This is a genomic window from Arthrobacter sp. 05L417, assembly GCF_056397865.1.
The window spans coordinates 1-55943 of the sequence record NZ_JBFTOG010000024.1 but is presented as its reverse complement, the minus strand read 5'-3'; the positions used below and the strand labels follow the sequence as shown (position 1 = coordinate 55943).

Sequence of the window (55943 nt, the reverse complement as noted above, 5' to 3'; positions counted from 1 at the left end):
GAACGCCGCAAGGAATACGTCAAGATCGTCAAGGGCAAGGGTGAGGACGCAAAGGTTTCCATCCGAAGCATCCGACGCAAGGCCAAGGACGCCCTGGACAAGCTCGTCAAGGACGGCGAAGCCGGCGAAGACGAGGGTGCCCGTGGCGAAAAGGAACTCGACGCCATCACCAAGGCACACGTCGACGGTATCGACGAGCTCCTCAAGCGCAAGGAAGCCGAGCTGCTCGAGGTCTGATGAGCGAGGCTGAGCCGGCGCCCGCGCGGGGGATTCCCACACGCGCCAGACGCCAACGCGGCAACCCGACGCCCAAGGCAGGCCGGAACCTTCCGGCCGCCATCGGCGTCGGGCTCGCCATGCTCTTCGCCGTCCTCGGCGGCCTGCTGTTCCTGCCGTTGGGGTTCGTTCTCCTGACCACCGCGTTTGCGGTCCTCGGCGTGTGGGAAATTTTCCGTGCTCTCGAAGGCCAGGGCACCAGGATGCCGATCATTCCCGTGCTGACCGGTACCGTGGCGATGCCGCTCGCGGCGTACTTCGGTGGCACCGAAAGCCTGCTCTTCGCGATGGTGCTCAGCAGCACGGCCGTCCTGCTTTGGCGCTCCCTTGAAAGCGCTGCCGGAGCTCCGCGCAGTGTCTTCTCCGGAATTTTCACGCTTGCCTGGGTGCCTTTCCTGATCAGCTTTGCCATCCTGCCCCTCCATGCAGGCGGGGGAGCGACGACGGCGGGTCCCTGGCCCGCCGGGCAGGTTCCGGCGGGTGCCTGGCAGATCGCCGTCATGCTGTTGCTGGTAGTGTCCAACGATACTTTCGGGTACCTCGTGGGGGCACTCTTCGGGAAGCATCCGATGGCTCCCAAAATCAGCCCCAAAAAGACCTGGGAAGGGTTCGCTGGCTCGGTGGCAGGTGCCATGGTCATCGGGATCCTCGCCAGCATTTTCGTGCTGGATAGGCCGTGGTGGGTCGGCGTGGTGCTCGCCGTGGGCATGGTGGCCGCGGCTACCGCAGGTGACCTCGCGGAATCCATGGTCAAACGGGAACTCGGCGTGAAAGACATGAGCAGCATCCTGCCCGGACACGGCGGGGTCATGGACCGCCTCGACTCGATCGTCTTCGCGGCGCCGGCAGCATTTATTCTTTACGCGCTGTTGAGCGGCGCCTGACAACCACCCAGAAGGAAAGCAGTGGCAGTGGACATTCGTCGCCAGATCCCCGCAGCATTTGAGCGCGTGGCGCACAGCAGGTACGGCTACAACGCAAAGCAAGTCGACCAGTTCTTCCAGCGCGCCCGGTTGTCGTTTGAAAACAGGGCCGAGGCAGCCGAGAAAATCGGCAGCACCGATGTCCGCGCGGTTTCGTTTGATCCCGTCAAGGGCGGCTACGACGCCAACGCTGTGGACGCAGCATTGGACCGCCTCGAAGATGCCTTCGCCCGGCGTGAACGTGACGAGCTGATAGCGGCCGAAGGCGAGGAAGCCTGGTTGCTGAAGATCGGCAAACTCTCCGGGGTGTTGCGCGGCCGTTTGCACCGGCCCGATGGCGAACGTTTCCGGCGGCCCGACAAGAAGCGTGCGCGCAGCTACAACATCGCCGAGGTCGATGCCTTGTGCGTCTCCCTGATCGGTTACCTGGAAAACGACAAACCGCTGAGCGTCGACAACGTCCGCCGAGCGGCTTTCTCCGAGGCCCGCGGGCGCGACGGCTACGAAGAGGCTCAGGTTGATGCCTTCCTCGACCGGGTCGTCGAACTCATGGCGGCGATCGACTAGCAGAACCGACAAGGTCCGGGCGCCGGCTCCGCCGCGCTCCGCGGACCTCAGCGGAGCTGGCGTTCCGTGGCCACCGGCCGTTCCGGGACGTGAAGCCTGGTCATCAGGCGGGTCACGGTCCCGGGGACCCGGTGTTTCGTTGCCCGTGAGACGAGCACCATCACGGCAAACGCGGCCGGCACGGTCCAAGCCGCGGGCTGGGCAAGCCATCCGGGCGCAGCGGAACCGATGATCGTGCCCGATACCAGCGCACCGCCGCAAAGGACGGCTCCCGTCAGCATGCCTGCAATCGCGCCTGTGTCGCTCAGGCCACGCCACCAGATGCCCAAAAGCAGGACGGGACAAATGGTGGACGCCGTGAAAGCGAACACCAGCCCTACGCTGCCGGCCAAGGCCATCGAATCCGTGGTGAACGCAAAAACCAGGGGGACGACGGCGGCAAGGAGGGCGGCCACCCGGAATCCGCGCACGCTCCCGCCAAGAAGGTCCTGGCTGATGACGCCGGCCAGCGAAACCACCAATCCCGAGGTTGTCGAGAGGAACGCCGCAAACGCACCCGCAACCACCAATGCCGACAGGAGATCGCCGGGCACCCCACCCAGCAGCTTTCCAGGCAACAGCAGGACCAAGGCGTCGGGCCGTCCGTTGCTTGCGAGCTCAGGCGCGAAGACCCGCCCGAGCAGGCCGAACGCCGTCGGGAACAAATAGAAGACCGACAGCAGGCCCAACACGATGAGGGTGGTTCGGCGCGCCGATTGGCCGTCCGGGTTGGTGTAAAAGCGGACAAGGACGTGGGGGAGTCCCAGCGTTCCGAAAAGGAGCGCCACCAAGAGCGAGACAGTCTGGTAGAGCCCTGCCGCCTGAAGGCCCGTGGGATTGCTGGACGCCTCCGCCAGGACCGCTGAGCCGCCGCCCGTCTGGTTCAGCAGCAGGAACACCACAGGCACCGCCAAAGCCGTCAGCTTGAGCCAGTATTGGAAAGCCTGGACGAAGGTGATGGAACGCATGCCACCAGCCACTACCGTCATGCAGACCACCGCCACGACGGCGATGGAGCCCACCCACGAAGGCAATCCCGTGCTGATCCGGATGGTGAGCCCGGCGCCCTGCAACTGCGGCACGATATAGAGCCACCCGACGGCAACCACCACAAGGCTCGTGACGCGGCGGACGGCTTTCGACTCGAGCCTGGCCTCCGTGAAATCCGGGATCGTGTAGGCACCCGACCGGCGCAAGGGGGCGGCCACGAACAGCAAGAGCATCAGGTAGCCGGCCGTGTAGCCCACGGGGAACCAGAGAGCGTCCGTTCCCGTCAGCAGGATCAGCCCCGCGACCCCCAGGAAGCTCGCGGCCGACAAGTATTCGCCGCCGATCGCCGAGGCATTCCACCATGGCCGGACAGTGCGCGATGCCACGTAAAAGTCGCCAGTGGTACGCGAAATGCGCAGGCCGTAGAAGCCGATTCCCGCCGTCGCGAGCGCCACGCCCAGAAATGCGGCGAGCCCGACGGCGGGATTCACTTCTCCTCCACAAGATCGCGGTAGCGGGCTTCGTTCCTTGCCGCGGAGCGGTTGTACAGCCATGCGCTCAGGCCGATCACCGGATAGAGCGCCACTCCGAGGATGATCCAATTTACGGGGAGGCCGAGAATCCGCATCTGCGCGAGCTGAGGGACCAGCGCCACCATGGAGCCGTAGGCGGCCAGCACCAGCAGGAATCCGGAAGCCACCACCAAAGCTAGGCGCAATTGCGAACGGATGAGTGACCGGACGAAGACCTGCCCGACGTCGGAGTCCTCGGCAGCTTCCCGCGAATGGTACGGACGTTTGGGGGCTACCCTGGCAATTGATTGCGGGGCCGTGACCCTGACCCGGGTCATCCTTGTGGCCGGATCCGGGTGGCCTCGAGCTTGTCCCGCACGGACGGAAGGTGCCTGCGGCTGATCGGCAGTTCGGCTCCGGCGACAGTGACGCTGGGGCGTGCGGCGGCCAGTTTCATGTGCCGCACATGGTTCAGTGACATCAAATAGGAACGGTGGATGCGGATGAATCCGGCGTCCGCCCACTGCTGTTCGAGATCGCTCAGGGGTACCCGGATCAGGTAGCTCGCCTCCGCGGTGTGCAGCCGGGCGTAATCTCCCTGGGCCTGGACGTAGCTGACATCGTCCCTCCGGATCATCCGGGTTGTTCCGCCTTGGTCAACCGTGATCATCTCGGGCACCTTGCTGCCGTCCTTCATGAGCTCGCTGATGCGGCCGATGGACCGCGCCAGGCGCTCGGCACGCACCGGCTTGAGCAGGTAGTCGACGGCGGCCAGTTCGAACGCCTCGAGCGCACAGTCTTCGTCGGCGGTGACGAAGACGACGGCGGGAGGGCGGGGGCTGCGCGCGATGGCACGGGCGATGTCCAGACCGGAAAGCGCGGGCATGTGGATGTCCAGGAAGACCGCGTCCACAGATTCCGTTTCGAGGGCGCTGAGGGCTTCGGCACCCGAGGCCGCACGGTGGATGGCGCCGATGCGCTCGTCCCGGCCCAGCAGGAAGGCGAGCTCTTCAACGGCGGGGAGCTCGTCGTCGGCGACGAGTACGTTGATCATGGTTATAGATTAGCCTCAGGCATCATGGCTCGGCTGGGACTTCGGGACGCGGATAGTGATCAAGGTGCCCTCTCCCGGCGCGGTCTCGATGACGAGGCCGTGTTCGTCTCCGTAGACCTGCCGAAGGCGGGCATCGACGTTTCGCAGTCCAACATGGTCGCCGTCTGCGTGCCCCGCCAGGACCGAGCGCAGGTGTTCCGGATCAATGCCTACGCCGTCGTCTTCGATGGTGACCTCCGCGAAGGCCCCGGAGTCGTTTGCGCAGATGGTGATGTGGCCCGGTCCTTCCTTCGCTTCAAGCCCATGGCGCACGGCGTTTTCCACAAGCGGTTGCAGGCTCAGGAAGGGAATCACCGTGCTCAGGACTTCGGGCGCGATCCTGAGGCTCACTTGTACGCGGTCTCCGAAGCGTGCCTTCTCCAACAGCAGGTAGCGGTCGATGCTCCGGAGTTCCTCCGCCAAGGTGGTGAAATCCCCGTGGCGGCGGAAGGAGTACCGGGTGAAATCCGCGAACTCGACCACCAACTCCCTGGCCCTGGCGGGATCGGTGTTGATGAACGAGGCAATGGCGTTGAGCGAGTTGTAGATGAAATGGGGGCTGATCTGTGCGCGCAGGGCCCGGACTTCGGCCTCCATGAGCAAGGTGCGGGAAGCGTCGAGTTCGGCCAATTCCACTTGCACAGCCACCCAGTCGGCCAGCTCGCTTGTCGCCCGGACCAGCCCGGCGCCGGCTTGCGGGGCGAAGGCCGCGACCGCCCCCACCACGCGGTTTCCGGCCCTGATCGGCGCCACGACGGCGTTCAGTGCGTGCGACGCCGGGACAACCACGGTCCGTCCGTCGGCGAGAACTCCCGAGGCGAGCTCCATCAGGGCGGCTTTGAGTTCTTCCGCCGCGCCATCCCACGCGAGAACGGACTCGGTGTCCGTAATGGCGAGGGCGTCGCAGCCAAGCAGGGAACGCAATTGCTTGCTCGCCTTGCCCGCTCCCGCCGCGTGGAGCCCGGTGCGCAGGTACTGTCCCGCGCGCGACGCCGCATGCAGGGTTTGGTACGTGGCCCTCTCGGCGTCGGTTCCCAGCTCGCGGAAGGAACGGATCACCTTGAGGCCCACCCCGACGACGACCGCCACAGCGAGCACGATGACCGCAATGGCGGCGGCGGTGACGAGAGGGGAATCCGGCATGGAGCAAGACTAGCGAACCCGCCGTTCGGCGCAGCAACGTGTCCGCTGGGCGACGCCTATGCCGGTGAATCTGGAAGTGGTGCAGTTGCCCGGCGGATAGTGATTCCAGTCACATCGGCCAGGAGTGTGTGGTCGATGGAGACACCCACAACCAGGAGGAAGCCATGGGTAACGAGGCCCAGACACCGGACGCAGCGGCGTCCGTTGATTTCCAGGAAGTCCAGCAAACGGGGCAGTTTCAGGAGCTCCGCAAGCGCCACCGTAGTTTTGTTTTTCCAATGGCCATTGCATTCCTGCTTTGGTACTTCGCCTACGTCCTGCTGGCTGACTACGCGGTGGGCTTCATGTCCACCAAGCTGTGGGGCAACATCAATGTCGGCCTGGTCCTGGGCCTGCTGCAGTTCGTCTCAACTTTCGGAATTACGGCTTGGTACGTTCACTACTCAAACCGGAAGCTGGACCCGATCGCCGCGGAAATCCGGAATGAGATCGAGGGCCACGAGTTCGACAAGGGCAGCACAGTGAGAGGGGCAGCAAAATGAGCGCCATGGTCCCGATGGTCAACGTTGCCGCTCTGAAGGACACCACTCTGTTGAACATGGGCATCTTCGCCCTGTTCGTCCTGGTCACCATGGTGATCGTTTTCCGGGCCAGCCGGAACAACAAAACGGCTGCCGACTACTATGCCGCCGGGCGCTCGTTCACCGGTTCGCAGAACGGCACCGCCATCGCCGGAGACTACCTCTCCGCCGCCTCCTTCCTCGGAATCACTGGAGCAATCGCCGTCAACGGCTACGACGGCTTCCTCTACTCCATCGGGTTCCTCGTGGCGTGGCTTGTGGCGTTGCTGCTTGTCGCCGAACTGCTGCGCAACACGGGCAAGTTCACCATGGCCGATGTGCTTTCGTTCCGGCTGCGCCAGCGCCCGGTGCGGATCGCCGCGGCCCTCTCCACCCTGGCCGTCTGCTTTTTCTACCTGCTGGCGCAGATGGCCGGCGCCGGAAGCCTCATCTCCTTGCTGCTGGGCATCAGCGACTGGGGCGGACAAGCCCTGGTGATCGTCGTCGTCGGCGCCCTCATGATCATGTACGTGCTGATCGGCGGAATGAAGGGCACCACCTGGGTCCAGATCATCAAGGCCGTGCTGCTCATCTGCGGTGCGGCCGTCATGACGCTGTGGGTGCTGTCCATCTACGGCTTCAACCTGTCCAACCTGTTGGGTGCTGCGGCGGATACCGCAAAGAACCCCAACGTGCTCAATCCCGGCCTGCAGTACGGCAAGTCCGACACTTCCAAGCTCGACTTCCTGTCCCTTGGGATGGCGCTCGTCCTCGGCACGGCCGCACTGCCACACGTGCTGATGCGCTTCTACACGGTGCCCACGGCCAAAGAAGCCCGCAAATCGGTGGTCTGGTCCATCTGGCTGATCGGGTTGTTCTACTTGTTTACCCTGGTCCTCGGCTACGGCGCGGCAGCACTCGTCGGAGCCGACACCATCAAGTCGGCCCCCGGCGGTGTGAACTCCGCTGCACCGCTCCTCGCGTTCCACTTGGGCGGGCCGTTGCTGCTGGGCTTCATCTCGGCCGTAGCGTTCGCCACCATCCTCGCGGTGGTGGCCGGCTTGACCATCACGGCAGCGGCGTCGTTCGCCCACGATATCTATGCGAACGTTATTTCGAAGGGCAAGGCCGACGCCGGGACCGAGGTCAAGGTGGCCCGGCGGACTGTGGTGGTCATCGGGATCCTTGCGATCCTCGGCGGTATTTTCGCCAATGGCCAGAACGTAGCATTCCTCGTGGCGCTCGCCTTCGCCGTGGCGGCATCGGCCAATTTGCCGACCATCGTCTACTCCCTGTTCTGGAAGAAGTTCACCACCCAGGGCGCCACCTGGAGCATGTACGGCGGACTCTCTGCGGCCATTATCCTGATTGCCTTGTCGCCGGTTGTTTCCGGTGCCAAGACGTCCATGATCCCGGGTGCCAACTTCGCGGTCTTCCCGTTGAGCAATCCCGGAATCGTATCCATTCCGCTTGCCTTCCTGCTTGGCTGGCTCGGAACCGTGGTGGACAAGCGGCGCGAAGACAGTGCGAAGCAGGCCGAGATGGAAGTCCGTTCCCTGACCGGCGTCGGAGCCGAGAAAGCGGTGAACCACTAGGAGTACCGGTCCGACGCTCGCTCACATATCGGGCCGTTCGGCGTGACGCTCGTTCACAAACAAGGCCAAATGGCGGATCCCTCCTGCAGAAAGATCTGCAGGAGGGATTCCCATTTTTCAACCAAAGGTGAGCGAGCATCCGGGCTTAGTGGTTGTGGCCGCCCGGCAGGGAGTGCTCTCCGTGGGGGACGGCGTGCGCTCCGGCTACCGAGGCGGCGAGCCCCGGTGTCGTAATTGCTGCGACCACGACGGCGGCGGCAAAGGCTGCGCCCAAAAGCGCGCCGGCCCGCGGGGGAGCCTGCGCTACTCCGCCGACGTCGTCGCGGAACCTTCGGGCGAGCCAGGCAGAGGATCCCAGTGCCATCAGGACCAGGAACAGAGCTGCCAGATGCCCGCCGTCGAGCACTCTTTGGGCCATACCGGCAACCAGGAATCCGACGTGGACCAGCACGGCCGCGAGGAGGCCCAGGGTTGTTGGTTTACGGAACCGGAGCCGCCCCCGTTGGAGGCTGCCAATCGAGCTGGCGAGAAGCGCCAGGCCCCAGGCCGCGAAGATGCCGCCCGCCCACACAAGTGGTCCCCGGTCCGAAATGTAGCTGGATGCGATGGAAAGCTCCACGAGGCCGGCCCCCATTCCCGCGAAACACGAAAACAGGGTGAGGGATGCCCCGGCGGTGGGTCCTACGGACGTCGCTGCTTGAGCTGACACGGACGGCTCCTTCCGGATTTCCGGGTTTTCTAGACGTGGGCCCTGGCGGTGGTGGCCGGAACCTTGTCCTGCGAGAGGCCGATGCCGAGGAGGACCACGGCGCTGGCCAAGTGCAGGACGTTGTCTGCGCCGTTAAGGGCAATGATGTTCAGCGCGGAGCCCACGAGGAACAGTCCGAGGATGCCGACAAGCAAGTAGACCGCACCGACCGTGGTGTTGATGGTCTTGGACAGCACGGTGCTGTTCATGCCCGCGTAGAGCAGGGCGGCGCCGATAGCGAGGTGGATGATGTTGTGCAGGGGGTTTACCGCAAAGATGATCAGATTGGCACCCTCGGTAGCGAAGAATCCAATTCCCGAGGTGACGAAGAATCCAACGACACCCACGAGCAGGTAGACGGCTCCAAAGATGGTGGCGATCAGGCGGTTGGGCGAAGTGCGCATGGTCCAAACCTTCCGGTATGGCCGGTTTGTATCCGGCCTGTGTTCGAAACCCCGGACGGGGCTCTCAACCAGAGATTCGGACCACCCGGCGCTATGGATGGGTGGGATCGGACGAATTTTTTCGAGGTTACCGGGCTCAGCCGGTGCGGAGCGCCTTCTTGGTGTTCCGGTTCAGCAACGGCTGCACCCGGAAGGGAATCAATTCGCCCATGGACATGGCGGTGTCCGTTCGTTCCACTCCGTCGCACGCAAGGATCTTGCCGTTGATCCGGAACAGATCCTCGGCGTCGAGCGCCACCACCCGCAACAGCAGATCGGCCGAACCGGTCAGGCCGTATCCCTCCAGGATTTCCGGTATTTCGGCGAGGTCCAAGGCGAGCTGTCCAAGCTTTTGCTGCTGCACATGCACTGAGATGAAGGCCATGAGGGGGTAGCCAAGGGCGGCGGGGTTGATGCGCCGTTCGAAGGAGAGGAACGCATGCTTCTTTTCCAGTTGGGCCATCCGTGCCTGGACCGTATTCCGCGATAGTCCCAGCTTCTGTGCCAAGGCGACAACGGTGCCGCGGGGGTCCTTCGCCATGGCCGAAAGCAGGCGTGTGTCGGTGCCATCTAAAGCTTGCATAATGCGCAACGTTAGCACGGTGGCCACCGCCCAGATAGGGCAGAATGCGCAAAATTTTCAACGGTGGTTGTACCCAATGAGCATTGTGAGTAGGGTCACAATTAATCCAGGCGACGACGCCCGGATGCTGGCCCGCGGCTGGATCACAAGTCCTCCAAAAGGCCTGCGAGCACGAGCTGAAAGGTGCGATCAACTGTGTTGACGGACGAACCCGGCCAGGACGCCTACAAGGCTCCGAATCCCGGAATCAGTGCAGCAAGCCCGCGTCGGACCGGCGGGGACCTGGTCCAACTGATTTCCCCGGAAGGGGAACGCATCAGCCACCCGGAGTTCGATCTCTGGGTCAGCGATGTCACGGACGAGCAACTGTGCTCGCTGTATGAAGACATGATGGCCATCCGCCGCATCGACGCCGAGGCCACCGCCTTGCAACGTCAAGGCGAGCTGGCTCTGTGGCCGCCGCTGCTAGGCCAGGAAGCATCGCAGATCGGTGCGGGCCGGGCCCTCAGGGACGACGACTTTGTCTTCCCCAGCTACCGGGACAACGGCGTGGCCTACTGCCGCGGTGTGGAGCCCACCGACTTGGTCCGTGCCTGGCGCGGCAATGCCTCCTCCGGCTGGGACCCGTACCGCCACAACATCGCCACCCAACAGATCATCATCGGCTCGCAATCGCTGCACGCAACCGGCTACGCCATGGGTATCCAGCACGACGGCGCCGACTCGGTAGCGGTTGCGCTCTTCGGCGATGGCGCCACGAGCGAAGGCGATGTCAACGAGGCAATGGTCTTCGCGGCGAGCTTCCAAGTGCCCGTGGTCTTCATCTGCCAGAACAACCACTGGGCCATCTCCGAACCCGTCCGGATTCAGTCCCACATCCAGATCGCCGATCGTGCCTCGGGCTTCGGAATCCCCAGCATGCGGGTCGACGGGAACGACGTCCTGGCTGTTTTGGCCGTCACGCGCATTGCGCTGGACCGGGCCCGCAAGGGCGGCGGACCGACGTTCATCGAAGCGGTGACCTATCGCATGGGCCCGCACACGACGGCGGACGATCCCACCCGCTACCGCGACGCCAATGAGCTTGAGGACTGGGCAGCCAAGGACCCGATTGCCCGGCTCAAGGCGCTGCTTCGCACCAAGGGCCTCCTGACGGAAGAGGTCGAAGCCAAGACCGAGGCCAAAGCGGATGAGGTGGCAAGGAACTTGCGCGCAGGAGTCATCAACATGCCCGATCCCGCGCCGCTGGACCTCTTCAAGCACGTTTACAGCACGCCCAACTCCTGGATCGAACGCCAGAAGGACCACTACTCCCGCTATTTGGAAAGCTTCAGCGGATCAACCCAGGAAGGTGCACTCTGATGAGCAAGCTGACCTTCGCCCGCGCCATCAACGCCGGCCTGCGCAAGTCCCTCGAAAACGATCCCAAAGTTGTCCTGATGGGTGAGGACATCGGTGCGCTCGGCGGGGTTTTCCGGGTCACCGACGGCCTCCAGAAAGACTTCGGCAAACACCGGGTGGTCGACACCCCCTTGGCCGAGTCCGCGATCATCGGCACCGCCGTCGGACTGGCCTACCGCGGCTACCGCCCGGTCTGCGAAATCCAATTCGATGGCTTCATCTACCCGGCGTTCGACCAGATCGTCAGCCAGGTAGCCAAGATGCACTACCGGACCCAGGGCCGCGTCAAGATGCCCATCACCATCCGCGTTCCTTTCGGCGGCGGAATCGGTTCACCCGAGCACCACTCCGAGTCCCCGGAGGCCTACTTCACCCACACTTCGGGCCTTCGCGTCATCAGCGTCTCCAACCCGCAGGATGCCTACACTATGATCCAACAGGCCATCGCCTCGGACGATCCGGTGCTGTACTTCGAACCCAAGCGCCGCTACCACGACAAGGGCGAAGTGGATGAGACCGCAGATCTTTCCACGGCACTGTCCATGGAGAAGGCGCGGGTGGTCACCCCAGGAAGTGACGTCACCTTGGTAACATACGGACCGCTCGTGAAAACCGCGAACGACGCCGCCATGGCCGCCGCCGACGAAGGAGTCTCCGTGGAGGTTATCGACCTGCGCTCGCTGGCTCCGATCGACTTCCAGGCAGTGGAGGCGTCCGTCCGCAAGACCGGCAGGCTCGTCATCACCCACGAGGCTGCGCAGTCCGGCGGGCTCGGCGCCGAGATTGCCGCCAGCATCACCGAGCGCTGCTTCAACTACCTTGAATCGGCGCCGGTCCGGATCACGGGATTCGACGTCCCGTACCCGTACTCAAAGCTCGAGATGCACCATCTGCCTGATCTGGACAGGATTCTTGACGGCGTGGACCGCGCTCTCGGCCGCGGCAACTCCCTGAGCGGGCTGGAAGGATGAGCGCCACCATGATCAAGGAATTCAGGCTGCCCGACCTCGGCGAGGGACTCACTGAGTCGGAAATTCTCAGCTGGAAGGTTGCGGTGGGGGACACCGTTACCTTGAACCAGGTCATTGCCGAGGTCGAGACGGCCAAGGCCGTGGTCGAGTTGCCTTCGCCCTTCGCCGGAACCGTGGCCGCCTTGCACGAACAGGCCGGTTCGGTTGTCGAGGTCGGCAAGCCGATCGTCTCCTTTGAAGTCGACGACGCCGGAGCCTTGCCTTCCGCTGTTGCCGGTCCCGGTGCGGGCGCATCCGTGGAAAGCCCCGCGGAGACTGCGGCGAAGCGCGAGCCGAACCTCGTAGGCTATGGCGCCGTCGTCGAAAAATCCGGACGGCCGGCCCGCCGCCAGCGGTCCTATGACGGAAGCACCGGCGAACGCGAGGCCGCCCGGGAACCGGTTCCCGCCGTCGAGCCCGTTCCCGCGGTTGAACAGCCCGCACGGCTCGCGATGCCCGCCGAGCCGACGGTGGAGCATGAGCGTCCACGGTCTACCCCGCCGGTCCGCAAGTTCGCGAGGGATCTCGGAATCGACCTCGAGTTGGTCAGGGGAACCGGGCCGGGAGGCCTGATCACCCGTTCGGATGTCCAGGACTTCGCGGCCGGATCCCAGGCGGAGGTTTCGGCTCCCGAGGTCGCTCCGGCCTCCGCGCCCGCCGTCGGGGTTTCCGCTGGACGCGAGACCCGCACCCCTATTAAGGGAGTCCGGAAGTTCACCGCCGCTGCCATGGTGCAAAGTGCCTTCACGGCGCCGCATGTGACGGAGTTCCTGACCGTTGACGTCACGCCCACCATGGAACTGTTGACGCGGCTCAAGGCCAGCCGCGAATTTGCCGGGTACAAGCTCACACCCTTGACCATCGCAGCCAAGGCCGTGGTGATTGCCCTGCGCAGGAACCCGACGCTGAACTCCCGCTGGGACGAGGCCGCACAGGAGATCGTGCAGTTCAACTATGTGAACCTGGGGATCGCCGCCGCCACGCCGCGGGGACTGACTGTTCCCAACATCAAAGACGCGGACAAGATGACGCTGCTGGAACTGTCTACGGCTTTGTCCGAACTCACGGACACGGCACGTTCAGGCAAGACTTCCCCGACAGATCTGACGGGCGGAACCATTTCGATCACGAACATCGGTGTGTTCGGGATCGACGCCGGAACCCCCATCTTGAACCCGGGCGAGGCTGCCATCGTCGCGCTGGGATCGGTGCGCAAGGCCCCGTGGGTGCACAACGACGAACTCGCGGTGCGCCAGGTGATGTCACTGAGCCTGTCCTTCGACCACCGGCTGGTGGACGGCGAACAAGGCTCGAAATTCCTGGCCGACCTGGGCGCTATCCTGTCCGATCCTGCAACAGTCATGACGATGATCTAGCAGGGCGTTCATCCAGCCGCGCGTCCAGGCCCAACTAGCTCGCAGTAAGTGTCGTTTTGAAGGCTCATAACGACAACAACTGCTGGGCCCACGCCGCCAGGGTTCCCTGGCCGAGCTTGCGAGGCAAGGGTGGCGGTGGGGAGTTAGTTGGGCCTTTTGGGGCGGGAGGCTAGCGCACCATCAGCGCTGCGAGGGCCATGCGTTCGAGGATGGGCCGGGCGCTTTTGACCGCCATGCGGCGTCCGTGGTGCCGGACCGAGTGGGGAGTCGAGTTGATGAGGCCGAAGGCTGCGTGGGCGCGGACCCGTAGCTCGGCAGGATCCGTGTCGGGATGCAGTTCCGCGAGCACCCCCACCCACAGCTCCACATAGTTGCGCTGCAGGGTGCGTACTTCGGCTTGGTCGGAGTCGCTGAGGTTGCTGAAGTCGCGGTCCTGGACCCGGATGACATCGGGATTGCTGAGGGCGAAGTCCACGTGGAATTCCACCAGTCCGCGCAACGCAGCTTCGGCGTCGGAGGCCTCGGACGCCACGGTGCGGCCGCCGTCGAGCAGATTCCGGCTCACGCTCAGCAGGAGCTCGGCGAGCACGGCTTGTTTTCCCGGGAAATGCCGGTACACCGCAGGGCCGCTGACTCCTGCCGCAGCCCCGAGGTCCTCAAGGGACACGCGGTTGAAACCGTCGGCCGCGAACAACCCGGCCGCGGCGGTCAGGAGGGCCTTGCGCCGTGTTTCCTTGGCTTGGCTCCGCTGGGTCGGGCTGTCTTGCTTGGGGCTCCGCGGGTTTTGGCCGTCCTGCTGCGGGCTCCGCTGGAAGGTGACCACAATTCCTCCTTTTGCACGCGTCCACTTCAGCGCCGGTACCGGGACGGGCCCAGTGCAGGGGTGATGGACAACACAGTTAATAGAGACTAACCTAAATTCCAGTTATGCGGTACTAACTGAGATGGCCATTGGCCGGGATGGGACACAGTCGATGGAGACACTCGCCAGCCAGCTGGATACCAGCAGCGACCAGTTCGCGGCCAACGCGGAAGCGCAGCTGTCCCTGGTGCGCGAGCTGAAGAAGCGCCTTGCCGTGGCCGCGCTCGGTGGGCCGGAGAAGTCGCGTGAGCGGCACATCTCCAGGGGCAAACTGTTGCCGCGCGAGCGCATTAATTACTTGCTGGATGAGGGAAGCCCGTTCCTGGAGATCGCCCCATTGGCGGCCAACGGGATGTACAACGATGATTCGCCGGGCGCCGGCGTGATCGCGGGGATCGGGCTGGTCCATGGACGCCAGGTGATGGTGGTGTCCAACGACGCCACGGTCAAGGGCGGGACCTATTACCCGATGACGGTGAAGAAGCACCTCCGGGCCCAGGAAATCGCGCTGGAGAACAGGCTGCCGTGCGTCTACCTCGTGGATTCCGGGGGAGCGTTCTTGCCCAAGCAGGATGAGGTGTTCCCGGACAAAGAGCACTTTGGCCGGATCTTCTTCAACCAGGCGAAGATGTCAGCGGCGAAGATCCCGCAGATCGCCTCGGTCATGGGGTCCTGCACGGCCGGTGGCGCCTACGTGCCCGCCATGAGTGACGAAACAGTGATCGTCCGTAACCAGGGCACCATTTTCCTGGGCGGGCCGCCGCTCGTGAAGGCCGCCATCGGTGAGATCGTGACGGCCGAGGAACTCGGCGGCGGGGACGTCCACTCGCGGATTTCGGGCGTGACGGACCACCTCGCCGAAAACGACGAGCATGCCCTGCAGATCGTCCGGGACATCGTCTCCACCCTGCCCAAGCCGGCAGCCCCGGCGTGGGACGTGGACGCCGTCGTCGAGCCGGTGGCGGACCCGGGTGAGATCTATGGTGCGGTTCCTACGGACGTCAATGCCCAGTACGACGTCCGAGAAGTCATCGCCCGGCTCGTGGACGGCTCGAGGTTCCACGAGTTCAAGAAGAACTACGGCACCACCCTGGTGACGGGATTCGCGCACCTGCACGGGCACCCCGTGGGGATCGTGGCGAACAACGGGGTGCTGTTCAGCGAATCCGCGCTCAAGGGCGCGCACTTCATCGAGCTGTGCGACCAGCGCGGCATCCCCTTGGTCTTCCTGCAGAACCTCTCCGGCTTCATGGTCGGCAAGGACTATGAGCACGGCGGCATTGCCAAGAACGGCGCCAAGATGGTCACCGCCGTCGCCACCGCCCGTGTGCCGAAGCTGACCGTGGTGATCGGCGGCTCCTTCGGTGCCGGAAACTACTCGATGTGCGGCCGGGCCTACTCGCCGCGCTTCCTGTGGATGTGGCCGGCGTCCCGGATCTCGGTGATGGGCGGGAACCAGGCCTCCAGCGTGCTGGCCACCGTCAAACGGGACCAATACGAGGCCCGCGGCGAGGAATGGTCCGCCGAGGACGAGGAAGCCTTCAAGGCCCCCATCAAGCAGCAATACGAGGACCAAGGCAGCCCGTACTACTCCACCGCCCGGCTCTGGGACGACGGCATCATCGACCCCGCAGATACCCGGCTCGTCCTGGGCATGGCCTTGGACACCGTCTCTCGCCAACCACTGCCGGAAACCTCCTTCGGCCTCTTCCGGATGTGACCCCATGACAATCACTTCTTTCGACACCGTCCTTGTCGCTAACCGCGGCGAGATCGCCTGCCGCGTGATCCGCACCCTGAGGGCGATGGGCATCCGTTCCGTGGCGGTCTACTCAGACGCCGACGCCGGGGCCCGCCACGTGCGCGAAGCAGACACCGCCGTCCGCATCGGCACAGCCGCGGCAGCGGACAGCTACCTTCGGATCGACGCGATCATCGAGGCCTGCCTGCAAAGCGGCGCCCAAGCTGTCCACCCCGGCTACGGATTCCTCGCCGAGAACGTTGAGTTTGCCAAGGCCCTGGACGCGGCCGGCATCGCGTTCATCGGCCCGGGCATTGATGCCATCGAGATCATGGGCGACAAGATCCGTTCCAAAAACCACGTCATGTCTTACGGCGTCCCATGCGTACCGGGCATCGCCGAACCTGGTTTGAGCGACGAAGCGCTGATCGAGGCGGCGTCCGGCGTCGGCTTCCCCCTGCTCATCAAGCCCTCGGCCGGGGGCGGCGGCAAGGGCATGCACATCGTGGAGCGGCTCGAGGATATGGCGGCCACGCTGCTGACGGCCCGCCGCGTGGCTGCGAGCGCTTTCGGTGACGACACCCTGTTCCTGGAGCGGCTCATCCAGGAGCCCCGGCACATCGAAGTCCAGGTCCTCGCCGACAACCACGGCAACGTGATCCACCTCGGCGAGCGTGAATGCTCGCTCCAGCGCCGCCACCAGAAGGTCATCGAGGAAGCACCGTCCCCGTTGCTCGAGTCCCTCGCGAACGGGGCAGAGGTCCGGGCGCGGATCGGTGAGGCCGCCTGCCAGGCCGCCCGAAGCGTCAAGTACAGCGGTGCGGGCACGGTGGAATTCCTCGTCTCGGACCAGGATCCGGAGCACTTCTTCTTCATGGAGATGAACACCCGCCTCCAGGTGGAGCACCCTGTCACGGAAATGGTGACGGGCGTCGACCTTGTCGAATGGCAAGTGCGCATCGCCGCAGGTGAGGTCCTCACGGTGGCGCAGCCCGACGTCGTGCTTGACGGTCACGCGGTAGAGTCGCGCGTCTACGCGGAGGTGCCCGAACGCGGTTTCATGCCGTCGATCGGGGAGATCGTGACGCTCCGGGAACGGGCAAGCAACGATCCGCACGTCCGCGTCGACTCCGCCATGCTGCCGGGACTGTCCGTCACCGGCGACTACGATCCCATGCTCGCGAAGGTCATTGCGTGGGGCCCGGACCGCAAAGCAGCGCTGGACACCCTTGACCACGCACTGGGGGACTACACCCTGCTGGGTGTCCACACGAACGTCGAGTACCTGCGGCTCCTGATCAACGACGACGACGTCCGCGCCGGCCGCCTCGACACCGGCTTGATCGAGCGCAAGCTGGAGGGAATGGAGTTCCGCCAAGTGACCGACGTCGAGCTGGTCGCCGCGGCGATACTGAGCCGTCAGGTCTTGGCTCCTGCCGGAACGGCAGCACCCTGGAACGCCGCCGACGGCTGGCGCGTCGGCGCGCCCGCACCGTGGAAGACCACGGTCGGACGTCCCGACGGCGGACTGGCCACCGTGGGATTGACGGTGAACGGGCCGGGCTTCACCGCCCGCGTGGACAGCGGCGTCGAGCACTCTGCCGTCATGCGGCCGGGACCCTCGGGACATGCGGTGCTGGTGCTCGACGGCGTCGAGCACCATTTCGCGCACGGCTCACCATCTCCGGGGCCAGGGACACGCGAACTCTGGCTCGGCAGCGACGGCTGGTCCTGCCGGCTGGAGATCCTGGACCGCGAGGCCCGGCTCCAACGCATCCTCGCTGGCATCCAGCGCGAAGAAGGCGCCGCGGATCCCGAAGTCCGGTCTCCCATGCCGGGAACCGTGGTCTCCGTTTCGGTGCACAACGGCGACCACGTGGAAGCAGGCCAGGTCCTCCTTGCCGTGGAGGCGATGAAGATGGAACACCAATTGGTGGCCTCGGTGTCCGGCACCGTGCACCTCAGCAGCAAGACCGGGGACCTCGTCAAGGCCGACCAGGTCCTCGCCACCATCCACGTTGCGGCGGAACCCACCCCCGAGGCCACAGCGGAACCCGCCCTTGAAGTTACAGCAGAGAACCAGAAAGACGAGGAAGTCTAGCCATGGCAAGTTTTGAACTCACCGAGGAATACCAGGACCTGAGCGACTCCGTCCGGGAATTCGCCGACGAGGTAGTGGCACCGGTGTCCACCAAGCACGACGAGGAACACAGCTTCCCGTACGAGGTAGTCAAGCAGATGGGCGAGATGGGCCTTTTCGGCCTGCCCTTCCCTGAGGAGTTCGGCGGCATGGGCGGAGACTACTTCGCGCTCGCCCTCGCGCTGGAACAGCTGGGCCGGGTTGACCAGTCCGTGGCGATCACCCTCGAAGCAGGCGTCTCGCTGGGCGCCATGCCGGTGTACCGCTTCGGCACGCAGGAGCAGAAAGAACACTGGCTGCCCCAGCTGACCTCGGCCGAAGCGCTCGCGGGCTTCGGCCTGACCGAGCCGGAAGCTGGCTCGGACGCCGGAGGGACCAAAACGAACGCCCACCTCGAGGACGGCCGCTGGGTCATCAACGGCAACAAGGAGTTCATCACCAACTCCGGGACCGACATCACGCGCCTCGTCACCGTCACCGCCGTCACCGGGCAGCACGAACGCAAGGACGGGAGCATCAAGAAGGAAATCTCCACCATCCTGGTTCCCACCGACACGCCCGGTTTCACCGCGGAAAAGGCCTACAACAAGGTGGGCTGGAACGCCTCCGACACGCACCCGCTCACACTGAACAACGTCCGGGTGCCCGAGGAGAACCTGCTTGGTGTCCGGGGACGTGGTTACGCCAACTTCCTGTCCATCCTGGACGAAGGCCGTATCGCCATCGCCGCGCTCGCCACCGGTGCGGCACAGGGCTGCGTCGACTTGTCCGTGAAGTACGCCAAGGAACGTGTGGCCTTCGGCCAGAACATCGGCAAGTACCAGGCCATCCAGTTCAAGATCGCCCGCATGCAGGCACGGGCCCACACGGCACGCCTGGCCTACTACGATGCGGCCGCGAGGATGCTGGCCGGCAAGCCGTTCAAGACCGAAGCGGCCATCGCTAAGATGGTCGCAGGCGAGGCAGCCATGGACAACGCACGGGACGCCACCCAGGTGTTCGGTGGCTATGGCTTCATCAACGAATTCACGGTGGCACGGCACTACCGCGACTCCAAGATCCTGGAAGTCGGGGAAGGCACCACCGAGGTCCAGTTGATGCTCATCGCCCGCGAGCTGGGCCTTTAACCGTCAGGGAAGGTAAACGATGATCGACAAAGTTGTTGCCAGCGCCGCGGAAGCGGTGAAAGACATCCACGACGGTGCCTCTCTCGCCGTCGGTGGGTTCGGCTTGTGCGGTATCCCGGTGGCGCTGATCGATGCGCTCCACCATCAAGGCACCAAGGACCTTGAAACAGTCAGCAACAACTGCGGCGTGGACGACTGGGGCCTGGGCATCCTGCTGAAGGACGGACGGATCCGCCGGACCATCAGTTCCTATGTTGGTGAGAACAAGGAGTTCGCGCGGCAGTACCTCGCCGGTGAACTCGAGGTGGTCCTCACACCGCAAGGCACCCTCGCCGAGAAACTGCGTGCCGGCGGGGCCGGAATCCCCGCGTTCTTCACGGCGGCCGGCGTCGGGACGCAGGTTTCGGAAGGCGGTCTGCCGCAAAAGTACGACGCCGACGGCAACGTGGCGATCGCCTCCTCACCCAAGGAAGTGCGCACCTTCAACGGCGCGGACTATGTCCTGGAGGAATCCCTGACCCCCGATTTCGGACTGGTCCACGCCTGGAAGGGGGACCGGCACGGGAACCTCGTCTTCCACGCGACGGCTATGAACTTCAATCCACTGTGTGCCATGGCGGCCCGGATCACCATCGCCGAGGTCGAAGAGCTTGTGGAACCCGGCGAACTCGATCCGCAACATATCCACACCCCGGGCATCTTCGTCCAGCGGGTCGTGGTTGCACCGGACACGGAGAAACGCATCGAAAAGCGGACCGTCGCGTTGACCGGGAAGACAGGAGCGTAGCCATGGAATCGAACATCACCCAGGATGTGCCGCCGCGTCCCGAGGCGGTCAGGCACGAGTACCGCCGCGCCGGCGTCGAGGACCACGAGGGCAAAGGCTGGACGAGGAACGAACTCGCCGCCCGCGTGGCCCGTGAACTCAGCAATGGGCAATACGTCAACCTGGGGATCGGCATGCCCACCCTGATTCCCAACTACATCCCTGACGGGGTCGAGGTGATCCTGCATTCCGAGAACGGGATCCTGGGCGTTGGCCCCTACCCGGCCGAGGATGCCGTGGACCCGGATCTGATCAACGCCGGCAAGGAAACGGTCACCGTCAACGCGGGCGCCGCGTTCTTTGACTCAGCGACGTCGTTCGGCATGATCCGCGGCGGCCATGTGGACGTCGCCGTGCTGGGCGCCATGGAAGTCGCGGCCAACGGGGACCTGGCCAATTGGATGATCCCGGGCAAAATGGTCAAGGGCATGGGCGGCGCCATGGACCTGGTGTTCGGCGCCAAGCGGGTGATCGTGATGATGGAGCACGTGGACCGCAACGGCAAACCCAAGATCGTCAAGGAATGCTCGTTGCCCGTCACGGGGAAAGGCTGCGTGGACCGGATCATCACCGACCTCGCCGTGATCGACGTCGTCTCCGAAGGCGGGGTGTCGAGGCTCGTCCTGCGCGAGTTGGCACCGAACGTATCGGCCGAGGACGTGGCGGCCGCGACCGGCGTCGAGCTTTTCGAAGAGGACCAGGAACTGACTGTATGACCACGGACGCTGAACCCCGGGTCCCCGAACCCCGCATTGTCGAGCAGCGGGGCCTCTATTTCGACGAGCTTGAGGAAGACGTCGTTTACGCCCACCGGCCGGGGCGGACCGTCACCGAAACGGACAACGTCCTATTCACTACGTTGACCATGAACACCCAGGCCCTCCACTTGGACTCGGCGTGGAGCGCCAAGCAGCCCTTCGGGCAGAGGCTCATGAACTCGATGTTCACCTTGTCCACCATGGTGGGACAGTCCGTGACCCAACTGACCCAGGGCACCATCATTGCCCAGCTGGGCCTCACGGACGTCTCTTTCCCACACCCCCTCTACCACGGCGATACCCTCTACACCGAGACTGTCATCAGCGGGAAACGGGAGTCGTCATCGCGTCCCGGGCAGGGCGTGGTGACCATGAAACACACCGGCCGCAACCAGGACGGAAAGATTGTGGCTCTGGCCACGCGCACTTGTCTCATGTGGAGCCGGACCGCGCATCTGGAGGCGCAACAGGGGACAATCAATACATGACCTTCACCATGGGCCCCGCTCTTCTTTTCTGCCCCGCCGACCGCCCGGAACGCTTCCAAAAGGCCGCCGAGCGTTCCGACGCCGTCATCGTGGACCTTGAGGACGCCGTCGCGCCCGCAGACAAGAAGCGGGCCCGGGGCGCCATCCTCGCCCAGCTCGGCTCAGGTGGCGAGACCGCCGAGCTCGACCCCAGCCGCACGATAGTGCGCGTCAATCCGGTGGGCACTCCGGACTTCGAGAAGGACCTGCACTGCCTCGCGCATACCCCATACCGGACCGTCATGCTGGCCAAGGCCGAGACCGCCGAACAGTTGAAAGCACTCGAGGGTTACCACGTCATCGCCCTGTGCGAGACGGCCAAAGGGATCGTCAACGCGGCTGAGATCGCCCAGGCTCCCAACGTCGTCGGGCTCATGTGGGGCGCCGAGGACCTGATCGCCTCGATGGGCGGTTCCTCCAGCCGCAAGGACGACGGCGGCTACCGCGCCGTCGCAACGCACTCCCGCTCCACGGTGCTGCTGGCCGCGAAAGCCGCGGGCAAGGAGGCCATCGACTCGGTCTATGTCGACATTCCCGATCTTGCCGGGCTTGCCGTGGAATCCGCCGACGCAGTGGCCAGTGGATTCGGTGCGAAGGCCTGCATCCACCCGAACCAGGTCGCCGTTGTCCGCGAAGCCTACGCTCCGTCGCCCGAGGCCGTCGCAGGGGCCCGGGAGCTGCTTGACGCTGCGGCTGCGGCTGGAACCGGTGTGTTCCAGCACAAGGGCAAAATGGTGGACGGCCCCATCCTGAAACACGCCGAATCCACGCTGCGCAGGGCCCGGCTTTCCTGAAGGGCTGATCGGGCCGGACCCATTGACGGGCCAGTCTATTGACCGCGCCGTCGTGACCTCGGCAGCGACAACGGGGCGATGACCTCGTAGAGCTCCATCCGGATCCAGCGCTGGCCCGTTTCCCGGAACTCGGCCCTCGTGGCGAAGCGGTAGAGGAAGCTGCGGGCCCGCACCCAACGCGGCCGTGCGCCGTCGAACGGGTCCTGGCGCAACAAGCGCAAGGTGGGCGGATCGGCGTCGAGCAGCTTGCCCAAGAACGCGTAGAACCATTCTTCGTGCACGGTGCGCAAGGGCAGGAACCACATGAGCCAGTCGAGGCGCAGGTGGTATGGCGCCCATTGCCGGGGCAACCGGCGGACATCGCCGGGCTTGCCCTTGAAGCCGTATTCGCGCCAATCGGCCTCGTCGACGGGAACCTCGGACTGGGTGCCTTCCACCACGATTTCCACCCGGTGCCGCGTCACCGTGCCGAACGCCCCGTAGGTGTTGACCAGTTGCCATCGGTTGAAGCTGGCGTTCATGAGCTGCCCCCGCGAGAGCAGGTTGCGGATGGGCCAATAGCTGAGCACCAGAAGGAGCACCGTCACCGCGAGTACGACGGCGAGCCACCACACCGGGGTCTGCGGAACCGCCGCTGCCGGGTTCGGCCGCTGCGGGATGAAAGGCAGCACAGCGTGGGCAACGGGGTCGCTCACCGCAGCGAAGGCGAGCACGATCGCGGACCAATTGAGCCACGCGAAATTTCCGCTCCCCACCAGCCAAAGCTGCGTGAAGACGACAATTCCGGCAGCAATGGTGGCCAGCGGCTGCGGGGCGAACAGGAAGAACGGCACCACCAATTGGGCGAAGTGGTTGCCGAGCACTTCCATGCGGTGCATCGCTTTGGGCAGGAGATGCGCCTGGCGGCTCAACGGCCCCGGCATGGGCTGCGTCTCGTGGTGGTAGTACAGGGCGGTTAAATCACGCCACTCGCTTCCGCCATGGATCTTGATCATGCCCGCGCCGAATTCCAGCCTGAACAGCAGCCACACGAGCAGCACGAGGATTGTCCTGGGCGGGGGAGTCTGATCCGAACCGAGGAAGCCGACGGTGAAGCCCATTTCCAGCAGCAGCATCTCCCAACCGAAGCCGTAGAAGGTCTGGCCTACGTTGACGATCGACATGTAGAGCAACCACAAAACCAGGAACGCCGCCAAGGGAAGCCACGGCGGGCCCAGCTGCGGCAGCCCGCCCATGAGCGCCAAGGAAACGGCAAGTCCGGCGGCGCATACGGCGCGGAGCAACCTGTCCGAATACTTCCAGCGGAAGAGGCTGGGCCTGCGCAGGATCTTGGGGCCATCCACGTACCGCGGGACAGGCAGGAGCCCGTGGTCACCCAGGAGCGCGGGAAACTGGTTGAGGCTGGACAGGAACGCGATGAAATAGAGCGTGGCCGTGCCACGCTGGAGCACCTGCCGGGCGAATTCATAGTCCGGCGCCTCGAACCACGAGACCCAGTCCACAAACCAACGCTACGCCTGGGGTGCGGGATACTTAAGCAATGCAGCCGCGCAAGATCATCCTCCTCGGGTCCACTGGTTCCATCGGCACTCAAGCGATTGACGTCGTCGACTCCGCCCCCCATCTCTTCGAGGTCGTGGCGCTGAGCGCGGGTGGCGGGAACCTGGAACTCATCGCGCAGCAGGCAGTCCACACCAAGGCACAGGCAGTCGGCATCGCCCATGGCGATCCACGCGAACTCCAGAGACTCATAGGCGCTGCCGCCTCCGCCGCCGGACTCCGGAACTACGATCCGGCAATCATCACGGGGCCGGATGCGTCCACCAAGATTGCGGCGATCGAAGCGGACGTCGTGCTCAACGGCATCACGGGGTCCATCGGGCTGGCGCCTACGCTGGCAGCCCTCAAGTCCGGCGCCATCCTGGCTTTGGCGAACAAGGAATCCCTGATCGTGGGCGGTGCCCTGGTGAAGGCCGCTGCCGCCGTTGACCAAATCGTGCCCGTGGATTCCGAGCACTCGGCCATTGCCCAATGCCTCCGCGCGGGAACCGACAAAGAGGTTGAGAAACTCATCCTGACGGCTTCCGGCGGACCTTTCCGGGGCCGCAGCCGGGAGCAACTCCGTGACGTCACCCCGGCCGAGGCCCTTGCCCACCCCACGTGGGACATGGGCCTCATGGTCACCACCAACTCAGCCAGCCTCGTCAACAAAGGCCTGGAGGTCATCGAAGCGCACCTGCTGTTCGACGTCCCCCTGGACAGGATCGACGTCGTGGTGCACCCGCAATCCGTGGTGCACTCCATGGTGGAGTTCGTGGACGGCTCCATCATTGCCCAGGCCTCTCCGCCGGACATGCGGCTCCCCATTGCCCTCGGCCTCGGGTGGCCGGACCGCGTGCCCGGCGCCGCCAAGGCCTGCGACTGGACCCAGGCGACCAGTTGGACGTTTGAGCCCCTTGATTCGGTAGCCTTCCCGGCCGTGGAGCTGGCCAAGGACGCCGCGAAGCAGGGGAGCACCTTTCCCGCCGTCTTCAACGCGGCCAACGAGGAAGCGGTAGAAGCATTCCATGCCGGCAGGATCCGCTTCACTGACATCGTGGACACGGTGGAGTCCGTCCTCAGCGAACATTCAGGATCCTTGGAGCTGACGGTGGACTCGGTGTTGGATGCTGAGAGGTGGGCACGCACGCGCACCCACGATCGTTTAGCCAACAGCACCCTTTAGGAAGCAGTACTTAAGGCATGAATCCCGTCATTCTGTTCATTCTCGGAGTCGTCTTCGTCGCGATCGGCGTGGCCGTCTCCATTGCGCTGCACGAGGTGGGGCACTTGCTTCCCGCCAAGCTGTTCAAAGTGCGCGTCACGAAATACATGATCGGGTTCGGTCCTACCCTGTGGTCCACGCGGAAAGGCGAGACCGAATACGGCGTCAAGGCGATCCCGCTGGGCGGCTACGTCGCCATGATCGGCATGTACCCGCCCAACAAGGAAGATGGCAGTGTCAGGCCCTCCAGCACCGGCATGTTCCAGACCCTTGCCACCGAAGCACGGTCCGCGGCACACGAGGAAGTAGGCCCAGGCGACGAGAACAGGGTCTTCTACAGGCTGCCGGTCTGGAAAAAGGTCATCATCATGCTGGGTGGCCCGGCCATGAACCTGCTCATCGGCCTGGTGCTGACAGCGGTCCTGCTCATGGGCTTCGGAGTGTCCATGGCCACCACCACCATTGCCGAGGTGTCCAAGTGCCAAGTCAAGGCCGGCGAAACCGTCGATCCAAACTCGCCGAACTGTCAACTCACCCCGGCCGCAGTGGCCAAGCTCCAGCCCAACGATGTTGTCACCAGCTTTGACGGCAAGCCTGTGACGAGCTGGGCCGAAATGAGCGGCTGGATCCGGGCGTCCGCAGGCAAGGCCGTCCAAATCACCGTGGACCGTGGCGGCAAGAGCGTCACGACGCAAGTAACACCGGTTCTGTCCGCACGCCCCGTCATCGGCGACAACGGCCAGCAGGCCAAGGGCGCGGACGGCAAGCCGTTGTACGAGGAAGTCGGGTTCCTCGGCATCGGTGCGCAGACCGCCATGGTGCCCCAACCGGCGTCGACCGTTCTTCCTATGGCCGGCGAGAACATCAAGCAGATCGCCGGAGTCATCCTCAACCTGCCCGCCAGGGTGGTCGGCGTGGCGCAAGCGGCGTTCGGCTCCGAGCCGCGCGATCCCAACGGCCCCATCAGCGTGGTGGGCGTCGGCCGGGTGGCCGGTGAAGTGGCTGCCATGGATCAGGTTCCGCTGCAATCGCGCGTCGGTGCCCTTGTGGGACTCCTTGCCGGACTGAATTTCGCCCTGGCCGTCTTCAACCTGGTTCCGCTCCTGCCGCTCGACGGCGGACACGTGGCGGGTGCGCTCTACGAGGGTGCCCGGCGTCGAATTGCCAAGCTGTTCGGCAAACCGGATCCGGGGGCTTTCGACATCGCCAAGCTCCTGCCGCTCACCTATGTCGTGGCGAGCGTCCTCATGGCCATGAGCGCACTGCTGATCTACGCGGACATCGTCAAGCCCGTCAACCTCTTCGGCTGATGCTGTCCGACTCGGCAGACGCCGGACGCTGCCGTGGACTCCCCGGATTTGGCTTGGGGGATAGGCTATCCATATGACTGTTTTCGCTGTTGAGTACGTGTACGACGCCGAGTCCGCCGAGGTGCGCGATGCGAACCGCCCTGCCCACCGTGCCTGGCTCGCTAGCCTCGCCGAGCAGGGAACCCTGCTGGCGAGCGGCCCTTACACCGACGGCGCGGGTGCACTGCTCCTGCTCGAGGCCGCCGACGAGGCCGAGCTGAACGCCACGCTGAAGGAGGATCCGTTCGCCGCCGTCCGAGGGATCGCAGGCATCCGGACATCGGAGTGGAACCCCATTATCGGAATGCTCTCCGCCCACGCTTCCTAGCAGCATGACCGGCCGGAGTCCGGACTCCGGCCCTACGATCCACCCATTTCAACCCAAGGAGTCCACGTGACCTCGGTCAGCCTGGGAATGCCGTCAGCCCCACCCCCCGTTCTCGCGCCCCGCCGCAAGACCCGCCAGATCAAGGTGGGTTCGGTCGGCGTCGGCTCCGATTCACCCATCAGCGTGCAATCGATGACCACCACGCCCACCACGGACATCAACGCCACCCTGCAGCAGATCGCGGAGCTGACCGCGTCAGGCTGCGACATCGTGCGTGTCGCTTGCCCCTCTGCGGACGACGCCGAGGCGCTGCCGATCATCGCCCGCAAGTCCCAGATTCCCGTGATCGCGGACATCCACTTCCAGCCCAAGTACGTCTTCGCCGCGATCGAAGCCGGTTGCGCCGCAGTCCGCGTCAATCCGGGCAACATCCGCAAGTTCGATGACCAGGTGAAGGAAATCGCGGCGGCAGCACGCGATCACGGTACGTCCATCAGGATCGGCGTCAACGCCGGATCCCTGGAGCCCGGCATCCTGAAGAAGTACGGCAAGGCCACCCCGGAGGCCCTCGTCGAGTCCGCTGTGTGGGAAGCTTCGTTGTTCGAGGAACACGGCTTCCACGATTTCAAGATCTCCGTCAAGCACAACGACCCCGTCATCATGGTGGCGGCCTACGAGATGCTTGCCGAAAAGGGCGACTGGCCCCTGCACCTTGGCGTGACCGAGGCCGGACCCGCCTTCCAGGGCACCATCAAGTCCGCCACGGCCTTCGGAGCGCTGCTGTCCCGGGGTATCGGCGACACCATCCGCGTCTCCCTCTCCGCGCCGCCTGTCGAAGAAATCAAGGTCGGCAACCAGATCCTGCAGTCCCTCAACCTGCGCCCCCGCAAGCTCGAAATCGTCTCCTGCCCTTCATGCGGACGCGCCCAGGTGGACGTCTACACGCTGGCTGAGCAGGTCACAGCCGGGCTTGAAGGAATGGAGATTCCGTTGCGCGTTGCCGTCATGGGTTGCGTGGTGAACGGCCCGGGTGAGGCCCGGGAAGCCGATCTCGGTGTAGCCTCCGGAAACGGCAAGGGCCAGATCTTCGTGAAGGGCGAAGTCATTAAGACTGTCCCCGAGAGCCAGATTGTTGAGACACTGATCGAAGAAGCCATGCGTATCGCTGAAGAGATGGGGGAGGCCGATGGCGAAGATGCTGTCAAGGGTAGCCCCGTGGTTACCGTCTCGTAGTAAAGACGGCACCGGACAGGACGATTTCACCGTCCGGGTGCTCGGCGCTGCCGACACCCGGGCCCTTCGCGTGCTCGCGATGGAAGATCCGGTAGCGAACGTTTTCATTCTGGCGCACCTTGATTCAACGGGGAGCGCCGCCCCAACGTCCGGGGGCGCGAGCGTCTTTGGAGTGTTCGACGGCGACGCGCTGGTGGGTGCCTGCTGGGCCGGGGCCAATCTGGTTCCGGTGCAGCTGGACCCGGAACTGGCTTCCCGCGTTGCGGCGGTTGCACACCGGGCCGGCCGTCGCTATGCCTCGATTTTCGGGCCCGCGGAGACCGTGCTGGCGCTCCATTCCCGCTTGGAGCAGCTGGGGCATTTCGCCCACGAGGTACGTGCCGAGCAGCCGCTTCTGGCGATATCGGAACCACCCGCCGTCGAAGCCAATCCTCAGCTCGGCTTCGGGAACATCGCGGACTTCGACCGGATCCTGCCCGCCTGCGCAGCCATGTTCGAAGAGGAAGTGGGGTATTCGCCCTTTCTCGGGAGCGAGGACTTCTACAGCCGCAGGGTGGCCGGACTGATCCGCCAAGGCCATTCCTTGGTACACATCGACGCCGGCGGGACCGTGAAGTTCAAAGCCGAACTCGGGGCCGTCACGGCGCAGGCCACCCAGGTGCAGGGCGTCTGGATGAACCCTGAGTTCCGCGGCCAGGGACTCAGCGCGGGGTACATGGCGGGAGTGGTTGTCCTCGCCCAGCAGTTCGCGCCGATTACGAGCCTCTACGTCAACGAATACAACACCCGGGCACGCGCCACGTACGAGCGGGTCGGTTTCAAACGCCTCGGAACGTTCGCCACGGTTCTGTACTGACCAGCCCCGTCCTGACCAGCCCAACTATCCCCACCGCCACCCTCGCCTCGCAAGTCCCCACCGGCTCCCAGCCTTCGCAAGCTCAGGCCGGGGCCCTCGCCGGTGTGGCCCCTCGGCCAGGGAACCCTGGCGGCGTGGGCCCCCGCAGTTGTTGTCGTTTTGAGGGCTCATAACGACAACAACTGCTAGTCAGTTGGGAGGGGTGAGTTCGCCGGTGAGGTAGTGCTGGACGTTCGGGGCCACGAGCCGGACCACTTCGTCCTGGGAGGCGGAAGCCAGGGGTTCGAGCCGGACGACGTAGCGCATCAGCATGAGTCCCACCACCTGCGTGGCGACAAGGTTTCCGCGCATTTTCGCCTCCTCGGGGGAGCCTGGAATTCCCGCTGTAATCCTGGAAAGGATGGTCCGGGCCACCGTCTCCCGCAGCAAGGCCGTCTTGGCCTTGGATCCGATCGTCCCCCTGACGAACGCGACAAGCCCGTGTTGCGCCGGGCTTTCCCATAGCCGCAACACGGCGCGGACGAGCGCTTCCGCGCGCTGCGCGGGATCCAACGATTCGACGCCGGCAAGGACGTCGTCGGGATCAGCCGGGAGCTCGATGCTCTGGGCGAAGAGTTCGTCCTTGCCCTTGAAGAAATGGTGGACCATGGCCGGGTCCACTTCGGCTTCGCGGGCAACTTGCCGGAGGCTCGTCCCGTCGAAACCGTGCTCGGCGAAGAGCCGGCGCGCTGTGGCCAGGATCAGTTCGCGGGAATCGCTCCCGCCGCTCCGGCGTCCCCGCCGCACGGGAGGCGAGGCGCCGCTCATGAGGTCCGCCGTCGGAGGGTGAAGGAGGCCAGGGCCAAAACTCCCACCACGATCGCCGCCATGATTCCGGCATCCTGCCACATGGCCTGGGTCGCCTCGGTGTTGTCGGCGATCTGCTGGAGCGCATCGACCGAAAACGTCAGCGGCAGCACGTTGGAGATGCTCTCCAGGAGACTGTTCATGTGGTCCCGGGCCACGAAGAGTCCGCACAACAGGATCTGCGGTATCACCACTACCGGCATGAACTGCACCGCCTGGAATTCGGTCCGTGCAAAGGCTGAGCACAAGAGGCCAAGCGCGACACCGAGCACTGCGTTGATGACGGCGATCATCACGACGTAACCAGGACCGCCCTTGATATCCAGGTTGAAGATCCAGTAGGCCACGGCCGTGGCGACAAGCGATTGCAAGGCGGCCATGATGGAGAACGCCAACGCATAGCCGAACAGGAGATCGGCTTTGTGGATGGGCGTCGTCAGGAGCCGTTCCAACGTCCCCGAAGTCCTTTCGCGCAACATCGTGATCGACGTGACCAGGAACATCACCACAAACGGGAAGATGGCCAGCATCATGAGTCCCACACGGTCAAAGGTCCGCGGGAATCCGGGAGGCAGGGTTTCGTTCTCGAAGAGATAGTAGACGCCCGTGAGCAGGAGCGCGGGAACCACCATGATGAGCGCGACGCTGCGGTGGTCGTGCCGCAGTTGCTCCAAAACCCGCCTGGTGGTGGCGAACATCATCCGTGGATTCATGACGCCACCTGGCTTTCATTGGTACTCCGGTGCTTCGAAGTAGCGGTCGTTTCCTGGATGAAGTGCAGGAAGGCCTGTTCCAGGTCGTTGCTGTGGCCACGCTCGCTGAGTTCCGCCGGACTGAGCTGCGCCAGCAGCAAGCCGTCGCGGAGCAGGAGCAGGGAGGAACAGTGTGAGGCCTCTTCCATGACATGGCTGGACACCAGCAGGGTGGTGCCCGCTTCGGCCAAGGCGGCGAACCGTTCCCACAGCTCGGCACGCAGCACCGGATCCAAGCCAACCGTCGGTTCGTCGAGGACCAGCAGCTTCGGATGCGAGACGAGCGCGCAGGCCAGCGAGACCCGGCTGAATTCACCCCCGGAAAGGTCTGCCGTCTTCCGCCGTGCCAGTGATTCGAGCCCGACGGCGGCAATCGCCTCCGCGATGTCCGCCGCCGTGACGCCGTGCATGGCGCCGAAATACCTGACGTTCGCTTCGACGCTGAGATCCGTATAGACGCTCGGTGCCTGGGTGACGTATCCGACGTCGTGCCGCAACGACGGTGTACCGGCCGGACGCCCCAATACTTCCACGCTGCCGGCTGTGAGTCGCTGGACCCCTACGATGCAGCGCATGAGGGTTGTCTTGCCGCTCCCGGAAGGTCCGAGCAGGCCCGTGATGCGCCCGGGCTCGATGGCGAAGTCCAAGCCGCGCAGGATCTTCTTGTGGCCGCGCGTGACATGCAGGCCCTCCGCCTTGACCGCCGGAGGCGCAGGGGACATGCCTGGTGCGGGACTTCCCGCTGGGCTGTGGGACATCGCGGCCTCCGATATATTCATCAAGTGATGAATAAAAGGTAAATCGCATACACAGGCGCGTCAACTGTGGGCCTCGAGGACGGATCTGCAACGCGGGGTCACTTACGGCCCATGTCGGACCTCCGGATGGGCGCTAAGTGACCCCGCGTTGTTCGTTGCCAGGGCCAGGACCTACAAATATTGATTAGTCCAAGCCCTTGAATAAAGTGTCCACCATCACATAAATTCAGAACCAGCCGTGTCGCTGGGGCGCGGACGGACCGGCCGCTGAGCCACGCCATGGCAGGATGACCAGCCGCGCAGCGGCCAGGGGCTTCCTCGCACCATGGCGTGGCTCATCTGCGTTTGGCAGGATTAGGCAATCGGGATGGCCGGGGCCACGCTCACGAAGGTGCCGGGCGAGGGGCCCGGCTGTAAGCCGGTAGATTGGTACACAGTAGTTTTTGCCAGCTCTTGCCATAGAAACGGATTCTGACCCGTGGTCCTTCGCCTCTCCCAGCTGTTCCTGCGCACCCTGCGTGAAGATCCCGTCGACGCCGAAGTCGCCAGCCACAAACTCCTGGTCCGTGCGGGCTACATCCGCCGTGCCGCACCGGGCATCTACACATGGCTGCCTTTGGGATTGAGTGTCCTGCGCAAGGTCGAGCAGATCATCCGCGAGGAAATGGCCGCCATCGGCGCCCAGGAAGTCCATTTCCCGGCACTGCTGCCCCGGGAACCCTACGAGGCCACCAACCGCTGGACCGAGTACGGCGAGGGGCTGTTCCGCCTCCAGGACCGCAAGGGTGCCGATTACCTTCTCGCCCCCACGCACGAGGAAATGTTCACCCTCCTGGTCAAGGACCTGTACTCCTCGTACAAGGACCTGCCGCTGAGCCTCTACCAGATCCAGAACAAGTACCGCGACGAAGCCCGCCCTCGGGCAGGCCTCCTCCGCGGCCGCGAATTCATCATGAAGGACTCCTACTCCTTCGACGTCGACGACGCCGGCCTGGACGCGAGCTACGCGGCCCACCGCGCCGCGTACCTGAAAATCTTCGAGCGCCTCGGCCTTGAGGTCATCCCCGTCGCAGCCACGGCAGGCGCCATGGGCGGATCAAAGAGCGAGGAATTCCTGCACCCCACCGAGATCGGCGAGGACACCTTCGTGCGCTCGGCAGGCGGCTACGCGGCCAACGTCGAAGCCGTCACCACCGTGGTCCCGGCCGAAATCGACTTCAGCAACGCGCCTCCCGCGCGCGTCCTGGACACCCCGGACACGCCCACCATCGAAACCCTCGTGGCCGCAGCCAACCAGCTCGCTCCCCGCAGCGATTCCGACGGCGGCGCCTGGACTGGCGCCGACACCCTCAAGAACGTAGTCCTCGCCGTGACGCTGCCCACCGGCGAGCGCCAGATCGTGGTCATTGGCGTTCCCGGTGACCGCGCAGTGGACCTCAAGCGCGTCGAGGCCAACATCGGTTCATTCCTGCCCATCGCCGGCGAGATCGGCTTGGAAGCGGCCAACGAGGAAGACCTCAAGAAGATCCCGCAACTCGTCAAGGGCTACATCGGCCCCGGACTGGACCTCGCCGAAGCCGTGCTCGGCCTTGAAGGCACGTCCAAGTTGCTCTTCCTTGTTGACCCCCGGGTTGTCTCCGGCACCAGCTGGGTCACCGGAGCGAACGAAGACGGCAAGCACGTGTTCGGCCTCGTAGCCGGGCGCGACTTCGCCTGGGACGGCGTCATTGAATGCACTGAGGTCCGGGCGGGAGACGAGGCCCCGGATGGCTCCGGTCCCTTGGAAACTGCGCGCGGCATCGAAATGGGCCACATCTTCCAACTCGGCCGCAAGTATGCCGAGGCCCTCGACTTGAAGGTCCTTGACCAGAACGGCAAGCAGGTTGTGGTCACCATGGGCTCCTACGGTGTCGGCGTGACCCGTGCCGTGGCCGCCCTCGCCGAGGCCAACAACGACGACCGTGGTCTGGTCTGGCCGCGCTCCGTGGCCCCCGCGGACGTCCACGTGGTCGCCGTCGGACGCGGCGAGGAAATTTTCGCGGCGGCCGAGAAGCTCTCCGCCGAACTCGAGGCTGCCGGCCTCGACGTGATCTACGACGACCGCCCCAAGGTTTCCCCGGGCGTGAAGTTCGGCGACGCCGAGCTCGTGGGCGTCCCCACGATCGTGGCAGTCGGCCGTGGCTTGGTAGACGGTGTCGTGGAGATCAAGGACCGCCGCACCGGCGAGGCAGAAAACGTGGCAGTCGAGAAGGCTGCCGATTACGTGGTCAACGCCGTACGCCAGAAGTGATCTCCGGCTTCGAGTCGGTCCAGCTCACCACGCTCATCATGATCGTGGTGGCTGGATTCGCGGCCGGCTGGATAGATGCCGTCGTGGGCGGCGGGGGACTGATCCAGCTCCCTGCCTTGCTCCTGGTTCCGGGGATCACCCCCGTCCAGGCATTGGCCACCAACAAAATGGGCTCCATCTTCGGGACGACGACCAGTGCCGTCACCTATTACCGCCGGGTGGGCCCTGACCTCAAGACGGCCATACCCATGGCGGTCATTGCCCTCGCGGGAAGTTTCGGCGGAGCAGTCCTGGCCGCCAACCTTCCCGCGAGCGTCTTCAAACCCATCATCGTGGTGGCGCTCATCGCCGTCGCGCTCTTCACCGCGTTGCGGCCCAATGCAGGCGAGTTGACCGCCCTGCGACACGACGGCCACCGGCACTACGTCGTGGCCTGCGCCATCGGTGGCGTGATCGGGTTCTACGACGGCCTGATAGGTCCAGGAACAGGCTCGTTCCTGGTGATAGCCCTTGTCTCCGCCATGGGCTATGCCTTCCTTGAGGCCAGCGCCAAGGCGAAGATCGTCAACATGGCCACGAACGCCGGTGCCCTGTTGTTCTTCCTGCCGCACGGATCATTGCTGTGGGGCGTCGGCGCCGTGCTGGGCCTGTCCAACATGGCCGGTGGCTACCTGGGCGCGCGGACCGCCGTGAAACAAGGCAGCGGCTTTGTCCGGATTGTGTTCCTGATCGTGGTCGGCGCGTTGATCATCAAACTCGGCGTGGACGTCTGGAACGACTACTTCGCCAAGTAGCGTTTCGGATGTCGCCGGCGATGGCCGCAGGGAAGCCCCGGGCGTAGCATGCACTCATGTGGGTCGATTCCGGCGACTATGAGCAGGCACTCGGACGTGCATGGGAGCATACCCGGGAGTGGTTGAGGGCCTTGCCCGGGCGGCCGGTACGGCCAAGCACCACGGCTGACGACATCACGACAGTCTTCGGCGGACCTTTGCCGGCCAGTGGACTGGACCCGGCCGCGGTCATTGATTTCCTCGCCGAACACGCCGAACCCGGGCTCATGGCCATGCAATCGGGGCGCTTCTTCGGTTGGGTCATCGGCGGGACGGTGCCGGCAGGCATGGCCGCGGACTGGATGGTGTCCGCATGGGACCAGAACTCCGGCCTGCGTTTCGCCACCCCCGCCACAGCCGGGATCGAGGAAGCGGCCGGGCGATGGCTCCTTGAGCTGCTCGGCCTACCTGTTGGCTCCGACGTCGGATTCGCGACGGGCGCCAGCATGGCCAACTTCACGGCCCTCGCGGCGGCCCGGTGGCGCCAGTTCGCCGCCGTCGGCTGGGATGTCAACGCCGGGGGACTCCACGGCGCGCCGAAACTGCGTGTCCTCGTCGGCGCCGAGCGGCACGAGAGCCTGGACATGGCCCTGCGTTTCCTGGGGTTCGGGGCACCCGAAGTTGTTGCGGCGGACGAACAAGGAAGGATTGACCCCGCCGCGCTCCGGGCCGCCTTGGAAGCCGGTTCCGGTCCGGCAATCGTGTGTCTCCAGGCCGGGAACCTGCATTCCGGAGCATTCGATCCATTCCCCGAGGCGATTTCCGCTGCCAAGGACTACGGCGCGTGGGTCCACGTCGACGGGGCTTTCGGTCTGTGGGCAGCTGCTGTGCCGGGACTGCGGCATTTGGTCGAGGGCGTCGGGTTGGCCGATTCGTGGGGAACCGATGCCCACAAGACCCTCAACGTGCCTTACGACGCCGGAATCGTGGTGGTACGTGACGTTGCCGCCCTGCGATCCGCCATCGGCATGCACGCCGAATACCTGATGCAGGACGACCACGGCCCCGGTGATCCCATGGAGAAAGTGCCCGAGTTGTCCCGCCGTGCCCGGGGAGTGCCGGTATGGGCGGCCTTGCGTTCCTTGGGTGGTGACGGCGTGCGGGAGCTTGTCGCTGGACGTGCGGAGTGTGCCGCGGAACTGGCCCGGCGGCTTGCCGAAGTGCCCGGCGTCGAGGTCCTCAACGATGTGGTGTTCACGCAGTTGTCCCTGGCCTTCGGTTCCGACGAGAGGACGCGTGCCGTGACGGGCTACGTCATGGCCGACGGCAGGGTCTGGATGTCCGGTTCGCGCTGGCTGGGCAGGGATATCCTGCGTGTTTCGGTGACCAATTGGTCAACGGATTCGGCAGACCTGGATATCGCGGTGCAGGCTATCAAGGACGCGCTGGAGGCCACCGCTTGAGCCGGGCGCAGGAAGCAGGGACTCCGGACGGCAGGGCGTCCGGACCACTGAAGCTAATTCGAGGCGGCCAGTCCCGGTTCGGGTAGGTCGTGCGCGGCGGGCAACCCGTCGAGGGGCCGGCCTGCGAGGGTGCTGGCCACCCACAAGGAACGCGCCAGATCGCCTTCGTGCCGCGGTTTTCCGGCATACCAGAGGGCGTTTTCAACCTCGCGGACCAGGCTCCATTCCCGCGCTGCTTCACTGTCCAGTCCAGCCGCGCTGCTGAAATCAGCGCAGCGCTCCAGGAGTGCAAGTTCGGGAGCCGTGGTGGAGAGATCGCGGATACGGTTCCACAAGATCGGGGCGATCGCGAATTCTGCCTCCCCGATCTTCGGTTGCGGGTCGATCGCCACGTAAGCGCGCTTTCGGGTGGATCCGGCCCCATTCGGGGCGCCATGCGGGGTGCCATTGAGATGCGGGAGGATGTTCATGAAATGCAGGTCGCAATGCACCAAGACGTCCCTGCCCGCGCGGCGTCCGACGGCGCCTCGGGTCTGGCACACTTCCAACGCGGCCTCGAGGAGCCAGCGGGGGAAGGGTTGGCCAAGGTGCTCCCAGTCCGCGGGCAGCTCATCGCTCCAGCGCTCGGCACGTGCCGCTATGTGCTCAAACTCTTTCCATTCGGGCCGTTCGTCCGGTTCGATGCTGAGTTCCTTCACGAGCGATCCCCAGACGTCGCGGGCTTCGTCCATCGGGGCGTCCTGCAGGCAGTTGACCGCGTCGAGCCGCTCCAGGAGCATCGCGCAGGAGGCGGTATCGGCGTCGAGCAGCCTGACGGCCCCGGCGCCGTCCCACAGGGCCAGCGCATGCCGTTCAACGAGGGCCTCCTCGTGCGGGAAAGCTATCTTGAGCACCGAACGGGTGCCCTCGTAGAGGACCGGAATGACGATGCCGCCGTGGCCATTCCATGGTTCCGCGCCGGGTTCCAGGTCAACGGACAGTTGCCAGCGTTCCAAGCTGGCATTGATCAGTCCGGGCAGCCCTGAGAGCCACGCCCGCCCTTCCGCTGTGCGGGAGTAGCGTGCCTGGAGGTCGCCAGGGATCGAAACGAAGGTAGTCATCACTGTCAGCCTACCCAAGCCGGTCCGGGAGTGGTTCAGACCACTCCGGAGGAGCCCAGGAGGCTTCCGATGAAGAACGTCGCGGCAAGCGCAAGGGCTCCGCCGATGACGACGCGCACGGCGGCGCGGGTCTTCGAGCTGCCGCCGATCCACGCTCCAACGGCTCCGGTGATGGCCAGCGCGAGCAACACGGAAATGAAGGTCAGCGGTACACGCAGCCCCGGGGGCGGGAGCAGAATCGCGAGCATGGGCAGCACCGCGCCGAGGGTGAAGGCGATGGCGGATGCGAACGCCGCATGCCACGGGCTGACGATGTCGTCCTCGTCGATGTTCAATTCGGCGGAAAGGTGGGCGGCCAAGGCGTCGTGCTCCGTCAATTCCACGGCCACTTTCCGCGCGGTTTCAGGCCGCAGGCCCTTGGCCTCGTAGATCGCAGTCAATTCAGCCAGCTCTTCTTCGGGTTCCTCGGCGAGCTCCCGGCGCTCCTTCTCGATGAGCGCCTTTTGGCTGTCGCTTTGGCTGCTGACGGATACATACTCGCCGAGTGCCATGGACACCGCGCCGCCCACGAGTCCGGCGGCTCCGGCAGTGAGGATCGCGCCGGTGTTCGTGGTGGCGCCGGCGACGCCTACCACGATGGCGGCGACGGAGACGATTCCGTCATTGGCGCCAAGGACGCCTGCCCGGAGCCAGTTGAGCCGGTGGGCGAGGTCGTTGGCGTGTGGTTCGTTCTCATGCAGGGCTGCAGTTTCGATGGAAGCCATGGTACAAGCCAAGCACTCGGGGACTGCAGCCGCCAGCAAAGAAAGGCTTTCCTATGGAGACGGAGTGGCGGACAGCAGCGGCGGCAGCGCGGAGTTGTCGATCGAAAGTCCCGGGAAGGGGCCAACCGGAGCTCCCCAGGCTTGGCTGCGTTTGGCGGCGTCGACAAGCCCGTCGATGGCCCATTGGCGCGTCGCACCCTCCGACAATGCCACGAGGTCGGCGTAGGCAGTCAGCGAGCTGGACTCCATGCTTCCGAGCGCCAGTCCGGGTTTGGCGGCGAAAGTGGCAGGCAGGCGATAGCCGGCTTCCCGCGCGGGCGTGGCGATGCAATGCAGCCGGCCCTGGGCCTCCGCTCCCCGGAGCAGCTGCTGGTGGCGGGCCAACCAGGTGGCTGCCGTTGCGGACGCCTTCGCGTCCAGCCTGGTCAGGGCCACTTGGTACGCATAGATCGACTCCTGTTCGGAGCTGACGACGGCGGCAAGGGCTGCGGGCAGATCGGCCGTGGTCGGGGCCGGTCCGGGTGTCGGCGCCATGGTCGCCGTGCCGGGCGAAGCCGGGCAGCTCGGCGGCGGTGTCGGGGCGGTACTCGCCTCGGCCGGGGTTGCCGGTACCGGCAGGCCCCACGTCGCGGCCAGCCGCGATGACTCAAGCAGCTGGGCGGTCCCGACGGCGGCAAGCAGCCGTGCCATGCCGCCGTCGGCGTTAGCGGCGTCCGCCAAGCGACGGGAAGCGCTCGCGGAGAGCGCGGAGACAAAGCCGGCCCGCGTTGGGCGGTCCTGGGCGGCACTGGAGCTGGGAGAAGCCGATGGAGTGTTCGGTGCCGAAGGGCTGGAAGGTGGCAGCAGCGCCCGCGCCTGGCTTGTCAGCAACGTCACAGTGTCCGTGCTCTCCAGGAGCGATGCGCTGTCCAGGAGCGTCTCGGTCGACGAGAGCGCTTCGGAGCGGGCAGCTTCCGAAAACGGTAGCGCCTGCGGCTTTCCGGCGTCCCGCGGGAGAAGCACGGCGCCCACTCCGAGGACGAGGACTGCGAGGAAAGCCAGAAGGAGGCCTTTCATCCAGCGATGGCTCCGTGGTTTCTCAACAGTCTCGTGGTTCACAACAGACTATGGTGTCACGCCCACAGGCCACTTGCCTCCCCGCAGAGGAGCCCCGTGCACCACGCCGCCGCAAATGTCGTTAAGCTAGTAGTCACAACATCATCTATCGGGAGGCGGCTGGCCAGTGAGTCATTCGGAAGCCACGACTTCAACAGACCAGGCTGGAACGGATCCGACGAGTCCAGCACAACACGAGGTCCGGAACCCCGAGGAGAGCAGGCTGAAGGCGCTTCTGGAGCCTGCCGTCCTGGCGAGCCGGCTCTATCTTGAGGATGTTGCCATCCACGTTGCCGGTTCACACCGGGTAGTCCACGTGGTCATCGACCTGCCCCAGGAGGAAACCGGCGGCGTCAGCCTGGACGTCATCGCGGAAATCTCCAGGGCGCTCTCGGACATCCTGGACAACGATCCCCGGACCGACGGCCGCCCTTACGACCTCGAGGTCTCCTCGCCCGGCGTCGGCCGGCCCCTCACGGAGCCCCGCCACTGGCACCGGGCCCGCGGACGCATGGTCAAGGTCAACGTGATCCAGGGAGAGAACCTGACGGGACGTATCCAGTCCGTCGACGACGACGGCGTCACGCTGGTTCCCGAGCAAGAGGTCAAGAAGGGCATGAAGCCCAAGCAGGGCGAACCCGTGAAAATTCCTTTCGACAGGATCCGCCAAGGAAAAGTCGAGATAGAGTTCAGCCACCTCAACGAGGCCGTGCTGGAAGACGAGTACAACGGACCTTCCGAGGAGGCCTAATGGATATTGACATGAGTGCGCTGAGACTCCTGGAGCGTGAGCGTGAAATCCCGCTGGACCTCCTGATTCCCACCATCGAGCAGGCGCTCCTGGTGGCATACCACAAGACGCCGGGCGCTTTCGAAAAGGCCCGTGCCGAGCTGGACCGCAAGAGCGGCCACGTGACCATTTGGGCCACGGAAATCGACGACGACGGCGAAGCCGTCGGCGAGTTCGAGGACACCCCTGCGGGATTCGGCCGCATTGCGGCAAGCACCGCGCGGCAGATCATCCTGCAGCGGCTGCGCGACGTCGAGGACGACAACGTCCTCGGCGAATTCAAGGGCCGTGAAGGCGAACTCGTCGCCGGCCTGATCCAGCAGGGCAACAACCCGCACATGATCCAGGTGAACCTCGGTTCCGTCGAAGCACTGTTGCCGCCGCCCGAACAGGTGCCGGGTGAGAAGTACACCCACGGCAACCGCCTGCGTGCGTTTGTGGTGGACGTCCACCGCGGCGCCAAGGGACCCTCCATCACGCTGTCGCGTTCACACCCGGGCCTCGTCCGGAAGCTTTTCGAACTGGAGGTCCCGGAGATCGCGGACCGCTCCGTCGAGATCGTGGCACTGGCACGCGAGGCCGGCCACCGGACCAAGATGGCCGTCAAAGCCAACACCCCCGGCATCAACGCCAAGGGTGCTTGCATCGGCGAAATGGGCTCCCGGGTCCGTGCCGTCATGACCGAACTCAACGACGAAAAGATCGACATTGTCGACTTCAGCGACGATCCGGCGACCTTCATCGCCAACTCCCTTTCGCCGTCGCGCGTGAATTCCGTCACTATCACCGACGAGGCCACGCGCTCCGCCCGCGTGGTTGTTCCCGACTATCAGCTGTCCCTCGCCATCGGCAAGGAAGGCCAGAACGCCCGGCTCGCAGCAAAGCTGACCGGCTGGCGGATCGACATCGTCTCCGACGCCGCTCCGGCCAAGGGCAACTAAACACGCCAAACGGTGCCCAGCCCCGGATCCCCGCACCTTGTGGATTCTGTGGCCGGGCCCTCGGGGGCTTAGAATAGATGGAACCGGGCCTATGCCCGGTATCCGTGCGCTTTGGCGTGCTCGCGGCTTGTGGGGGCAACAATCCCAACAAGCCAAGGGCGTGCGCCGAGCAAAGCAGAACCGCAGAAGACAGGTAAAGACACTGAGGCAGGTTGATACACCCAGTGACTGAACTGCCTCACACCAGGCACCAGCCTGTGCGCACCTGCATCGGATGCCGGAAACAAGGCAAGCGGAGCGAGTTGATCCGGCTTGTCGCCGAAGGCGGCGGGTCTCCCGTCGTCCTGGTGGATGAACGACGCCGGATGGCTGGCCGGGGTGCGTGGCTGCATCCCAGCACCACATGCCTGACGCTGGCAAGCAAACGGCGTGCTTTCGCAAGGGCCCTCGCGGGCGCAAGCGAAGTCACCGCCGTGGAAAGCTACCTGGCGGCAGTCATACCCCCTGCGGACACCCCCGTGAAAGCAGGAAAACCGTCCAAACCTGAAAGCGGGTCAGAAAACTGATGGAAACCCGATGAGTTCCCAGCGATGAGTGCGCAACGATGACAACTTTGTTGCGCTCTGCACAGGGCCTATCCGCCGCGTTCGCGGCAGGGGCCCGCAGTAAGAATTAGACGGTTCGTGCCTGGCTCGGTGCGGACCGAGACAGGAGAAATGTGGCCAAGGTCCGCGTACATGAGCTCGCCAAAGAGCTCGGTATTACTTCCAAAGATGCAGTGACAAAACTGCAGGAATTGGGCGAATTCGTTCGCTCCGCCTCTTCAACAATTGAGGCACCGGTCGTGAAGAAGCTTCGCGACGCCTACCCGGGCGCCGGCGCTGCAAAGGCGGCTGCCCCGGCAGCACCTCGCATTGCAGCCCCCGCGGCACCGGCTGCCCCTGCTGCGCCCGCAGCGTCCCGCCCGGCTCCGGGCCCCGCTGCGCCCAAGGCTCCGGTTCCCGCCCCCAAGGCTGAGACCCCCGCCCCGGCAGCGCCTGTGGCCCCCGCAGCTACGGCAAGTCCTATTTCCGCCAAGCCGGGTGCCCGTCCGGCACCCAAGGCCGAAGCCCCTGCCCCGGCACGTCCGGGCAGCCAGGCTCCGCGGCCCGGTGGCCCACGTCCGGGCAACAACCCGTTCGCGACCTCGCAGGGCATGCCCCGCGGCCGTGGCGACGGCGAGCGTCCTCCCCGTCCGGGCAACAACCCCTTCGCAACCTCGCAGGGCATGCCCCGTTCCGGTGGCCGCACTGACGGCGAGCGTCCCGGCGGTCCGCGTCCCGCGGCCGGCGCAGGCGGTCCCCGCCCCGCAGCCGGTTCCGGTGGTCCGCGTCCGGGTGCTCCGCGCCCCGGTGCTCCCCGTCCGGGCGCTCCGCGTCCCGCAGGTGGACCCGCAGGAAACCGTCCCAGCCCGGGCATGATGCCCAACCGCACCGAGCGTCCCGCTCCCGGTGGCGCTGGTCGTCCGGGTGGCGCAGGCCGTCCCGGTGGCGGCCCCGGCCGTCCGGGTGGCGCTCCTGGCGCAGGCACCGGTGGCGGAGCTCCCGCCGGCGGTGGCTTCGGCAAGGGCGGCCGCGGACGCGGCGGTACCCAGGGTGCCTTCGGTAAGGGTGGCGCAGGACGCGGCAAGCAGCGCAAGTCGAAGCGTGCAAAGCGTCAGGAACTGGAGCAGATGAGTGCTCCGTCGCTGGGTGGCGTATCCGTACCCCGCGGCGACGGCAACACCGTGGTCCGGCTGCGTCGTGGCTCGTCCATCACGGACTTCGCCGACAAGATCGAGGCGAACCCCGCCGCACTGGTGACCGTGCTGTTCCACCTCGGTGAAATGGCAACGGCTACGCAGTCGCTGGACGAAGACACCTTCGGCCTGCTCGGCGCCGAACTCGGCTACAAGGTACAGGTGGTCTCTCCGGAAGACGAAGAGCGCGAGCTCCTCGACTCCTTCGACATCGATCTCGATGCCGAACTGGAAGCCGAAGGCGACGACGTCCTCGAACCGCGTCCCCCGGTTGTCACCGTCATGGGTCACGTTGACCACGGTAAGACCCGACTGCTCGATGCCATCCGGAAGACCAACGTGGTTGCCGGTGAACACGGCGGCATCACGCAGCACATCGGTGCCTACCAGATCAGCCACGTCCACGAAGGCACTCCGCGCGACATCACCTTCATTGACACCCCTGGTCACGAGGCGTTCACCGCCATGCGTGCACGTGGTGCCAAGGTCACCGACATCGCCATCCTGGTTGTCGCAGCCGACGACGGCGTCATGCCGCAGACGGTTGAAGCACTCAACCACGCACAAGCGGCCAACGTGCCGATCGTCGTCGCGGTCAACAAGATCGACAAGGAAGGTGCGAACCCGGACAAGGTCAAGGGCCAGCTCACCGAGTACGGTCTGGTTCCCGAAGAATACGGTGGCGACACCATGTTCGTTGAGGTTTCTGCCCGCCAGAACATCAACATCGACGAACTGATCGACGCCGTGCTTCTGACCGCAGACGCCGCTTTGGACCTGCGCGCCAACCCGGACAAGGACGCTCGAGGCATTGCCATCGAAGCGAACCTGGACAAGGGCCGCGGTTCCGTGGCCACCGTCCTGGTCCAGTCCGGTACCCTGGCCGTCGGTGACACGATCGTGGCCGGTACGGCCCACGGCCGCGTCCGTGCCATGTTCGACGAAGACGGCAACGCCCTCGACATCGCGCTTCCGTCCCGTCCTGTCCAGGTCCTGGGCCTGTCCAACGTACCGCGTGCAGGCGACACCTTCCTGGTGACCTCCGACGAGCGTACGGCCCGCCAGATCGCTGAAAAGCGCGAGGCAGCCGACCGCAACGCGGCCCTGGCCAAGCGCCGCAAGCGCATCAGCCTCGAAGACTTCGACAAGGCTGTGGCCGAAGGCAAGATCGACACCCTCAACCTCATCCTCAAGGGTGACGTTTCCGGTGCGGTCGAAGCCCTCGAAGACGCCCTGCTCAAGATCGATGTCGGCGACGAAGACGTTCAACTGCGCGTCATCCACCGCGGTGTGGGTGCCATCACGCAGAACGACGTCAACCTCGCCACGGTGGACAATGCCATCATCATCGGCTTCAACGTCAAGCCCGCCGAGCGCGTGGCTGAACTGGCCGATCGTGAAGGCGTGGACATGCGCTTCTACTCCGTCATCTACTCGGCAATCGATGACATCGAGCTGGCCCTCAAGGGCATGCTCAAGCCGGAGTACGAGGAAGTCCAGCTCGGTACCGCCGAGGTCCGCGAAGTCTTCCGTTCTTCCAAGTTCGGAAACATCGCCGGTTCCATCGTGCGCTCGGGCATCATCCGCCGTAACACGAAGGCACGCGTCAGCCGCGATGGCAAGGTCATCGGCGACAACCTCACCGTTGAGACGCTCAAGCGCTTCAAGGACGACGCCACCGAGGTCCGCACGGACTTCGAGTGTGGTATCGGTCTTGGCTCGTACAACGACATCAACGAAGGTGACATCATCGAGACCTTCGAGATGCGCGAAAAGCCGCGCGTCTAAGCACGAAAAGTAGAGGGCGGGGCCGTTGGATTCTTCCGGCGGCCCCGGCCCTTTCCGCCGATATGGGGGCCCCGCCCCTTCGCTGGGTGGCTGACGTCTTGCGACGTCAGCCACCCAGCTCCGGCAGGCCCGATGCCACTCCCGGGCCCCCATATTGGCTCCAACGGCCTCCGAGGAACGCGGCGGCCGGTCGTAGACTCGCACTAGGCGCGTCTCGCACACCGAACTTAAGTACGCAAGTTGCTAACGCGCCGTCGTACGCAAATTTTAGGAGTAGAAATGGCTGATCCGGCACGCGCTGCCAAGTTGGCGCAGCGGATTAAGGTTGTTGTTGCTGAGGCACTTGGCCGGCGGATCAAGGATCCTCGGGTTGAGGGCATCACTATTACCGATGCCCGCGTCACCAACGATCTTCAGCACGCCACCGTGTACTACACCGTCTTCGGTGACGAGGTTGCCCAGGCCGATGCCGCCCGGGCGTTGGAGAAGGCCAAGGGTGTTTTGCGCCAGGAAGTGGGCCGCAACATTACCGTGCGGCTGACTCCTACCTTGGAATTCGTTGCCGACCTCATTCCGGTCAACGCCTCGAACCTTGAGGAGCTCTTGCGCACCGCCAAGCAGCGCGACGCCGAGGTGGCCGCGCTGGCCGCCGGCGCCAAACACGCTGGCGACGCAGACCCGTACAAGAGCGATGCCGCGCAGGATGCGGACATCGACGAAGACGATTTTGACGAAGAAGACATCGACCTCCGTGCCGATGAAGACATCGACGAAGACGGCGGCAAGTAGTCCGGCGCTTCCCGGACAGGGCCGGATCCGCAGTTCTCAAGACTGCCGGATCTGGTCCTGCTTGTTTAACCGTGGAAAGCGGGGCCAAATTGATGGTCCGTCGCTAAGATCGGAGCATGGCGGCCCACGATGCAGCTCAGAGTCCCGAAGACTACCTTGAACACGCCGTGCGGCTCGCGGTTCAAAACGTGGCCGACGGCGGCGGCCCTTTTGGCGCCGTCGTGGTCACCCCGGACGGACGGCTTCATGACGGCGTCAACCGGGTCACCCGCGACAACGACCCCACAGCGCACGCCGAAGTGGTGGCCATCCGGCGGGCCGCGTCGGAGCTCGGAAGGTTCGACCTCAGCGGCTCCGTGCTCTACTCAAGCTGCGAACCGTGCCCCTTGTGCCTCTCCGCCGCCCTATGGGGCCGGGTAAGCCGGGTCTACTTTGCCGCGGACCGGTACGGTGCCGCAGCCGCAGGCTTCGACGATGCCGTGTTCTACGAATATTTCGACGGCAACAGGCCGGAACTGCTGCCCGTCCAGCACACGGAGGTCGCCGCATCCGAGGCTCCTTTCGATGCCTGGCGCGGGCACAAGAACCGGACCAAATACTGAGGTTCACCCCCGCGCCGGAAGCCGCCCGACGCCGTCGAGCAGCTGCTGGTGATCACCGCACAACGCGATCCTGATCCACCCTTCGCCGATGGAACCGAACGCGGTGCCAGGCGCTACGGCCACTCCAGAGTCCGCCAAGAAGGTGCGCACCCAAGCACGCACATTCCCGCCGCTCACATGCGAGACGTCCGCCCAGAGATAGAAAGCCCCCTGCGCGCCCAGGAAGGGAATGCCCTTCCCGGCAAGCACTGCCGAGGCGGCGTCGCGGTTGGAACGGTAATGCTCCCGTGCCGTGTCCACGTAGTCCTGCGGGCCGGTCAGCGCCGCGACCGCAGCGTACTGGGAAGGCGAAGCCACGCAGGAAACGATCGCTTCCATGACGTTGTTCATCTTCCATTCCAGGCCCGGCGGGCAAATGAGCGCACCGATCCGCAGTCCCGTCAGGCCGTACGTTTTGGACAGGGTCAGGGACGTGAAGACCCGCGCTTCCCCGGGAACTGTGCTGTCGAAACGGGCAGGACTCGTGTGCGGAACGTCGAAGGTGAAGGCTTCGTAGCATTCATCCGAAATGATCCACAGATCGTGCTTGACGGCCAATTCCACCAGCTGGCGCGTCGTTTCCTCGCAAATCACGGCGCCCAGGGGATTGGACGGCGAATTCAGGACCAGCACCTTGGTGCGGGGCGTGATCAGTGCCTCGATGTCCTCGATGCGGGGTTGGAACTCGTTCTCGGGGTAGAGCGGATACCGCACCGGGACGGCGTGGAGCAAATGGCTTGTCATGGCAAAAGTGGGATAACCCGGATTGGGAATCAGGATCTCGTCGCCGGGGGAGAGGAGCAGGCTCATCGCGAAGTGCAGCCCCTGCTGGGCTCCGTCCACGACGTACACGCGCTCCGCCCCGACATCCACCTTGTTGTGGGCACGGAAGCGGGCGGCAAAGGCCTCACGCAGGGCCGGGATCCCGGCATTGGGGGTGTAGTTGGTCTCGTCCCTGTCCAGGCATGCGATCCCCGCGTCCAGGATGTGCCGGGGCAGCGCGAAGCCGGGCTCGCCGATGCTGAGGACAATCGCCCCGGGGGTGCTCCACGCGGCCTCGGTGATCTCGCGGATCTGGTTCACGGGCACTTCGCGGACATGTGCGGCAAGCTCAGGCATGGGAGCCATCTTAGCCGCGGTCCCGGAGCGTTCAGGGAAGCCGCAGGCCGCAGGACGCATGCCCCGGCGCGGATATACTGGGAGGCGTGCTTTCTGGACTGGTAATCGTTGACAAGCCGCAAGGATGGACCAGCCACGATGTGGTTGGACGGATGCGGCGACTGGCCGGTACCCGGAAAGTGGGCCATGCGGGGACCCTGGACCCCATGGCCACCGGGGTGCTTGTGCTTGGCATCAACAAGGCGACGCGCCTGTTGACGTACATCGTGGGCACGTCCAAGACGTACTCCGCCACCATCCGGCTCGGCGAATCGACCATCACGGACGATGCCGAAGGCGACATCACCGCAAGCCGCAGCGCCGCCGGAGTCACTGAGGACGCCATCCGCGACGGCGTCGCGCAGCTCAGCGGCGAGATCCAGCAGGTTCCCAGCAGCGTCAGCGCCATCAAAGTCAACGGCGAACGGTCCTACGCGCGCGTCCGTTCGGGGCAAGAGGTCAAGCTTGCCGCCCGGCCCGTGACCATCCACCGTTTCGAGATCCACGCCATCCGGAGGGTCGACGGCGGCAGGGTAGTAGACATCGATGTGACCGTCGAGTGCTCCTCGGGCACGTACATCCGCGCGCTGGCGCGCGACCTGGGCGAGGCCCTTGACGTCGGCGGCCATCTCACGGCGCTGCGCCGCACCCACGTGGGGCCATACTCCCTGGAGCAAGCCCGCACCCTCGAACAGCTTGCCGAGGAACTGGAAGTCCTCGACATGTCCGCCGCTGCCCGGGCACTCATGCCCAACCGGGAACTGAGCGACGCCGAAACCACCGAAATTTCTTTTGGCCGCAGGATCGCCGCGGGACCCGCTGCCGGCACGGCCGACGCCGCCACCGCCGAGAACCCGGCTGCCGCGTTCTCTCCCTCAGGGGAACTCGTGGCGCTGTTGGCCGACGCGGGGAGTTTCGCCAAGCCTGTCCTTGTGTTCGCCCCTGACAACGAAAAGCAGGAACACTAGCCATGGACGGATACTTTTACGCTGTCCTGATAGTGGGCCTGCTGTCCACGATCATTTGCGTCGTGGCGGGCATCATGAAGAAGGCCCCCAACGACGTCACCATACTGTCCGTTGCCGCCGTCGAACTCGTCCTGCTGGTCTATCTGGTGGGATCGATCATCCGCGTGGCGATGGGTGAAAAAATCGCTGGGGAGCCCTGGGAATTCTGGGGCTACATCATCACGGCTCTCATACTCCCCATCGTCGCGGTGTACTGGTCCATCCTGGAACGGACCCGTTGGAGCAATTTCGTCATGGGCGCCGTGGGCGTCACCGCATTGGTCATGGCGGCCCGCATGAACCAGATCTGGTACTGACATTGGAAGAAGCACACGAAGTGACTGTTGAAACCACCGGGAAGAAGAACCCGGACACCCGCAATACCGGGCCCGGGAGGCTGTTGATTGCGGTCTACGCGGTTTTCGCGATCTCGGCCACCGCCCGTGCCGGCTACCAGATCCTGACCAAGTTCTCGGATGCTCCCCTGGCCCACATCCTCTCGGCCTTCGCCGCCGTCGTGTACATCGTGGCCACGGTCTCCCTCGCGAAGCCGGGCCGCACGTGGTTCAAGGTATCGCTCGCGGCCGTCCTCGTAGAGATGGTCGGAGTGGTGGTGGTTGGTGCCATCAGCCTTTTCGATCCTGTGGCTTTCCCGCACGACACCGTATGGTCCCTGTTCGGACGTGGATACGGCTTTGTGCCGCTGATCCTGCCGATCCTGGGCCTGCTGTGGCTCTACCGTCGGCGGCCCGCGCGGCTCCCGCAGTAGAAATCGGGGCTCCGCCACCGGGCAAGGGCGCCCCCTGAGAGCGGGTAACCTTAGAGAATTCCGGCGCCGGAGCAGGCACCGGGCATAGTGAATACCAGCAGTAAAAGGCGAGGTTGATGGTCCACATCTGGAACGATCCCACCGAGGTCCCCGAGGATTTCGGTCCCAGCGTCGTTACCATCGGCAACTTTGACGGCGTCCATCGGGGCCACCAGCAAGTGCTGACGCAACTCTTGCGCACCGCAGGGCAGCACGGCGCGCAGTCCGTTGTCGTGACTTTCGATCCCCACCCGGCCCTGGTCCATCGGCCCGACTCCGCACCGGAGCTCCTCATGGGTCTGCAGGACAAGCTCGATGCCCTGGCGGACACGGGCGTGGACGCTGTCCTCGTCATGAAATACAACCTCACGCTCGCGGCAATGACTCCTGAAGAATTCGTCGTCAAGGTCCTGCTGGACGGGCTTCACGCGGCGCACGTTGTTGTGGGCCACGATCTCCGTTTCGGTGTGGGAAATTCCGGCGACGTCGGCACCATGCAGGAATTGGGCAAGGAACTGGGGTTCGGCGTCCACGTGGTCAATGAGTTCGGCGCGGAAGGCTTTCCAGTACACGACGACGGCGGCACGGACCGCCGCTGTTCCTCCACTTGGGTGCGCGAGGCCCTTGCTGAGGGCGACGTCGAGACCGCCGCCGCCGTCCTCGGCCGCCCGCACAGGATGCGCGGCGAAGTGGTCCATGGCGCCGCGCGCGGACGCGCCCTGGGCTTTCCCACGGCAAACCTGGACCACGGCGCCACGGGCTACGTCCCCGCGGACGGAATCTACGCCGGCTGGCTCGTGGACGAGTCCGGAACCCGCTGGCCCGCCGCGATTTCGGTAGGTTCCAACCCCACATTCGACGGCGTGAGCCGCCAGGTGGAAGCGCACGTGATCGACCGCCCGGAGGAAGCGGTGGAGGACTTCAACCTCTACGGCCAGACCGTCGTGGTGGAATTCACGGCCAGGCTGCGAGGCATGGTGGCCTATCGTGGACCCGAGGCCCTGGTGGAGCAGATGCGGCTGGACGTCGTCCAGGCCCACGATCTCCTGCTGAAGAAGTAGTCCCGCACCGTGAGCGTTGAGAAGAACACCCGGCCGCTCGACGAAGGCATCGTCAAGGATTTCAGCTCACGCATGAGCTACGGATCCTACCTGCAGTTGCCCTTGCTGCTCAGCGCCCAGCAACCCGTCAGCCAGCCCGAACACCATGACGAGCTATTGTTCATCATCCAGCACCAGACCACCGAACTGTGGCTGAAGCTGGTCCTGCACGAGCTTCGCAGTGCCGCCGAGTGGCTGCGCCAAGACGACCTGGGCTCAGCACTCAAGGCCATCGCGCGGGTCAAGCACATCCAGAAGACCCTTACCGAGCAATGGTCTGTGCTCGCCACCCTCACTCCTACCGAGTACTCCCAGTTCCGCGGCTTCCTAGGCAACGCCTCGGGGTTCCAGTCGAGCCAGTACCGCGCCGTGGAGTTCATCCTCGGCAACAAGAACGCCAAGATGTTGCCGGTGTTCGAATCGGATCCGGAGTCCAGGACCATGCTGGAGGAGCTCCTGCATGCCCCGAGCATCTACGACGAATTCCTGGCCTACCTGGACCGGCACGGCTACGAGGTTCCGCGGTCCGTCCTGGACCGGGACGTCACCCAAGCCCACGAGTTCGCCCCGGAGCTCTTGCCCCTGTTCAAGCACATCTACGAACACGCGGCAGACAACTGGGCGGCCTACGAAGCCTGCGAGGAACTGGTGGACCTGGAAGACAACTTCCAATTGTGGCGGTTCCGGCACCTCCGCACGGTGCAGCGGACCATCGGCATGAAGAAGGGAACCGGAGGTTCGAGCGGTGTTTCCTTCCTGAAGAAGGCCCTTGACTTGACGTTCTTCCCCGAGCTTTTCGCCGTCCGGACCGAGATCGGGCAGTGAGCGGCGCCCGCCTTTGATGAGGGTCACACGGCAGCTTTCGACAACATTGCCGGGCTGCCGGTAAACTGAGGGATGGATCCGGCTGCAGTCCGTGGCGGCTGGACCTGTTTTGTGTGCGGTCATCGGCACATTACAACCCGGCAGCGAGGCGCTGAATCGGGACGCACGGCACAACTCTAGGAGTTCACGTGGCACTTGAAGCCGCTGTTAAGCAGTCCATCATCGAGGCATACGCAACGTCCAAGGGCGACACTGGTTCGCCGGAGGTCCAGATTGCAGTCCTGACTCAGCGGATCAAGGATCTGACTGAGCACATGAAGGAGCACAAGCACGACTTCCACACCCAGCGCGGTCTGCTGGCCATGGTTGGTCGTCGCAAGCGCATGCTGGGCTACCTCAAGAAGACTGACATTGCCCGCTACCGTGCGCTCATCGAGCGCCTCGGCCTGCGCCGCTAGTTTGACTTCGGGCGGCCCGATCCTCCGCGGAACGGGCCGCCTTTTCTCCAAAACTAAATCCAACACTTAACAGGAGTTCAACCGCATCGCGCATTCGCGGTCCTCGGTAGTGATCCCCGGGAGTAGCCTTCTGCGATGAAGGCACAGCCCGTGGGTCTCGATCGATGACCGGGTGTCGTACAGGCCAGGAACAGACGCTGGCCTGGGTCGATGCGGGAGGACTTCCGCTAAACAAGAAACGGAGGTGACTCTCAATGGAGGGTCCCGAAATCCAGTTCTCAGAAGCCATCATCGACAACGGCCGCTTCGGCAAGCGTGTTATCCGCTTCGAAACCGGCCGCCTCGCCAAGCAGGCAGCCGGCGCCGCGATGGTCTACATCGACGAAGACACCGCACTGCTGTCCGCAACCACCGCAGGCAAGTCCCCGCGTGAAGGCTTCGACTTCTTCCCGCTGACCGTCGACGTCGAAGAGCGCATGTACGCCGCCGGCCGCATCCCGGGCTCGTTCTTCCGCCGTGAAGGCCGCCCGTCCACCGAAGCCATCCTGGCTTGCCGCCTCATGGACCGCCCCCTGCGTCCCGCGTTCGTCAAGGGCCTGCGCAACGAGGTCCAGATCGTCGTCACCGTCCTGGCGATCAACCCGGACGAGCTCTACGACGTCGTGGCCATCAACGCCTCGTCCATGTCCACCCAGCTCTCCGGACTCCCGTTCTCCGGCCCGATCGGTGGCGTCCGCGTCGCCCTCATCGCCGACGAACAGGGCACCGAATGGGTTGCTTTCCCGAAGCACTCCCAGCTCGAGAACGCCGTCTTCAACATGGTTGTTGCCGGCCGTGTTGTGTCGGGTCCCGACGGGGACGACGTCGCCATCATGATGGTTGAAGCCGAAGCCACGGACAACTCCTGGAACCTCATCAAGGAACAGGGCGCCACCGCTCCCACCGAAGAGGTCGTTTCCGAAGGCCTCGAGGCCGCCAAGCCGTTCATCAAGGCCCTGTGCGAGGCCCAGGCTGACCTGGCCGCCCGCGCTGCCAAGCCGACGGTTGAATTCCCGGTCTTCCTGGACTACCAGGACGACGTTTACGCCGCTGTTGAAGCTGCCGCTGCCGAGAAGCTCGCTGCTGTCTTCCAGATCGCCGACAAGCAGGACCGCGACAACGCTTCCGACGAACTCAAGGACGAAGTCCTTGGCGCCCTCGCCGGCGAGTTCGAGGGCCGCGAGAAGGAACTGTCCGCAGCCTTCCGCTCCTTGACCAAGCAGGTTGTCCGCCAGCGCATCCTCAAGGACCAGATCCGCATCGACGGCCGTGGCCTGACGGACATCCGCCAGCTGACCGCCGAGGTAGAGGTCCTGCCCCGCGTTCACGGTTCCGCCATCTTCGAGCGCGGCGAAACCCAGATCATGGGTGTCACCACGCTGAACATGCTCAAGATGGAACAGCAGATCGACTCGCTGTCTCCCGTCACGCGCAAGCGCTACATGCACAACTACAACTTCCCGCCGTACTCCACCGGTGAAACCGGCCGCGTCGGCTCCCCGAAGCGCCGCGAAATCGGCCACGGTGCACTCGCCGAGCGTGCCCTGGTTCCGGTTCTGCCGTCCCGCGAGGAATTCCCGTACGCCATCCGCCAGGTGTCCGAGGCCCTCGGCTCCAACGGTTCGACGTCGATGGGTTCCGTCTGTGCCTCCACGCTGTCCCTGCTCAACGCAGGCGTGCCGCTGAAGGCCGCTGTTGCCGGTATCGCCATGGGCCTGGTTTCCGACCAGGTTGACGGCCAGACCCGCTACGCTGCCCTGACCGACATCCTCGGCGCCGAAGACGCTTTCGGCGACATGGACTTCAAGGTTGCCGGTACTTCCGAGTTCGTCACGGCCATCCAGCTGGACACCAAGCTCGACGGCATCCCCGCATCGGTCCTGGCCGCAGCCCTGAAGCAGGCCCGCGAAGCCCGCCTGCACATCCTGGACGTCATCAACGCCGCCATCGACACCCCGGATGAGCTCTCCGAGTTCGCACCGCGCGTGATCGCCGTCAACATCCCCGTTGACAAGATCGGTGAGGTTATTGGCCCCAAGGGCAAGATGATCAACCAGATCCAGGAAGACACCGGCGCCGACATCTCCATCGAGGACGACGGCACGGTCTACATCGGCGCTACCAACGGCCCGTCTGCAGAAGCAGCCCGCGCCGCGATCAACGCCATCGCCAACCCGCAGGTCCCGGAAATCGGTGAGCGTTACCTGGGCACGGTCGTCAAGACCACCACCTTCGGTGCGTTCGTTTCCCTGACTCCGGGCAAGGACGGCCTGCTGCACATCTCCGAGCTGCGCAAGCTGGCCAGCGGCAAGCGCGTGGACAACGTCGACGACGTCGTCTCCGTGGGCCAGAAGATCCAGGTCGAGATCACCAAGATCGACGACCGCGGCAAGCTCTCCCTCTCCCCGGTTGTGGCCGAGGAAGAAGGCGCCGCCTCCGAGGAAGCTCCCGCCGAAGGGGCTGAAGTTTCCGCCGAGTAGCCTGAACCGGCAAACACGCGGCAGGACCGGTGGACATGTCCACCGGTCCTGCCGGGTTTTAACAACGGATTCCCGTCCCAAGGGCGATGCGCCCGCTGGTACGATTGCAGCCAGATTTGGCACCCGTGATTTCCCGCAGAACTGAAAGGTCTTGATGACTGTCGTACCCCTCCCATTGGCGCAGACCGTGCCCGGCGGCGAATTGATCCATGGTGCCGAAGGCGGCTCCGTTGTCCGGCGTTCAGTGCTTCCGGGAGGCGTCCGGGTGCTCACTGAGGCCATGCCCGGGCAGCGTTCGGCAACCATCGGATTCTGGGTGGGGGTCGGCTCCCGGGACGAGGCGGACGGCCAGCACGGCTCCACCCACTTCCTTGAGCATCTCTTGTTCAAAGGCACCAAGAAGCGCACAGCCCTGGAGATCGCTTCCGCTTTCGACGAGGTCGGCGGCGAATCCAACGCGGCCACCGCGAAGGAAAGCACGTGCTACTTCGCCCGCGTGCTGGACACGGACCTCCCTATGGCTATCGACGTCATTGCCGACATGATCACCGGTGCAGTTCTGGATCCTGCCGAACTTGAACAGGAACGCGACGTGATCCTTGAGGAAATCGCCATGGACAGCGATGACCCCACCGACGTCGCGCATGAAAACTTCGTGGCTGCCGTTCTCGGTGTGCATCCGCTGGGGCGCCCGATCGGGGGCACCCCTGCCGCCATCAAGGCCGTGTCCCGGGATTCCGTGTGGGCACACTACCAGCGCTATTACCGGCCGGACGAAATCGTCATCACCGCCGCCGGTGGCCTGGACCACGACGTCGTGTGCCGCCTCGTGCTCGATGCCTTGCGGACGGCCGGGTGGGAGCTGAAGGACGCCGCTGCCCCTGTTGAGCGCCGCCCCACCGAGCGGGCGGACATCACGGGTACCGCAGGGCTGCATGTGATCAAGCGCCCCGTGGAGCAGGCCAACATCATCATGGGTTGCCCCTCGATCGTGGCCACCGACGATCGTCGCTTCGTGATGAGCGTGCTGAACGCGGTCCTTGGCGGTGGCATGTCTTCACGCCTCTTCCAGGAGATCCGCGAAAAGCGGGGCCTCGTCTATTCCACCTACTCCTTTGCCTCCGCTTATGCGGACGCGGGCTACTTCGGCATGTACGCCGGCTGCACACCGTCGAAGGTCAAGCAGGTCCTGGAACTCCTGGGCGCCGAACTGGACAAGCTCGCTGCTGACGGAATCACCGACGAGGAATTGCGCAAGGCTGTGGGCCAATTGTGCGGCGGAATCGTCCTGGCGCTGGAAGACACCGGTTCCCGGATGTCCCGCCTTGGCCGCGCCGAACTCGTCTCGGGCGAATTCCAGGACATCGACGAGACGCTGGACCGCATCAAGGCCGTCACCGCCGAGCAGGTCCAGGAACTCGCCCGGGTGCTCGCCGAAGCCCCCCGCACCGTGACCGTCGTCGGGCCCTTCGAGGAAACCGAGACGTTCGGCCTCTGAGGGACATGCCCCTCGTTCGAGCTTAGGAGTGGACATAGTCCTGATATGTCCACTCCTGGCCTGGAACAGGGGGCATGTCCGGTGGGGAAGGCTGGACGCGCCTGCTCGATGGGGAACATGATGGTGACGTATCCATCGTCTCGCGCAGGAGTCGCCATGAACGAGCCATTGAAGAGTCATGCACACACTGCGCTGGAAGCCTTCCTGGGTCATTGGCGGGGGAGTACCGAGCTTGCGGCGTCGCCGTGGGGACCCGCCCGGACCGCCGACGCCGAGGTGACTTTTTCTCGCGCGGCGGGAGGTTACGCCTTGGTGCAAAGCTACCGGCACATTGAGCCCGACGGCACTCATTTCGAGGGGCACGGTGTCTTTACCGTTGACCCGGACCACGGGGACACCTTGTGGTACTACGTGGACAGCATGGGCCGGCCGCCGGAAGCTCCGGCCCGCGGGCATTGGGAGGACGGCACACTCAGGCTTGAGAGGCGTAGCCCTCGCGGGACCGCTCGGCACACTTTCAAGGTGGACGGCGGCGTGCTGACCCACATGGCGGAACTGAGGCTTGGGGACGCCGCGACGTTCAGCCCGTTCATGATCTCTGTCTGCAGGCGCGTCTAGGGCTCACGTCAAGCAGGCACGGCATTCAGAGGATCCTGGCCTCCATCGACTCAACGATCCGGGCATCGGGCATACCATCGAGCGAGGCAGGCCTTCCAGGTCCACTCCACACCCTGGTCCGCAAGGTGTCCAGCATTGATTCGGCTTGCTCCCGCCCGGCGAAATCAAGCTCGATCAGGACCCGCTGCGAATCGTCCAAGGACCTGGAGACCCTGTAGGAAATAACGCCGGACCCGGCGCGATCTGCCGGATCCGAGTCGAAGGACCGCTTCCATGCGCCGAAGTCGTTCACAGCGTGTTCGATCAGGAGGGTGTACATGGCTCTTCCTTTGCTATTGCGCGGATAGGCACAGCGTAGGCTCGTTGGACCCGGGGAGCCACCCTTCGGCTGTGGCCGGCTCAGCCGCCGGCAAACGGCGGGAGGACGTCGACGACGTCGTCCGCACCGAGAGCGGCCGAATGGTCGCGGACTGCCACCTCGTTGCGCAGGAAGCTGCTGCGCGAAATGATCCGGGCCAGGGGCGGCGTGCCGGCCGGTGGTTCCGGACGTTCGACGGCGAGCACGGCCGCGATCAGTCCGTCCAGGCTGGTTCCTTCCGGAAGATCGTGGTGTTCCTCTTCGACGCCCGCCGCGGCGCGCGCGGCAGCGAAGTATCTTACGAGCAAAGTCTCAGCCTCCGATGGCGCTCATGCTGCGGTCCGGTTGGATGAAGTCGGGTGCGCCGAGGCCGGTGTGGTCCATGCCGTGGGCTTTGGGTTTGATCCACATGGCGTCTTGCCAGCGTTGGGCGAGTTCCTCGTCGTCCGCTCCGGAGCGAAGG

The 55943-nt window shown here is 64.9% G+C and carries 57 protein-coding genes and 1 pseudogene (1 of these 58 running past the window's edge); 38 read left to right on the top strand and 20 right to left on the bottom strand.

Features of this window, described 5'->3' with window-relative positions:
- The 3 genes in view from frr to AC1DJW_RS16855 are tightly spaced (at most 21 nt apart) and all read left to right on the top strand, a layout consistent with a single transcriptional unit that may run on beyond the window.
- Positions 1–237, top strand: the final stretch of a protein-coding gene (gene frr, locus AC1DJW_RS16865) for a ribosome recycling factor (RefSeq protein WP_078105729.1). 321 nt of this gene lie to the left of the window's left edge; only the last 237 of its 558 coding nucleotides appear in the window; its start codon lies off the left edge, out of view; it ends in the stop codon at positions 235–237.
- Complete coding sequence (locus tag AC1DJW_RS16860; protein WP_390282709.1) at positions 237–1160, top strand: phosphatidate cytidylyltransferase; 924 nt, start codon at positions 237–239, stop codon at positions 1158–1160. Before frr ends, AC1DJW_RS16860 begins: the two co-directional genes overlap by 1 nt.
- Positions 1161–1181: 21 nt before the next feature.
- Positions 1182–1766: a DivIVA domain-containing protein gene (locus AC1DJW_RS16855; protein WP_284752653.1), complete on the top strand. Its 585-nt coding sequence runs from the start codon at positions 1182–1184 to the stop codon at positions 1764–1766.
- Between the two features lie 47 nt (positions 1767–1813).
- Here AC1DJW_RS16855 and AC1DJW_RS16850 read toward each other — a convergent pair whose 3' ends face one another.
- The 5 genes from AC1DJW_RS16850 to AC1DJW_RS16830 are packed head-to-tail and all read right to left on the bottom strand — an operon-like array spanning position 1814 to position 5803.
- A complete protein-coding gene (locus AC1DJW_RS16850; protein ID WP_284752654.1) occupies positions 1814–3286 on the bottom strand; it encodes a sodium/solute symporter in 1473 nt (490 codons plus the stop codon).
- Positions 3283–3645: a DUF485 domain-containing protein gene (locus tag AC1DJW_RS16845; protein ID WP_390282708.1), complete on the bottom strand. Its 363-nt coding sequence runs from the start codon at positions 3643–3645 to the stop codon at positions 3283–3285. The genes AC1DJW_RS16850 and AC1DJW_RS16845 overlap by 4 nt, the downstream gene beginning before the upstream one ends.
- The gene (locus AC1DJW_RS16840; protein WP_476901906.1) at positions 3642–4361 is read right to left on the bottom strand and encodes a LytR/AlgR family response regulator transcription factor; all 720 of its coding nucleotides are present in this window, start codon (positions 4359–4361) and stop codon (positions 3642–3644) included. Before AC1DJW_RS16840 ends, AC1DJW_RS16845 begins: the two co-directional genes overlap by 4 nt.
- A gap of 15 nt (positions 4362–4376) precedes the next feature.
- A complete protein-coding gene (locus tag AC1DJW_RS16835) occupies positions 4377–5543 on the bottom strand; it encodes a histidine kinase (RefSeq protein WP_284752657.1) in 1167 nt (388 codons plus the stop codon).
- Between the two features lie 56 nt (positions 5544–5599).
- Entirely contained in the window at positions 5600–5803 is a 204-nt protein-coding gene (locus AC1DJW_RS16830) for a hypothetical protein (protein WP_459340874.1), read from the bottom strand.
- Here AC1DJW_RS16830 and AC1DJW_RS16825 point away from each other — a divergent pair.
- Both AC1DJW_RS16825 and AC1DJW_RS16820 read left to right on the top strand, forming a co-directional pair.
- On the top strand, positions 5708–6085 hold the full coding sequence (locus AC1DJW_RS16825) for a DUF485 domain-containing protein (protein ID WP_284983984.1): 378 nt from the start codon (positions 5708–5710) through the stop codon (positions 6083–6085). The two genes, AC1DJW_RS16830 and AC1DJW_RS16825, sit on opposite strands and share 96 nt — an antisense overlap.
- Positions 6082–7698, top strand: coding sequence for a solute symporter family protein (locus tag AC1DJW_RS16820; RefSeq protein WP_459340827.1), 1617 nt, complete (start codon positions 6082–6084; stop codon positions 7696–7698). Before AC1DJW_RS16825 ends, AC1DJW_RS16820 begins: the two co-directional genes overlap by 4 nt.
- Before the next feature lie 145 nt (positions 7699–7843).
- Here AC1DJW_RS16820 and AC1DJW_RS16815 read toward each other — a convergent pair whose 3' ends face one another.
- The 3 genes from AC1DJW_RS16815 to AC1DJW_RS16805 form a co-directional block, all read right to left on the bottom strand.
- Positions 7844–8407: a hypothetical protein gene (locus tag AC1DJW_RS16815; protein ID WP_476901905.1), complete on the bottom strand. Its 564-nt coding sequence runs from the start codon at positions 8405–8407 to the stop codon at positions 7844–7846.
- 29 nt (positions 8408–8436) lie between these two features.
- Entirely contained in the window at positions 8437–8850 is a 414-nt protein-coding gene (locus tag AC1DJW_RS16810) for a DUF4383 domain-containing protein (protein WP_059387837.1), read from the bottom strand.
- Positions 8851–8986: 136 nt separating this feature from the next.
- The gene (locus AC1DJW_RS16805) at positions 8987–9472 is read right to left on the bottom strand and encodes an Lrp/AsnC family transcriptional regulator (RefSeq protein WP_078105724.1); all 486 of its coding nucleotides are present in this window, start codon (positions 9470–9472) and stop codon (positions 8987–8989) included.
- A gap of 195 nt (positions 9473–9667) precedes the next feature.
- Between AC1DJW_RS16805 and pdhA the strand changes: the two genes are divergently transcribed.
- From pdhA to AC1DJW_RS16790, 3 genes are read left to right on the top strand one after another with little or no spacing between them, the layout of a single operon-like run.
- Complete coding sequence (gene pdhA, locus AC1DJW_RS16800) at positions 9668–10834, top strand: pyruvate dehydrogenase (acetyl-transferring) E1 component subunit alpha (protein ID WP_476901904.1); 1167 nt, start codon at positions 9668–9670, stop codon at positions 10832–10834.
- The gene (locus AC1DJW_RS16795; protein WP_476901903.1) at positions 10834–11844 is read left to right on the top strand and encodes an alpha-ketoacid dehydrogenase subunit beta; all 1011 of its coding nucleotides are present in this window, start codon (positions 10834–10836) and stop codon (positions 11842–11844) included. The genes pdhA and AC1DJW_RS16795 overlap by 1 nt, the downstream gene beginning before the upstream one ends.
- Positions 11841–13259, top strand: a complete 1419-nt coding sequence (locus AC1DJW_RS16790; RefSeq protein WP_476901902.1) for a dihydrolipoamide acetyltransferase family protein — start codon at positions 11841–11843, stop codon at positions 13257–13259. The genes AC1DJW_RS16795 and AC1DJW_RS16790 overlap by 4 nt, the downstream gene beginning before the upstream one ends.
- 169 nt (positions 13260–13428) lie before the next feature.
- Here the strand turns inward: AC1DJW_RS16790 and AC1DJW_RS16785 are convergent, their stop codons facing one another.
- Positions 13429–14082, bottom strand: coding sequence for an SACE_7040 family transcriptional regulator (locus AC1DJW_RS16785; protein WP_476901901.1), 654 nt, complete (start codon positions 14080–14082; stop codon positions 13429–13431).
- 151 nt (positions 14083–14233) lie between these two features.
- On the opposite strand from AC1DJW_RS16785, the gene AC1DJW_RS16780 reads away from it, so the two are divergent.
- Genes AC1DJW_RS16780 through AC1DJW_RS16750 form a run of 7 tightly spaced genes read left to right on the top strand, consistent with a single transcriptional unit; the run spans position 14234 to position 22034 of the window.
- Positions 14234–15841, top strand: coding sequence for a carboxyl transferase domain-containing protein (locus AC1DJW_RS16780; protein WP_476901900.1), 1608 nt, complete (start codon positions 14234–14236; stop codon positions 15839–15841).
- 4 nt (positions 15842–15845) lie between these two features.
- A complete protein-coding gene (locus AC1DJW_RS16775; protein WP_476901899.1) occupies positions 15846–17963 on the top strand; it encodes an acetyl/propionyl/methylcrotonyl-CoA carboxylase subunit alpha in 2118 nt (705 codons plus the stop codon).
- A 2-nt stretch (positions 17964–17965) separates the two neighbouring features.
- Positions 17966–19129, top strand: a complete 1164-nt coding sequence (locus AC1DJW_RS16770; protein ID WP_234753077.1) for an acyl-CoA dehydrogenase family protein — start codon at positions 17966–17968, stop codon at positions 19127–19129.
- A gap of 19 nt (positions 19130–19148) precedes the next feature.
- Positions 19149–19916, top strand: a complete 768-nt coding sequence (locus AC1DJW_RS16765) for a CoA transferase subunit A (protein ID WP_284752666.1) — start codon at positions 19149–19151, stop codon at positions 19914–19916.
- Between the two features lie 2 nt (positions 19917–19918).
- Positions 19919–20671 carry a CoA transferase subunit B gene (locus AC1DJW_RS16760; protein ID WP_390282700.1) on the top strand — a complete coding sequence of 251 codons (753 nt, stop codon included), beginning with the start codon at positions 19919–19921 and terminating at the stop codon, positions 20669–20671.
- Complete coding sequence (locus AC1DJW_RS16755; RefSeq protein WP_390282699.1) at positions 20668–21201, top strand: MaoC family dehydratase; 534 nt, start codon at positions 20668–20670, stop codon at positions 21199–21201. The genes AC1DJW_RS16760 and AC1DJW_RS16755 overlap by 4 nt, the downstream gene beginning before the upstream one ends.
- Positions 21198–22034: an HpcH/HpaI aldolase/citrate lyase family protein gene (locus AC1DJW_RS16750; RefSeq protein ID WP_284752669.1), complete on the top strand. Its 837-nt coding sequence runs from the start codon at positions 21198–21200 to the stop codon at positions 22032–22034. The genes AC1DJW_RS16755 and AC1DJW_RS16750 overlap by 4 nt, the downstream gene beginning before the upstream one ends.
- Before the next feature lie 35 nt (positions 22035–22069).
- Here AC1DJW_RS16750 and AC1DJW_RS16745 read toward each other — a convergent pair whose 3' ends face one another.
- A complete protein-coding gene (locus AC1DJW_RS16745; RefSeq protein WP_476901898.1) occupies positions 22070–23536 on the bottom strand; it encodes a lipase maturation factor family protein in 1467 nt (488 codons plus the stop codon).
- 38 nt (positions 23537–23574) lie between these two features.
- On the opposite strand from AC1DJW_RS16745, the gene dxr reads away from it, so the two are divergent.
- The 5 genes from dxr to AC1DJW_RS16720 all read left to right on the top strand — a co-directional run bounded on the left by dxr (position 23575) and on the right by AC1DJW_RS16720 (position 28564).
- Positions 23575–24759, top strand: coding sequence for a 1-deoxy-D-xylulose-5-phosphate reductoisomerase (dxr, locus tag AC1DJW_RS16740; RefSeq protein ID WP_390282697.1), 1185 nt, complete (start codon positions 23575–23577; stop codon positions 24757–24759).
- A 17-nt stretch (positions 24760–24776) separates the two neighbouring features.
- Positions 24777–26108, top strand: coding sequence for a M50 family metallopeptidase (locus AC1DJW_RS16735; RefSeq protein ID WP_284752672.1), 1332 nt, complete (start codon positions 24777–24779; stop codon positions 26106–26108).
- Positions 26109–26181: 73 nt separating this feature from the next.
- A complete protein-coding gene (locus AC1DJW_RS16730) occupies positions 26182–26475 on the top strand; it encodes a YciI family protein (RefSeq protein ID WP_284752673.1) in 294 nt (97 codons plus the stop codon).
- Positions 26476–26541: 66 nt separating this feature from the next.
- A complete protein-coding gene (gene ispG / locus AC1DJW_RS16725; protein ID WP_284752674.1) occupies positions 26542–27708 on the top strand; it encodes a flavodoxin-dependent (E)-4-hydroxy-3-methylbut-2-enyl-diphosphate synthase in 1167 nt (388 codons plus the stop codon).
- Positions 27671–28564, top strand: a complete 894-nt coding sequence (locus AC1DJW_RS16720) for a GNAT family N-acetyltransferase (RefSeq protein ID WP_459340871.1) — start codon at positions 27671–27673, stop codon at positions 28562–28564. Before ispG ends, AC1DJW_RS16720 begins: the two co-directional genes overlap by 38 nt.
- A gap of 189 nt (positions 28565–28753) precedes the next feature.
- Here the strand turns inward: AC1DJW_RS16720 and AC1DJW_RS16715 are convergent, their stop codons facing one another.
- From AC1DJW_RS16715 to AC1DJW_RS16705, 3 genes are read right to left on the bottom strand one after another with little or no spacing between them, the layout of a single operon-like run.
- Complete coding sequence (locus AC1DJW_RS16715; protein ID WP_390282696.1) at positions 28754–29371, bottom strand: TetR/AcrR family transcriptional regulator; 618 nt, start codon at positions 29369–29371, stop codon at positions 28754–28756.
- The gene (locus AC1DJW_RS16710; RefSeq protein ID WP_284752702.1) at positions 29368–30111 is read right to left on the bottom strand and encodes an ABC transporter permease; all 744 of its coding nucleotides are present in this window, start codon (positions 30109–30111) and stop codon (positions 29368–29370) included. Before AC1DJW_RS16710 ends, AC1DJW_RS16715 begins: the two co-directional genes overlap by 4 nt.
- Positions 30112–30119: 8 nt before the next feature.
- The gene (locus AC1DJW_RS16705) at positions 30120–30920 is read right to left on the bottom strand and encodes an ABC transporter ATP-binding protein (RefSeq protein WP_476901897.1); all 801 of its coding nucleotides are present in this window, start codon (positions 30918–30920) and stop codon (positions 30120–30122) included.
- A 478-nt stretch (positions 30921–31398) separates the two neighbouring features.
- Here AC1DJW_RS16705 and AC1DJW_RS16700 point away from each other — a divergent pair, with 478 nt between their 5' ends.
- The 3 genes from AC1DJW_RS16700 to AC1DJW_RS16690 are packed head-to-tail and all read left to right on the top strand — an operon-like array spanning position 31399 to position 35446.
- Complete coding sequence (locus AC1DJW_RS16700; protein ID WP_284752676.1) at positions 31399–33210, top strand: proline--tRNA ligase; 1812 nt, start codon at positions 31399–31401, stop codon at positions 33208–33210.
- On the top strand, positions 33207–34004 hold the full coding sequence (locus AC1DJW_RS16695) for a sulfite exporter TauE/SafE family protein (protein ID WP_284752677.1): 798 nt from the start codon (positions 33207–33209) through the stop codon (positions 34002–34004). The genes AC1DJW_RS16700 and AC1DJW_RS16695 overlap by 4 nt, the downstream gene beginning before the upstream one ends.
- Positions 34005–34060: 56 nt before the next feature.
- Positions 34061–35446, top strand: a complete 1386-nt coding sequence (locus tag AC1DJW_RS16690; RefSeq protein ID WP_476901896.1) for a pyridoxal phosphate-dependent decarboxylase family protein — start codon at positions 34061–34063, stop codon at positions 35444–35446.
- Between the two features lie 53 nt (positions 35447–35499).
- On the opposite strand, the gene AC1DJW_RS16685 is transcribed toward AC1DJW_RS16690, so the two are convergent.
- Genes AC1DJW_RS16685 through AC1DJW_RS16675 form a run of 3 tightly spaced genes read right to left on the bottom strand, consistent with a single transcriptional unit; the run spans position 35500 to position 38366 of the window.
- Positions 35500–36546 carry an aminoglycoside phosphotransferase family protein gene (locus AC1DJW_RS16685; RefSeq protein ID WP_390282694.1) on the bottom strand — a complete coding sequence of 349 codons (1047 nt, stop codon included), beginning with the start codon at positions 36544–36546 and terminating at the stop codon, positions 35500–35502.
- A gap of 35 nt (positions 36547–36581) precedes the next feature.
- On the bottom strand, positions 36582–37310 hold the full coding sequence (locus AC1DJW_RS16680; RefSeq protein ID WP_476901895.1) for a VIT1/CCC1 transporter family protein: 729 nt from the start codon (positions 37308–37310) through the stop codon (positions 36582–36584).
- 51 nt (positions 37311–37361) lie between these two features.
- Positions 37362–38366: a DUF4439 domain-containing protein gene (locus AC1DJW_RS16675; RefSeq protein WP_476901894.1), complete on the bottom strand. Its 1005-nt coding sequence runs from the start codon at positions 38364–38366 to the stop codon at positions 37362–37364.
- Between the two features lie 166 nt (positions 38367–38532).
- Between AC1DJW_RS16675 and rimP the strand changes: the two genes are divergently transcribed.
- The 6 genes from rimP (at position 38533) to AC1DJW_RS16645 (ending at position 45092) form a co-directional block, all read left to right on the top strand.
- Entirely contained in the window at positions 38533–39156 is a 624-nt protein-coding gene (rimP, locus tag AC1DJW_RS16670; RefSeq protein WP_059387824.1) for a ribosome maturation factor RimP, read from the top strand.
- A complete protein-coding gene (nusA, locus tag AC1DJW_RS16665) occupies positions 39156–40136 on the top strand; it encodes a transcription termination factor NusA (protein WP_284752683.1) in 981 nt (326 codons plus the stop codon). Before rimP ends, nusA begins: the two co-directional genes overlap by 1 nt.
- Before the next feature lie 224 nt (positions 40137–40360).
- Positions 40361–40702, top strand: a complete 342-nt coding sequence (locus AC1DJW_RS16660; RefSeq protein ID WP_284752684.1) for a YlxR family protein — start codon at positions 40361–40363, stop codon at positions 40700–40702.
- Between the two features lie 152 nt (positions 40703–40854).
- A complete protein-coding gene (gene infB / locus AC1DJW_RS16655) occupies positions 40855–43701 on the top strand; it encodes a translation initiation factor IF-2 (RefSeq protein WP_390282691.1) in 2847 nt (948 codons plus the stop codon).
- Positions 43702–43980: 279 nt separating this feature from the next.
- Complete coding sequence (gene rbfA / locus AC1DJW_RS16650; RefSeq protein WP_390282690.1) at positions 43981–44490, top strand: 30S ribosome-binding factor RbfA; 510 nt, start codon at positions 43981–43983, stop codon at positions 44488–44490.
- A 116-nt stretch (positions 44491–44606) separates the two neighbouring features.
- Positions 44607–45092, top strand: coding sequence for a nucleoside deaminase (locus tag AC1DJW_RS16645; protein WP_390282689.1), 486 nt, complete (start codon positions 44607–44609; stop codon positions 45090–45092).
- A 3-nt stretch (positions 45093–45095) separates the two neighbouring features.
- On the opposite strand, the gene AC1DJW_RS16640 is transcribed toward AC1DJW_RS16645, so the two are convergent.
- Complete coding sequence (locus AC1DJW_RS16640; protein ID WP_476901893.1) at positions 45096–46250, bottom strand: pyridoxal phosphate-dependent aminotransferase; 1155 nt, start codon at positions 46248–46250, stop codon at positions 45096–45098.
- 86 nt (positions 46251–46336) lie between these two features.
- On the opposite strand from AC1DJW_RS16640, the gene truB reads away from it, so the two are divergent.
- The 9 genes from truB to AC1DJW_RS16595 all read left to right on the top strand — a co-directional run bounded on the left by truB (position 46337) and on the right by AC1DJW_RS16595 (position 55122).
- On the top strand, positions 46337–47257 hold the full coding sequence (gene truB / locus AC1DJW_RS16635; RefSeq protein WP_476901892.1) for a tRNA pseudouridine(55) synthase TruB: 921 nt from the start codon (positions 46337–46339) through the stop codon (positions 47255–47257).
- 2 nt (positions 47258–47259) lie between these two features.
- On the top strand, positions 47260–47613 hold the full coding sequence (locus AC1DJW_RS16630) for a hypothetical protein (protein WP_390282687.1): 354 nt from the start codon (positions 47260–47262) through the stop codon (positions 47611–47613).
- A 2-nt stretch (positions 47614–47615) separates the two neighbouring features.
- Positions 47616–48065: a hypothetical protein gene (locus AC1DJW_RS16625; protein WP_459340811.1), complete on the top strand. Its 450-nt coding sequence runs from the start codon at positions 47616–47618 to the stop codon at positions 48063–48065.
- Between the two features lie 116 nt (positions 48066–48181).
- A complete protein-coding gene (locus AC1DJW_RS16620; RefSeq protein WP_284752692.1) occupies positions 48182–49165 on the top strand; it encodes a bifunctional riboflavin kinase/FAD synthetase in 984 nt (327 codons plus the stop codon).
- Between the two features lie 9 nt (positions 49166–49174).
- Positions 49175–50029 carry a tryptophan 2,3-dioxygenase gene (gene kynA / locus AC1DJW_RS16615; protein ID WP_390282684.1) on the top strand — a complete coding sequence of 285 codons (855 nt, stop codon included), beginning with the start codon at positions 49175–49177 and terminating at the stop codon, positions 50027–50029.
- A 188-nt stretch (positions 50030–50217) separates the two neighbouring features.
- Positions 50218–50487, top strand: coding sequence for a 30S ribosomal protein S15 (rpsO, locus tag AC1DJW_RS16610; protein ID WP_028266602.1), 270 nt, complete (start codon positions 50218–50220; stop codon positions 50485–50487).
- 254 nt (positions 50488–50741) lie between these two features.
- The gene (locus tag AC1DJW_RS16605) at positions 50742–53006 is read left to right on the top strand and encodes a polyribonucleotide nucleotidyltransferase (RefSeq protein ID WP_284752694.1); all 2265 of its coding nucleotides are present in this window, start codon (positions 50742–50744) and stop codon (positions 53004–53006) included.
- Between the two features lie 154 nt (positions 53007–53160).
- Positions 53161–54504 carry a M16 family metallopeptidase gene (locus tag AC1DJW_RS16600; RefSeq protein ID WP_284752695.1) on the top strand — a complete coding sequence of 448 codons (1344 nt, stop codon included), beginning with the start codon at positions 53161–53163 and terminating at the stop codon, positions 54502–54504.
- 156 nt (positions 54505–54660) lie between these two features.
- Positions 54661–55122: a DUF1579 family protein gene (locus AC1DJW_RS16595; protein ID WP_284752696.1), complete on the top strand. Its 462-nt coding sequence runs from the start codon at positions 54661–54663 to the stop codon at positions 55120–55122.
- A gap of 25 nt (positions 55123–55147) precedes the next feature.
- On the opposite strand, the gene AC1DJW_RS16590 is transcribed toward AC1DJW_RS16595, so the two are convergent.
- The 3 genes and pseudogenes from AC1DJW_RS16590 to AC1DJW_RS16580 form a co-directional block, all read right to left on the bottom strand.
- Positions 55148–55441: a hypothetical protein gene (locus AC1DJW_RS16590; RefSeq protein WP_390282683.1), complete on the bottom strand. Its 294-nt coding sequence runs from the start codon at positions 55439–55441 to the stop codon at positions 55148–55150.
- 80 nt (positions 55442–55521) lie between these two features.
- The gene (locus AC1DJW_RS16585) at positions 55522–55788 is read right to left on the bottom strand and encodes a MoaD/ThiS family protein (RefSeq protein WP_284752698.1); all 267 of its coding nucleotides are present in this window, start codon (positions 55786–55788) and stop codon (positions 55522–55524) included.
- Positions 55789–55792: 4 nt separating this feature from the next.
- Positions 55793–55943 (bottom strand): annotated as a pseudogene (locus AC1DJW_RS16580) (GTP 3',8-cyclase MoaA); the annotation flags it as partial.

Excerpts from the sequence above, each read along its gene's own strand:
- AC1DJW_RS16845 (WP_390282708.1), bottom strand. The coding sequence starts at position 3,645 with ATGACCCGGGTCAGGGTCACGGCCCCGCAATCAATTGCCAGGGTAGCC.
- AC1DJW_RS16735 (WP_284752672.1), top strand. The coding sequence starts at position 24,777 with ATGAATCCCGTCATTCTGTTCATTCTCGGAGTCGTCTTCGTCGCGATC.
- AC1DJW_RS16810 (WP_059387837.1), bottom strand. The coding sequence starts at position 8,850 with ATGCGCACTTCGCCCAACCGCCTGATCGCCACCATCTTTGGAGCCGTC.
- AC1DJW_RS16750 (WP_284752669.1), top strand. The coding sequence starts at position 21,198 with ATGACCTTCACCATGGGCCCCGCTCTTCTTTTCTGCCCCGCCGACCGC.
- nusA (WP_284752683.1), top strand. The coding sequence starts at position 39,156 with ATGGATATTGACATGAGTGCGCTGAGACTCCTGGAGCGTGAGCGTGAA.
- AC1DJW_RS16715 (WP_390282696.1), bottom strand. The coding sequence starts at position 29,371 with ATGAGCGGCGCCTCGCCTCCCGTGCGGCGGGGACGCCGGAGCGGCGGG.
- rbfA (WP_390282690.1), top strand. The coding sequence starts at position 43,981 with ATGGCTGATCCGGCACGCGCTGCCAAGTTGGCGCAGCGGATTAAGGTT.
- AC1DJW_RS16765 (WP_284752666.1), top strand. The coding sequence starts at position 19,149 with ATGATCGACAAAGTTGTTGCCAGCGCCGCGGAAGCGGTGAAAGACATC.
- AC1DJW_RS16605 (WP_284752694.1), top strand. The coding sequence starts at position 50,742 with ATGGAGGGTCCCGAAATCCAGTTCTCAGAAGCCATCATCGACAACGGC.
- AC1DJW_RS16840 (WP_476901906.1), bottom strand. The coding sequence starts at position 4,361 with ATGATCAACGTACTCGTCGCCGACGACGAGCTCCCCGCCGTTGAAGAG.
- AC1DJW_RS16775 (WP_476901899.1), top strand. The coding sequence starts at position 15,846 with ATGACAATCACTTCTTTCGACACCGTCCTTGTCGCTAACCGCGGCGAG.
- AC1DJW_RS16825 (WP_284983984.1), top strand. The coding sequence starts at position 5,708 with ATGGGTAACGAGGCCCAGACACCGGACGCAGCGGCGTCCGTTGATTTC.
- AC1DJW_RS16710 (WP_284752702.1), bottom strand. The coding sequence starts at position 30,111 with ATGATGTTCGCCACCACCAGGCGGGTTTTGGAGCAACTGCGGCACGAC.
- AC1DJW_RS16860 (WP_390282709.1), top strand. The coding sequence starts at position 237 with ATGAGCGAGGCTGAGCCGGCGCCCGCGCGGGGGATTCCCACACGCGCC.
- AC1DJW_RS16630 (WP_390282687.1), top strand. The coding sequence starts at position 47,260 with ATGGACGGATACTTTTACGCTGTCCTGATAGTGGGCCTGCTGTCCACG.
- AC1DJW_RS16645 (WP_390282689.1), top strand. The coding sequence starts at position 44,607 with ATGGCGGCCCACGATGCAGCTCAGAGTCCCGAAGACTACCTTGAACAC.
- AC1DJW_RS16675 (WP_476901894.1), bottom strand. The coding sequence starts at position 38,366 with ATGAAAGGCCTCCTTCTGGCTTTCCTCGCAGTCCTCGTCCTCGGAGTG.
- AC1DJW_RS16680 (WP_476901895.1), bottom strand. The coding sequence starts at position 37,310 with ATGGCTTCCATCGAAACTGCAGCCCTGCATGAGAACGAACCACACGCC.
- AC1DJW_RS16780 (WP_476901900.1), top strand. The coding sequence starts at position 14,234 with ATGGAGACACTCGCCAGCCAGCTGGATACCAGCAGCGACCAGTTCGCG.
- AC1DJW_RS16590 (WP_390282683.1), bottom strand. The coding sequence starts at position 55,441 with ATGTACACCCTCCTGATCGAACACGCTGTGAACGACTTCGGCGCATGG.
- AC1DJW_RS16820 (WP_459340827.1), top strand. The coding sequence starts at position 6,082 with ATGAGCGCCATGGTCCCGATGGTCAACGTTGCCGCTCTGAAGGACACC.
- dxr (WP_390282697.1), top strand. The coding sequence starts at position 23,575 with ATGCAGCCGCGCAAGATCATCCTCCTCGGGTCCACTGGTTCCATCGGC.
- AC1DJW_RS16620 (WP_284752692.1), top strand. The coding sequence starts at position 48,182 with ATGGTCCACATCTGGAACGATCCCACCGAGGTCCCCGAGGATTTCGGT.
- AC1DJW_RS16600 (WP_284752695.1), top strand. The coding sequence starts at position 53,161 with ATGACTGTCGTACCCCTCCCATTGGCGCAGACCGTGCCCGGCGGCGAA.
- AC1DJW_RS16755 (WP_390282699.1), top strand. The coding sequence starts at position 20,668 with ATGACCACGGACGCTGAACCCCGGGTCCCCGAACCCCGCATTGTCGAG.
- AC1DJW_RS16760 (WP_390282700.1), top strand. The coding sequence starts at position 19,919 with ATGGAATCGAACATCACCCAGGATGTGCCGCCGCGTCCCGAGGCGGTC.
- AC1DJW_RS16720 (WP_459340871.1), top strand. The coding sequence starts at position 27,671 with ATGCTGTCAAGGGTAGCCCCGTGGTTACCGTCTCGTAGTAAAGACGGC.
- AC1DJW_RS16685 (WP_390282694.1), bottom strand. The coding sequence starts at position 36,546 with ATGACTACCTTCGTTTCGATCCCTGGCGACCTCCAGGCACGCTACTCC.
- AC1DJW_RS16805 (WP_078105724.1), bottom strand. The coding sequence starts at position 9,472 with ATGCAAGCTTTAGATGGCACCGACACACGCCTGCTTTCGGCCATGGCG.
- AC1DJW_RS16730 (WP_284752673.1), top strand. The coding sequence starts at position 26,182 with ATGACTGTTTTCGCTGTTGAGTACGTGTACGACGCCGAGTCCGCCGAG.
- AC1DJW_RS16790 (WP_476901902.1), top strand. The coding sequence starts at position 11,841 with ATGAGCGCCACCATGATCAAGGAATTCAGGCTGCCCGACCTCGGCGAG.
- AC1DJW_RS16705 (WP_476901897.1), bottom strand. The coding sequence starts at position 30,920 with ATGTCCCACAGCCCAGCGGGAAGTCCCGCACCAGGCATGTCCCCTGCG.
- AC1DJW_RS16690 (WP_476901896.1), top strand. The coding sequence starts at position 34,061 with ATGTGGGTCGATTCCGGCGACTATGAGCAGGCACTCGGACGTGCATGG.
- AC1DJW_RS16770 (WP_234753077.1), top strand. The coding sequence starts at position 17,966 with ATGGCAAGTTTTGAACTCACCGAGGAATACCAGGACCTGAGCGACTCC.
- AC1DJW_RS16795 (WP_476901903.1), top strand. The coding sequence starts at position 10,834 with ATGAGCAAGCTGACCTTCGCCCGCGCCATCAACGCCGGCCTGCGCAAG.
- AC1DJW_RS16835 (WP_284752657.1), bottom strand. The coding sequence starts at position 5,543 with ATGCCGGATTCCCCTCTCGTCACCGCCGCCGCCATTGCGGTCATCGTG.
- AC1DJW_RS16640 (WP_476901893.1), bottom strand. The coding sequence starts at position 46,250 with ATGCCTGAGCTTGCCGCACATGTCCGCGAAGTGCCCGTGAACCAGATC.
- AC1DJW_RS16595 (WP_284752696.1), top strand. The coding sequence starts at position 54,661 with ATGAACGAGCCATTGAAGAGTCATGCACACACTGCGCTGGAAGCCTTC.